Origin of the sequence: Agromyces albus, assembly GCF_030815405.1 — a bacterium.
In the GTDB taxonomy this organism is placed as follows: domain Bacteria; phylum Actinomycetota; class Actinomycetes; order Actinomycetales; family Microbacteriaceae; genus Agromyces; species Agromyces albus_A.
Genome location: NZ_JAUSWX010000001.1, coordinates 3072309 through 3129774, shown reverse-complemented (window position 1 = coordinate 3129774; position 57466 = coordinate 3072309). Strand labels below are relative to the sequence as shown.

The window sequence follows — 57466 nt, the reverse complement described above, 5'->3', positions numbered from 1 at the left end:
GCTCCTGACGCTGCTCGGGCCGACTCGGCCGCTCGCGTCGACGAGGGCGTCGGGTGCCGCCGTTCCGCCGAGGTGCCCGCCCTTCGCGAGCACGAGCACGCCGAGCGACGCCGAGAGCCGCTCGGCTTGCGCGAGCGCCTCGGTCCACGTCGCGGCGCGGGGCTCACCCGCGAGCACGGCCTGCTCGTGCAGGTTGGGCGTGATGAGGTGGGCGAGGGGGAGCAGCTCGCGCAGCGCGGCCTCGGCATCGGCGTCGAGCAGCCGGTCGCCGCTCGTCGCGATCATCACGGGGTCGAGCACCACGACCGGCGGCTTCACGCGTCGGAGCCAGTCGCCGACGGTGCGGATGATCTCGGCGTTCGCGAGCATGCCGATCTTCACGGCGTCGATCACGACGTCATCGCTCACGGCGTCGAGCTGCTCGGCGAGGAACGCCGCCGGCGGCACGTGCACGCTCCGCACGCCACGCGTGTTCTGGGCAACGAGCGCCGTGACCGCCGACATGCCGTAGCCGCCGACCGCGGCGATCGACTTGAGGTCGGCCTGGATTCCGGCGCCGCCCGAGGGGTCGGTGCCCGCGATGCTCAGCACCCGCGGCACCCGGCGGCCGGTCGTGCCGCCGCCGCTCATCGCTCGCCCCACGCCGTCGCGAACCGTGCAGCTGCATCACGCGGGTCGGATGCCGCGCAGAGCGCCGACACCACGGCGACCCCCGCCGCGCCGGCCGCGCGAAGCGGCCCGACGTCGTCGATCGTGATGCCGCCGATCGCGACGCACGGAAGCTCCGCGGCCCGGGCGAACCGGGCGAACCCGTCGACACCGAGCGCGGGCGGATGGTCGGGCTTCGTCGCGGTGGGGCGGATCACGCCGACACCCAGGTAATTGACGGAGCCCCGCGGCATCCGCTCGACGGTGCCGAGGTGCGACGAATGGTTCGCCGTGAGCCCGACGATCGCGTCGGCGCCGAGGAGCTCGCGCGCTTCGAGCACGGCGTCGTCGCGCTGGCCGAGGTGCACGCCGTCGACGGGCACGCCGCGCTGGCGGGCGGTGACGACGACGTCGAGCCGGTCGTTGACGAGGAGCGTCCCGCGGCCGTCGATGACCGCGGCGAGCTCCTCGAGCTGGGCGAGGAGCGTCGCGGCATCCGCCGACTTGTCGCGCAACTGCACCACGCGCACGCCGCCGGCGACCGCGTCGGCCACGACGGAGGCGACGCCGCGGGGGCCGCAGAGCGTCGCGTCGGTGACGAGGTAGAGCGAGAGGTCGAGCGCGGTCCGCGTGCTCACGACCGCACCAGCGCCGGCGCATCCGCGACCACGAGGTCGGCACGTGCCACGAGGTCGTCGGCGGTGACGCTCGCGAGGGCGTCGAGGAAGAGCGGCCCGAAGGTGCCGGGACCGGATGCCTGTGCCGCGGCGAGCTCGGCCGCGATCGTGTAGCTCACGGTGGCCGCGACCGTCGCCGCGAACGCGTCGTCGCTCACCGCGAGGAACGCGGCGGTCACCGCGCCGAGCGCGCAGCCGCCGCCCGTGATGCGGGTGAGCAGGGCGTCACCGTTGCCCACGCGCGCGATGCGGGTGCCGTCGGTGATGAGGTCGATCGCCCCCGAGACCGCGACGACCGAGCCGTGCGCCGCCGCGAGTGCTGCCGCGGCATCCGCTGCCGATTCGGTGGAGTCGGATGCATCGACGCCGCGCCCGCCCCCACCGACACCGGTGAGCGCGATGATCTCGCTCGCGTTGCCGCGGATCGCCGTGGGCCGGTGCTCGAGCAGCACATGCGCGAGCGCGGTGCGAACGGGCAAGCCGCCGACCGCGACCGGATCGAGCACCCACGGCGTGCCGGCCTCGCGTGCAGCGGCGACGGCCTCGCGGGCGGCGTCGCGTTGCTCCTCGTGGGGCGTGCCGAGGTTCACGAGGAGGCCCGAGGCGATGCGCGCGAAGACGCCGGCCTCCACGCGGATGTCGACCATCGCAGGCGCCGCCCCGAGGGCGAGCAACGAGTTGGCCGTGAAGTTCGTGACCACGCTGTTCGTGATGCAGTGCACCAGTGGTGTGGTCGCCCGCACGCGGTCGAGCAGGGCGGCGGCCTGCTCGGCCGGATGGGCATGGCTGGCCGGGTCGGCAAGGCCAGCCGGGCGGGTCAGGTGGGCAGGGTCGACAGACAGACGATCGCTCAACGCGACATCCCTTCGCTAGTTCGAACTAGATCAGGTTCGACGGGTGTGATCTCAGCCGTATGGTGCGGCACCCCGTGTCACTGTCGGTCAGCCTAGCGGGTGCTCGGACTCGGCGTCAGGCGGTGACGACGGGCGGGCCGGCCGGCACCTCGACCCAGTGCGCCGGCGCGGGAAGGATGATGCCGCCCGCCGCAAACGCGATCACCGCGAACGCGTAGACCATGATCGCGATCGTGAGGGCACCGAGCACCATGGTGGCCGGCACGGCGAGCGAGACGCGCACCCCGGCGTTGCGGTAGCGCGGCACGGCCATGAACGACACCCACATCGCGATGGCACCGAACCCGGTGATCCAGACGGTGCGCAGCGCGTCGCCCTCGAGCGGTGCCGCCACGGCGAGCACAACCGCGCCGACGCCGAGCAGCAGGCCGGTCCACGCGAAGAAGCGCGCGAAGCCGATGCCGCCGATGTCGTCATCGCCGCTCCACCAGGGCCGCACGGGCTCGCTCATGCTCTCGATCGTACGACCCCCACCCCAACCCCCGCCCCCCGCTCTATGCTGTCGCCGTGGCATCCGTCGACCGGCTCTTCTCCTATGGAACCCTCCGCTTGCCCCACGTGCAGCGCCAAACGTTCGGCGCTGAGCTGCCCACCGCTCCCGATGCGCTCGCCGGGTGGCGGGTGCGAATGGTGCGGATCACGGATGCCGCGGTGCTCGCGTTGAGCGGCGAGGCCGAGCACCCTATCCTCGAGCACACCGGCGACGCGGCCCACCGTGTCGAGGGCGCCGTGATCGAGCTGACGCCCGCGCAGCTCGCCGCCGCCGACGAGTACGAGGTCGACGACTACCACCGCGTCGAGGTGACCCTCGAGTCGGGGCTGGTGGCGTGGGTGTACGTGGGGCGCTGAGCTTCGTCGGCTCTACCAGGCATCACCGCACCGGTGCCGCCGCCGTTCGAGCGGGTGTGATGGACGCGTGACTCCGCCACTGATGCGTTTTCAGCATCAGTGGCGGAGTCACGGTCGGGGAGCGGCTGGTCGGGAATGTCCACGAGCACGGGTGTGCTACGGACGGATGCCCCTGATGTCCACCCCGTTCCTGGCGCTTGATGATCGACGTAGCGTGAGCGTCGGAGGCCCCACCGTCTTCAACGAGCAGGGAGGCAGCATGCCAGCCGAAGAGGAGATGCCGTCGACGCTGGCGCGTTCCCCGAAGCACGCGCAGGAGATCTGGACGAAGACCTACGACGCGGCCGTCGAGACCTACGGCGACGGCGAACTCGCGCGCCGCACGGCGTTCGCGGCGCTGAAGCACCAGTTCGAGAAGGTCGGCGACCACTGGGAGCAGAAGGAGCACCCCGGCCCGAGCGACAAGGGCGCCACCGATCGCAGCGGCGACACGGCGGGCGGGGTCGACACCACCGCGTCGAAGGCGCACTTGTACGACATCGCGAAGCGGCTCGACGTGCCGGGCAGGTCGACGATGTCGAAGGACGAGCTGATCGAGGCCATCCAGCGCGAGAACGATCGGCAGACGGCGGCGCGCCGACGCGGTTGAGACGGCGCGTTCCAACTGTCAGGCGATCGAGCTCTCGGTCTCGAGCGACCAGCGTGATATCGCTCCGCGGAATCGGTCAACTTGTCGACAAATCGACCGATTCTGCGGAGAGGCACTCCTCCAGGGATGGCCGTATTCTTGCGCAGAGTGGCATTCGTGCCACTGGCACGAGCAAGCACAGCTTGGCACCATGCCTCTGTGTGTCGACGAAGGAGGCCAAGATGACGCGCCAACCGCACCGGGTCGTGGTGCTCGTGCTCGAGGGGGCGAAGCCGCTCGATGTCGGCATTCCCGCGCAGGTCTTCACCAAGCGCGCGAGCATGCCGTACGAGGTGCGCGTGTGCGGCGTCGCGCCCGGGCTCGTCACGGGAGGTGATGGGCTCTCGTACTACGTCGCCGAGGGGCTCGAGGCGCTCGCGGCCGCCGATACGATCTTCGTGCCCGGCTACCGCAACCCCGCGATCGTCGAGACGCCGCCCGCCGTCGTCGAAGCACTGCGCGCCGCCCACGCTCGCGGCGCCCGGCTCGCCGCGATCTCGACGGGGGCGTTCGCGCTCGCCGCGACCGGACTGCTCGACGGCAAGCGGGCGACGACACACTGGCACTACACCGAGGCGCTCGCGCGGATGCATCCGTCGATCCACGTCGACGAGAACGTGCTCTTCGTCGACGAGGGCGACGTGCTCACCTCGGCCGGTGCGGCGTCGGGCGTCGACCTGTGCCTGCATCTCGTCCGTCGCGATCACGGGGTCGCGCTCTCGAACACCGTCGCCCGGCGGCTCGTCGCCGCGCCGTACCGCAGCGGCGGGCAGGCGCAATACGTGCCGCGCAGCGTGCCCGAGCCGCTCGGCGACCTGTTCGCCGCGACCCGCGAGTGGGCGATCGGCCGGCTCGACGAGCCGCTGACCGTCGCGTCGCTCGCACGGCACGCGCGGGTGTCGCCGCGCACGTTCTCGCGGCGCTTCGTCGAAGACACGGGCTACACGCCCATGCAGTGGGTGCTGCGGGCCAGGGTGGATGTCGCGCGCGAACTGCTCGAGCGCAGCGACCTCGGCGTCGAGCAGATCGCCGACCGCGTGGGGCTCGGCACGGGCTCGAACCTGCGACTGCACTTCCAGCGCATCCTCGGCACGTCGCCGAGCGAGTACCGGCGCACGTTCGTGAGGCCGGCGGCCTGAGCGGATGCCGCGGATGCCGCGGGCAGGCGGGCGCCCGGGACGTCCGCTGTGACGCCTCATCCGTGCCGTTCCCACCGAAGCGCAGGGGATTCCGCGTCATACCCTGCGCATATGCGCCTATGAGGCCGAATCCCCTGCAGTTCTGCAACAAGCACATGCCCCTACCGCCCGGCTGCGGCATCCGCCGGTCTGAGGCATCCGCTCGGCCCGGCTGGCGCGAAGCTTGCGCGAACTGTCCGCCGCCCCACTGCCGCCGACGCCGGCGCCGAGTGAGTCTGGAGGCAACGAAAGGAACCACCGAATGACCACCCGCATCGCCATCAACGGATTCGGACGCATCGGACGCAACGTGCTGCGCGCCCTGCTCGAGCGCGACACCGGCCTCGAGGTCGTCGCGATCAACGACCTCACCGAACCCGCCGCGCTCGCGCACCTGCTGAAGTACGACAGCTCGCTCGGCCGCCTCGGCCGCCCGGTCGAGGTCGACGGCGACACGCTCGTGGTCGACGGCCGCCGCATCCGCGTGCTCGCCGAACGTGAGCCGTCGCAGTTGCCGTGGGCCGAGCTCGAGGTCGAGCTCGTGCTCGAGTCCACGGGCCGATTCACTTCAGCGGATGCCGCGCGCGGCCACCTCACCGCCGGCGCGAAGCGCGTGCTCGTGAGCGCGCCGTCGAGCGACGCCGACGTGACCATCGCCTACGGCGTCAACACCGACGCGTACGACCCTGCCGCGCACACGATCATCTCGAACGCCTCGTGCACGACCAATGCGCTCGCTCCGCTCGCCGCGGTGCTCGACGGCCTCGCCGGCATCGAGCACGGCTTCATGACGACCGTGCACGCCTACACGCAGGAGCAGAACCTGCAGGACGGCCCGCACCGCGACCTGCGTCGCGCCCGCGCGGCGGCCGTGAACATCACGCCGACGACGACCGGCGCCGCGAAGGCGATCGGGCTCGTGCTGCCGGGGCTCGACGGCAAGCTCTCGGGCGACTCGATCCGCGTGCCCGTGCCCGTCGGCTCGATCGTCGAGCTCAACACGACCGTCTCGCGTGAGGTGACGCTCGACGAAGTGCTCGCGGCGTATCGCGCGGCCGCATCCGGGCCGCTCGCCGGCATTCTCGACTACGCCGACGACCCGCTCGTGTCGAGCGACATCACGGGAGAGCCCGCGTCGGCGATCTTCGATGCAGCGCTCACGCGCGTGCACGGCAAGCACGTCAAGGTCGTCGCGTGGTACGACAACGAGTGGGGCTTCTCGAACCGGGTCGTCGACACGCTCGGCCTGCTCGCGGCGAGCTGAGCGGGCTGCCTGGGATCGCGACACCCGGCGTGCGCTGCGCCGCCACGTCGGGTGTCGCGATGCGTCAGACGATCGCCTCAGCGATCACTCGCGCACGGGTCGCGCGATCGCCGCACCCACGACGCCGAGCGCCGCGCTGATGATCATCATCACGGCGATCGGCCACCAATGCCCGGCCGATGCGAGCAGCGCCGTCGCGAGGATCGGTGCAAGCCCGCCGCCGACGATCGAGCTCGCTTCACGCCCGATCGAGATGCCCGAGTACCGCACCCTGGCGTCGAACATCGACGCGAAGTAGCTCGGTTGCACGCCGTCGGCGGCGGAGTTGACGATGCCGACGGCAAGCACGACCACGCCGATGATGAGCGCGGCGATGCCGGTGTCGAGCACCACGAACAGCGGCACCGCGAGCAGGCCGAGTGCGACGAGGCTGACCGTGACGAGTCGGCCCGCGCCGACGCGGTCGCCGAGCGCACCCCAGAACGGGCAGAGCACCGCGGCCACGGTCGCACCCACGAGCAGCGCCGTGAGCGTGACCCAGCGCGGCATGCCGAGCATCGTCGACGCGTAGCTGAGGCAGAACACGGCGATCACGTAGAAGCTCGTATTCTGTCCGAGGCGCACGAGGAAGATCGCGAGGATGTTCCGCGGATGCCGCAGCGCTTCGGTGAGCGGCTGCCTGGCGCGTTCTCCGCTGCGCACGACCTCGATGAACTCGGGCGACTCCTCCACGCGGTGCCTCAGGTACGCGCCGATGCCCACGAGGATGAGGCTCAGCAGGAACGGCACGCGCCACCCCCACGCGAGCAGGCTCTGTTCGTCGAGCACGCCGACAAGCACGATGAACGCGAGGTTGCCGAGGATGAGCCCCACGTACACCGCGCTCGAGATGAACCCGCCACTGAACCCACGCCGTTCCTTCGCGTGCTGGAGCGCGAGCAGTACTGCGCCGCTCCACTCGCCGCCGGTCGCCACGCCCTGCACGAACCGCAGCGCCACGAGCAGCATCGGTGCGAGCGCACCCACTTGCTCGTGGGTCGGCAGCAGGCCGATGAGCGCGCTCGCGACGCCCATCACGAGGAGGGTCGCAGTGAGCGTGCGGCGCCGCCCGTACCGGTCGCCGAAGTAACCCGACAGCACGCCGCCGAGAGGCCGGGCGACGAACCCGGTCGCGTAGACCGCGAACGACAGCAGCACGCCGGTCAGCGGATCCTCGCCGGGGAAGAACAGCGCCGGGAACACGAGCGCGGCGGCCGTGCCGTAGAGGAAGAAGTCGTACCACTCGAGCACCGTGCCGAAGGTCGCGGCCGTGACGGCCCGGCGCACGCGCGGGTCGCGGCCGGCGGTGGTCGGAGTCGGCGTGGGCGCCGATGACGGTGGCGGCGGTGGTGCGGTCGGTTGCGTCGCGATGCTCATGCGCGCACCTCGTTCCGCGCCGTATCCGGCTGGTGGGCAGGGTCGATGGACAGACGATCGCGCATTGCGACATCCCTTCGCTAGTTCGAACTAGATCAGGTTCGACGGGTGTGATCTCAGCCGCGGATGCCTCGTGCGAGGCGGGGTGTGCGGCACCCCGTGTCACTCGGGTCCAGCCTAGCTATCGGGCGCGGAACATCGCGGGCGCAGCGACGCACCGTGACGCGGCGTGGTCGACTCGCTCGGCTCGCTCGGCTCAGCTCGGCGGCCGCACCTCGGGCCCGACACCGTCGGGAGCGATCGTGTCGTCATCCGAGTCGCTGCGGTGCGCGATCGCATCGGGATCGTCGTCGTCCTCGATCGTGACCGACTGCTCGTCGACGCCGAGCGATTCCGGCACGAGCGCCGCGGCGCCGAAGTCGGTGCCGATGCTCCCGACTCCCGGGAAACCACCGGCCCGGTCGATGCCGGCGTCGCCTCGGGTGTCAGTGGGGATGGTCCCGTGATCGCGGGGGCCTTTCGGCGCTTTCCCGGTGCCCGTCGGCTCCTCGTCGGTGGCGTCATCCATGGTTCCGTCGTCCATGTCGGTCATGGTCGGTCCTTTCGTCCGCATTCTCACCCTCGCATCCGGCGGGACAGGGCGCGCGGGGTTGACACCGCTACGGCATCCGATGGCCGTTTGCGTGCGGTGACCCGGCATGGGTTGAGCTCCCCATCGCCGGTGCGAAGCCGCGAAGGTAGCGTCGTCGTGTTCGGCCAGGGAATCAAGGGAAATCCCATGGGGGCCTGACGGATGCTGGGACCGCTCGGTCATCGAGCGGTTGGAAAACCCGTGTGTGGTGAGCTGAACCGCTGATGGGCCGGCCAAGCGACCGGCCCATCACCAGCTTCGAAACCGACGCCATCCGCGCCGAAGAAACGCCGGCCGCGCGGCATCCGGAACCGAACTCAGCCTCGCGTTCGGCCCCAGCTCAGCATGCGCGACATCCAGTCCGAGCGGCCCAGTCGAAGCGGCTTCTTCCGGCCGGTCGATGCGGCGGCAGGGGCCGGCGCCGCAGTCGGGGTCGGCCTTGCCGTCGCCGCGGGCGCCGGAACGCTCGGGGGAGCCGTCGTCGGTTCGGGAGCCGCAGCCGCTTCGGGTGCCGGAGCCGGAGCAGGCTCCGGCGTTGGCATCGGCGCGCCAGCCGGGAGCGAGAACGCCAGCGTTCCGAATCCGAGCTGGTCGAAGCCGCCGCTGTTGGGTCCGTAGTCGCCGCCGCCGCCCTCGGGGCGTACTTGGGCGGCGATCTCGGCGACGTGGGGCGCGCTGAGCCCTCGCCGTATCACGTAGTGGTTGTAGATGAGTTCCCACACGGGCCGCACGTGACCGCGGCCGGCCTCGGAGATGACGGTCTGCGTCTGCCATCCGACGTGGGACGCGGTCGTCGACGGACCCGACTGCCACGTGTACGGGGTGAACGGCACGTCGTGGCCGAGGTTGTACTTCGCGACGTACTCGGCGGCCATCAGGAACCGGCTGTCGTCGTAGCCGTAGAGGTCGATGCCCTGGTTCCACGCCATCTCGCAGAATGTGCTCATCTGCCCCATGCCCATCATGGTGTGGCCCTGGTCGCGACCGCTCTCCTGCCACTGGGCGAGGCCGTCGGGGTGCAGGAACGGCACGGCGTTGCCGATCGATCCGTTTCCGCCGCCGGACTTGAAGTAGGTGACGGCCTGATCGATGAGGTCTTGGCGATCGCAGAGGATGCCGATGGCGAGCACTGCATTCATGTTGCAGAGATCCCAGTTCGCCCAGTAGTTCGAGATGCGCGCGCCGTTGTGCACGGTGAGGAAGTGGTTGTTCATGGGATAGAACACCCTGAGCAGCATGTTCTGGGCAGCGGCGACGTCGAATCCGGCATAGCCGCGCAGGAGATCTGCCGCCACGGCGAACTGGTATCCGTAGATGCCGACGGCGAGGAACCGATCAGCGTTGCCGTTGACGGCGGTAAGCGTGCGCGACCACGCGTTGAGGATGTTGCTCGCCGTCGCCGCGAAGGTGTCGTCGCCCGAGACGTGCCAGCGCAGCGCATTCTGGTAGGCGGCGTGGATGTCGTTGTAGAACGGCGCGTAATTCTGGCCGTCGCCTCCGCGCACCACGGTCCCGACGGGGCGCGGCGTCCAGCTCGCGCTCGAGTGCCGGTTGTTGACGAGGCGTTCCCAGCCCGCCGTCCACGGTTGCGCCCCGGCAGCGACCTGAGTGCGCATGCGGTTCAGGTCGGCTGCGGTGTGGAGCATCCGTGGGCCGGATGCCTCGGCTGCATGAGCAGACTCGGCCGTGCCGCCCCACAGCGGACCGAGACCGGCGCTGGCGATCGCGACCGCCGAAAGCGTGAGGACCGACCGCCGGCTCACCGCAACGGACTTGAACGTTGTGTCGATTTTCACGTGTCTCCCGGTTGTTGTCCCCCGGTGGAGCGGATGAGCGGTTCTCGTCGAAAACCGTTTTGGCCATGTTAGGGGCCGCCTGCGACCGTTGCAAACGCATAGAAACCTCACCTTCCGCACATGTATCCACCCCGATGTCGATCTCCCCGATCCTCATTCGACGCCAGAATTGAGAGCGGAACTACCGCCTCGGGAAGGAACATCATGCGCACCCTCATCGTCACCGAGTTCATCACCCTCGACGGAGTCATCGACTCGCCCGGCGGCGGATCCCACCCGCGAGCCGGCTGGACCTTCAAGGACGTGCCGTTCGTCGAGGAGGCGTACGAGATCAAGGGTCGCGAGCAGCTCGAGGCCGGCGCGATGCTCATGGGCCGCGTCAGCTACGAGGAGTTCGCTCCGGTCTGGCCGACGATGGAGGAGGAGTTCGCCGAGTACAACGCGATGCCGAAGTACGTCGTCTCGAGCACGCTGACGGATCCCGAGTGGAACAACACGCAGGTGCTGCGCTCGCTCGACGACGTCGCGAAGCTCAAGCAGAGCGAGGGCGGCAACATCATCGTGCACGGCAGCGCCACGCTCGCGCAGGGCCTGGCCGCCGCCGGCCTGGTCGACCGCTACCACCTGCTCGTGTTCCCGATCCTGCTCGGCGACGGCAAGCGCCTCTTCGGCGGCGGCGACCCCTACACCCGCCTCGACCTCGTGGAGCACGAGGCGTACTCGAACGGCGTCACCAAGGCCGTGTTCAACGTCGTGCGGTGAGCCGGCGGCGCGTCGGCTGGCGCCGACCGCCGTCAGCTCAGCGAGTTCACGAACTCCCGAACCCGCGCGGCCATCTTGTCGGGCACCTCGCCGACCGTGAAGTGACCGCCCTCTTCGAGCCGGTCGAACACGCGCAAGTCGAGATAGTGCCGCCGTGCGAGTGACTCGGGGTAGGTCGCTTCGTGGCGCTGGATGAAGACCGCCGCGGGCACCGAGGTGGGCGGGATCGGGTCGGGCTGGTCGGCACCCTCGTAGTACGGGCGGAACGAGGATGCGATCGACTGCGTGACCCAGTAGATCATCGCCTCGGTGAGGATCCGGTCGCGCGAGATGCGCCGCTCGATCGCGCGCGGGTCGCCCGGTGGGGTGTCGCTCCACTCGACGAGCTTCTCGGCGAGCCAGGCGAGGAGCCCCGCCGGCGAATCGTTGAGCGCGGCAGCGAGAGTGTCGGGTCGGGTCGCCTGCACGTGCCCGTAGGCGCCGTCGACCTCATGCTTGGCCGCGATGCCGTCGAAGAAGGCGCGTTCGTCGGGCTCGGTGAGGCCCGCGCGTTCCTCGCTCGTGGGGAAGTGCGCGTGCGTGGCGATGATGCCGGCGATCTGCTCGGGGTGACGCGCCGCGATGAGGTCGCTGACGTTGGCCGTGACATCCTCGCCGTACGTGAAATAGCGCTCATGGCCGAGCACCTCGGTCATGAGCGCGTGCATCGTCGCGGCGAGGCGCTTCTCGGACATCTCGCCCTCGGCGTACGGCGAGGAGAACGCGAATCCCGGCAGGCTCGCGACGACCACGTGGAAGTCGGGCAGCCGATCGGCGAACTCGAGCTGCAGCGCGAACGTGTGCGGCCAGCCGTGCATCACGAGCAACGCCGGAGCATCCGCTCGCTCCGACCTCACGTGTACGAAATGCACCGCGGCGTCGCCGATCTCGGCGATGAACTGCGGATGCCCGTTGAGCCATGCCTCGCGAGCTCGCCAGTCCCAAGCGATCCAGGAGTCGACGAGCTCGCGCAGGTATGCGGCGCTCATGCCCGACGCGGGCCGCCGTGGTGAGTCGCCGAGCAGCCGGCTCTTCGCGAGGCGTGCTCGCAGATCATCGATGACCTCGTCGGAGACGTGGAGTTCGAACGGCTGCAGCGTGGTCATTGGCCGACGTTATCGCCAGCCTCCGACAGTCGTTGGCGGGATATCGCGTCAGCTCGGCAGCCGAGCGTCGATGCCTGCGAGAGCGAGCGGCCAGAATGGGCAGGTGACTCGTCGTGGCCTGATCCTGTTCGCCGCGCTCGGGATCGCCTGGGGCGTCCCCTACCTGTTCATCAAGGTGGCGGTGACCGAGCTGGACCCCGCGATGGTGGTTCTGGCGCGGTCGGGTCTCGCGGCGATCCTGCTGCTGCCGCTCGCGTTCTTCCGGCGCGAGGTGTGGCCGGTGGTGCGGCGGTGGAAGCCGATGCTGGCCTACACGATCGTGGAGATCGTGCTCCCGTGGTACTTCCTGAGCTCGGCCGAGCAGCGCCTGCCGAGCTCCACCGCGGGCCTGTTGCTGGCCACCGTCCCGCTCGCGGGCGTCGCCATCGCCTTCGCGATGGGGCGGCCCGCGCAGCTCTCCCGGATGAACTGGGCAGGAATCGGGCTCGGCATGCTGGGCGTCGCCGCGCTCGTCGGTTTCGACATCGGAGGATCCGATCTGATCGCCGTGGCGGAGATGGCGGTCGTCGTGGTGGGCTATGCGCTGGGTCCGGCGATCCTCGCCCGTTGGATGTCCGACCTTCCCGGCGTCGGCGTCGTCGCCGTTTCGCTTGCCGGCACCGCGATCGTCTACGTGCCGTTCGTGCTGCTGACCGATGGCTGGCCGAGCGTGTGGCCGTCAGAAGCGGCCATCGTGTCGATCGTCGTCCTCGCCGTCGTCTGCAGTGCGCTCGCGTTCCTGCTCATGCTCGCGCTGGTCACCGAGATCGGTCCCGTGAAAGCGACGACCATCACCTACGTCAATCCCGCCGTCGCGATCGTCGCCGGTGTCCTCGTGCTCGGCGAGCGAGTCACCGTCTGGACGGTCGTCGGATTCGTCCTCGTGCTGCTCGGCTCCTACCTCGTGACGCGCCGTCGGCGGGAGACGATCGCGGCGGAGGAACTCGAAGTGGCGTCCGCCGAGCAGCTCCGGTAGCTAGCTGTCGCCGAGTCTCAGTCGGGAATTCCGGCCGCGAGCTCCTCGAACACGTCACCAACGTCGTCGTGCACCGCGAGGGGTGCCGACTGTCCCATCCACAGCGATTGCAGGTCGGCGCGACCCTGGCGGATCGCCTCCACGCGGAACTTCCCGGTCATCCAATTCTGCACCGGGAACGGGGCGATCACGCCGCCCTGTTCGATCTCGCGTACGACGCGGTTGGCCGCGCCGCGGGCCAGCCGTCCGCTCATCGCGCGCGTGAGCACCGTGTCGTGTGCAGCCGTGGCGGCGATCGCCGCCCGGTGCGCGTCGTTCGCGGCCGACTGCCGCGTGCGCAGGAATGCCGTGCCGACCTGCACGCCGCTCGCACCCAGCGCGAAGGCCGCCGCGACTCCGCGCCGATCGGCGATGCCGCCCGCGGCGATGACCGGCACGTCGACCGCATCGACGACCTGGGGGATGAGCGAGATGCTCCCGACGAGCGCCCGCTCGGGTTGGCGGAGGAATGACACCCGATGCCCGCCCGCCTCGAGTCCCGTTGCGACGATCGCGTCGACGCCGCTCTCCTCCAACGCCACGGCCTCGTCGACCGAGGTCGCGGTCCCAACCAAGCGGATGCCGTGCGCCCGCGCGCTCTCGACGACGCCCTCGGCCGGCACGCCGAACACGAAGCTTGCCACCGCCGGCCGCGCCTCGAGCACGGCCTCCCACTGCTCGTCGAACGACGGCAGGTACTGGGCGGGCGGCTCGGTGGGCACCGGCACGCCGACCTCATCGAAGAAGGGTCGGAGCGCCTCGACGGCATCGTCGTAGTCGGAGCGTGGCAGCGGGGCATCCGCCTCGGGGTCGGTCAGCGGCAGCCAGATGTTGAGGTTGAACGGTCGGCTCGTGGACGCGCGGATCGCCGACGCCGCCTCGGCGATGCGGTCGGCGTCGTACCCGTAGAGTCCGAACGAGCCGAGCCCGCCGAGCTCGCTCACGGTCGCACTGAGCTCGACCGACGAGAGCCCACCGAACGGGCCGAGCACGATCGGCTGGTCGATGCCCAGCATCGACGTGAGGTGATTCATGCGGTCCGTCATCTTGTCGCTCCTCGTGCCCGGGGTTGCCGTATCCGTGCCTTCGTCCAACGTATGGCCGGCCGCAGCGAATCCGCTGAACAGCTGGCTAGACGTCGCGGAGGCTCCGACCAAGACAGTCGACAAGTGCACGGGCGATCGAGCCGTCGCCGTCGAGCCGTGGATTGAAGATCGTGACATCGAGGCCGACGGCGTGCCGGCTGTCGATGGCGACCCTCAGCACGTGCTCGAGCTCATCCCAGGTCAGTCCGCCCGGCGCACGGTAGTCGACGGCCGGCATCACGGCATCGTCGAGCACATCGCAGTCGAGATGGATCCAGAAGCCGTCGAGCTCCGGGCGCACCAATCGTCCCAGCGCATCGTGCGCGGCATCTTCGATCCCCCGCCGTCGAACCTCCTGGAGGTCGATCATCCGGATGCTCGTGTCCTCGATTCGCTGGCTTCCGGATGCCGCCGCAGTGTCGACGTCGCGGCGCGCGAACTGCATGACGTCGTCGTCGCGAACCAACGGGCGTTGACCGTCGAAGTTTGCGACGACATCCGGACCTCGGCCCGTCGCCAGGGCGAGATCCATCGAAGCGGCCTCACCGTTGGGATCGGCTTCCGGTTGGTAGAAGTCGGCGTGGCCGTCGAGGTGCAGCAATCCGTAGCGCCCGCGGCGACGGAGCGCCAGCAGGGGGCCCAGCATGATGGTGCAGTCACCGCCGAGCACGACCGGAACCTCGCCGCCGTCGAGCACCTCGCCGGTCGCGTCAGCGAGGGCGCGAGAGTAGTCACGGAGCGCGGTCGGGTTCAGCATCTTCGTCGCCGGATCTCGTTGCGGATCGTAGGGCGGCGGAATCACCTGCCCCGCGCGACGCGCACCGAGGGCCTCGGCGAGACCGGCATCGAGCAGCGCCTCGGGGAGGCGTTCAACGCCCCGGGGGAAGAGCCCGAGCACCGACGGGGCTTCGAGGATCGCGTATCCGCCCACGACTCCCATTGTGTCGCTGCGACCGGCGCCCGCGAAAGAAGCCTCGGACGTCAGCGATCCGCGGTCACTGCAGGTTGGTGAAGATCGCGTCGTCGTACTCGAAGCTCGGCGCGATCTCCATCGTGAGCGAGTTCGGGCTGGCGACCGACCATGCGGACCGCCACGTGACGGACTCACCCGGAAGGATCACCGTCGTCGGCGGGATACCGATGTCCTGGCCCTCAGCGGTGATGTCGAAGATCTGACTCGCTTCCTGTCCGCCCGACGACAAGCGTGGGGCGGGGAACGGCTCGAGGTTCTCGCTCGAGTTATTGACGATCGTCATGGTGAAGACGATGTTGTTCGCAAGGTCGGCGCCGGCCGCGTACTCGCTCGGGGTGTAGGCCTCCGGAGCCGAGACCGTGAGTTCGACGCCGTTGTCCCAGACCATGGCCTGTCCGAACGCGAGGTTGCCGACCGGCTCGGGTTCGACTTCCTCGACCGGCTCGTCGGCGACGGGGAGGTCTTCAAGGTCGTCAGCAGCTTCGGATGCCTCAGCGATGAGTCCGTCGATGTCACCGAAGGCTTCATCGAATGACGTCGCGACGACGGTGAAGAACACGACGAAGCCCACAATCGTGCCGAGGATCGAGACGATGAGGCCGGTGATCGCCGGCCACTTCCTGCCCTTGAGGAACAGCGCCACGATCGACAGCACGAAGGCGATCGGCAGCAGGATCCAGCCGACGATCAGCGCGCCGGGGATGCAGGCGAAGATGAACCCCAGCGCCGCGACGGCGAGCGCGATGATCCCGAGAACGTGCGGTTTGGCGGCGGGCGCGGCCGTGGGTGCCGCCGGCGGGGGCTCAGCCGTCGCCACCGTGCTGCCCGTCGCCGTGGCCGCCGCGGCGTACGGCGACTCGCCCGGTGCGTCGGCAGTCGGCTCTGTCGCAGCCGCGCTGGGAGCCCTGTGCTCGGTCCACGCGCTGCCGTCCCAGTATCGGAGGGTGCCGGAACCGTCGTCGTACCAGCCTGCCGGGGTCGTGCGCGGGTCAGTCATGCTTCGATAGTGGCACTTCCCATGCTCAGCCACGTGGGGAGGATCGCCCCAGATCGGGGTACACGCCATGACCGGCGAACGCTCGGTTCCTGCCAAGCACTCTGCGACCCGAACCAGAACGGGGCGGCCGGCCGTCACGTTGTCCCGTGACGGCCGACCACCCCGAGTCGCCGAGTGGCGGTCTCCGCGCCTATGCTGCGGCCGCGGGCACGCTCACCACAGCGCGCAGCCCCTCGACCAGCGGCGTCGTCGGACGCCCGATGAGCCGCGACAGCGTCCCATCCGACTCGGCGAGCACGCCGTTGCGAATGCCGGCGTCGATCGCGGCGACGAACCCGGCCGTGCCGGCATCGAGCCCGAAGCCCTCGAGCGCGGCCACGTGCTCCTCGGTCGAGAGCGACACGTACGTCACCTCGCGACCGACGACCTCCGACGCGGCGGCGGCGAGCTCTGAGTAGTTCCACACGACATCGCCGGCGAGCTCGTACACCTGGCCGATGTGGCCGTCTTCGAGCAGCACCACGGCGGCGGCTTCCGCGAAGTCGACACGGGAGGCGCTCGCCACGCGACCTTCGCCTGCCGACGACGCGATGACGCCGGTCTCGGCGGCGCGTGCGACATCCGCTGCGTAGTTCTCGGTGTACCAGTTGTTGCGCACGATCACGGCGGGAATGCCAGAGGCGGCGATGGCCTCCTCGGTGGCCTTGTGCTCGGGGGCCACCGCGAAGTCGGCGGTGGTCGCGCGCGTGGCGCTCGTGTACACGAGCTTCGTGACGCCGGCGGCCTTGGCGGCGTCGATCACGTTCTGGTGCTGCGCGGCGCGGCTGCCGAAGTCGGTGCCCGAGACGAGCAGCACGGTGTCGACGCCTTCGAGCGCGGGGGCGATGGTCTCGGGGCGCGCGTAGTCGAGTTCGACGGTGCGGATGCCGCGTGCCGCGAGCTCCGCGAGCTTCGACGTGTCGCGCGCGCTCGCCACGATGGTGGCGGGGTCGGCGCCGCGGGTGAGCAGCGACTCGACGACGAGGCTGCCGAGGTGACCTGAAGTGGCGGTGACGAGAATGGTCATGGTGTTCCTTTCGATTGGGACACAGGCTGCAACCGGATGCCGCGCGCTAACCTTCCCTAGAGAAGGTACCCACTTTTTGGTAAGGTACCCACATGACGGTAAGTCTTGCTGAGATCCGGCGCACCTCGGGCGAAGTCTTCACCGAGGGATGCCCCACCCGCGTCGTGCTCGACCACATCATGAGCAAGTGGGGCGTGCTCGTGCTGCTCGCGCTCACCGACGGCACCCTGCGCTGGGGCGAGTTGCGCCGCGAAGTCGAGGGCATCAGCGAGAAGATGCTCGCCTCCACGCTGCGCCAGCTCGAAGCCGACGGGTTCGTGGAGCGCACTTCGTACCCCGAGGTGCCACCGCGCGTCGAGTACGATCTGACCGACCGCGGGCGGGAGCTGATGGAACGGATGCTGCCGCTGGTCGAGTGGGTCGCGGCGAACGCCGGCGACGTCCTCAAGGCCAACCGCATTGCGGGCCGCGGGTAGAGCAACAGCTGGTCGCGCGTCACACCCCGTTGACCGTCTGCGCGATGCGGCGCAGGTACTGTTCGCGGTCGAGGGGGTTCTCGCCGAGACGCGCACGTTCGGGGGGCCTGCCGTGCACAGGCTGGTCGCCGCCGGGCTCCGATCGCAGCGCTCCCTCTCCGCGCGTCAGCCCAGGCAGCACCGCTCGAAGTCGGTCGAGCCGCCGCAGCGGAACGCGACCCGAGATCACGGCGGCGAACCGGTGCTCGTCAGTCGTGGTCGGAACCGCTTCGAACCGGGTGATCGCCGAGAGCACGGAGCCGACGACGTCGATCGGCACTTCGAGCTCGAAGCGGTGCATCGGTTCGCAGACCACCGTGCCGGCCCTGGCCAGGGCGTCCATCACGACGAGCGGGGTGAGGGCGCGGAAGTCCGCCCCCGTGCTCGACATCGCCTTCGAGAAGCGCTGGTGCGCGTGGCTCTGCCGTGGTGAATACCCCGAGTGCGTCATCGTGACGATGCAGTCGGGTACCTCCCAGCCGTAGAGTCCCTGCTCGAGGGTCGTTCGAACGGCCTGTTCGGTCGCGGCGAAGAAGGCGGGCGGCATCGCGCCCGGTTCGATGCCGAGGTGGAACGCCACACCGCTGCCTGGCGGGGCAGGTTCGAGGCGCAGGCCGACGGTCGCGAGGAAGGGGTTTCCCCCGGTCTTGTTGAACTCCACGGCTTCGCCGGCGCCGGCGAGCCGCTCGATGCACACCACGGTCGACTCGCGGAAGCCGACCTCGAGCCCATGTCGCTCGGCGAGCATCGCCTGGATCACCTCCTTCTGCACCTCGCCCGTGAGCATGACGGTGATCTCACCGCGCGCATCATCCTGCCGCAGGTCGATGAACGGGTCTTGTTCTGCGAGGTCGGAGAGTGCAGAGAAGACCGCGCCCGCGTGCTCCGGCGCGAACTCGACGACCGATTGCAGCATCGGCCGCGCGAGCCCCGCAGCGTCGGCGGCGTTCGAGCCGGTCCCGATCGTCGCGCCGATCTTCGCATTGTCGAGCCCGCGAACGAGCGCGATGCGACCGGCAACCGCGGCATCCGTTTCGACCACGGTGCCGCCATCGAATGAGCGGATGCCGGTGATCTTCACGCCCTCACGGCCGGCGACCATGACCCGGTCGCGCACCCGCAGGGTGCCGGCGCGCACGTGCACGAACACCTGGCGGTCGCCTCGATCGTCGCGTTCGATCTTGAAGACGCTTGCCGAGAGCTCGGCATCGGCGTCGTGCTCGACGGCGGGCAGCAGCTCGCCCAGGTGGGCGAGCAGCTCGGGCACTCCGGCGCCCGTCCGGGCGGATCCGGCGAGGATGCCGTGCACGCGTCCACGCCTCGAGAGCTCGCCGAAACGTTGCCGCACCCGGGCGGGAGTCGGTGGTGCTCCGTTCGCCCACGCATCGAGCACACGATCGTCGCACTCGGCGACCACCTCGAGCATGCCCTCGACGGATGCCGCGTCGTTGCGCGCAGCCGCGGTGGCCGAGGCGCCCGGGGTGCCGGCATCCGCCACGCTCGTCAACAGCGCAACGCGCTCGCTGAGCCGTCGCCGGATGTCGGAGACGACGCGTTCGGGATGCGCACCGCCGCGATCGATCTTGTTCACGAAGAGGATCACGGGCAGGCCGAGCCGCTGCAGGGTGCGCATGAGCACGACGGTCTGCGCCTGCACGCCCTCGACTGCTGACACGACGAGCACCGCGCCGTCGAGCACCGCGAGCGCACGCTCGACCTCGGCGATGAAGTCGGAGTGGCCCGGAGTGTCGATCAGGTTGACGGTGAAGGCGGGCGCGCCGACGTGATCGTCGTCATCGCCGGGCACGTCGAATGACACCACCGACGAGCGGATCGTGATGCCGCGGCGCCGTTCGAGGTCGAGCGAGTCGGTGACGGTCGTGCCGTCATCGACGCTGCCGGGGTGGTCGAGCACGCCGACCTCGGCGAGGATGCGCTCAGTGAGTGAGGTCTTGCCGGCATCGACGTGCGCGACGATGCCGAGATTGAGGATACGCACGAGTGGTCAGGTCCGTTCGGTCGCGGAAGAGCAGGAACGAAGGCATGACCTGAGCTCGCATCGCCTTCTCCTCTCTCCTCGACGTCTCGTGACGGACGGATGTCGCTCGTGCAGCGACGGGGAACGATGTTACCCGCGCCCGGGGTGAGTTGGGAAGGCCGCCGGCGGGCTGAGGGGCCCTGAGCGGCGAAGTTCAGCCATGCCGACGCGCGCTGCTGCGTCGATCGGGCCGACGCCCTACCATCGGACGTGCGCGGGTGCCCGCCCGCCGCATCCGAACCCGCCCCGACGACCGCCCAACCCGATCCGCCGACACGACGGACCGGCTTCCCCCTGGAGTCCGGTTGACCGCTCCCACTGACGACGAGCTTGTGTCCGGCTCCGGCGCGCCGTTGGCGGAGCTCGAGCGTGACGACGACCGGGCCGGCGCGCACGCGCGGCGTCTCGAGATTCCGGCGATCGACCCGCCGACGCATCCGCTCGCCGAACGGCCCCGGTACTTCTTGAGCTCGCTGGAGCCGAGCGGCGACTACGACGCGGTCATCGTGACCGTCTCCGACGGCGAGCGGCGGCGGTACTTCACGACTCGCGACGGCGCGCAGCTCGTCGAGGTGAATGAGGAATCGTTCGAGCGCCGCCGTGAGAGCGGCGTGCGCTCACTGCTCGAGCTCGACGAGCGGGAGCTCGGCGAGCTGGAGGTCGAGCTGAAGTTCGTGCGTCCGGTCCGCGGGCGCGATCCGATCGCGGAGGCGGCAGAGGCAGAAGCAGAGGAAGAGAAAGAGGCCGAGGCCGAGGGCGAGGCAGATGCGGATGCGGATGTTGCAGCCGACGACGCGGCTGACGACGCGAGCGAGACGGCGGATGCTGCGGCCGACTCAGCGGAAACTGAGGATGCCGAGGCCGAGCCGGTGCCGGCGGTATCCCACTCGGCCGAGACTCCGGCCGATCCGACGAACGAGGACGATGACGCGGAGGTGGACCCGGTGACCGAGGAGTTCGAGGAGATGATGATGATGGAGTCGACGACGATGATGTCCGAGAGCATGGAGGGCGGCGGCATCCGGAGGAGCGGGCACGTGCCGGTGGCCGAACCTGAACCGGCGCTCCTCCCGATACCGTCCGCGGAATCGATGTCGGCGACCGACGCGATCGCGCAGGTGTCGCTCGCGAAGGGCATCTCGTTCATCGCGCACCGCGGTCGGCTCGACAAGAGCGGTGCGCCGTACATCGACCATCCGGGACGCATCTCCGAGCGCTTCGACCCGGTCACCGAGCCGATCGAAGCCGCGGCCGCGTGGCTGCACGACGTGCTGGAGGATACCGCCGTCACGGCGCAAGAACTGCTCGAGGCCGGCCTGATGCCCGAGATCGTCGAGGTCGTGCTGGTGCTCACGCGCACCCCCGAGGTCTCGCTCGACGACTACTACGCACGCATCCGCCGCGACCGGATCGCGCGCCGCGTGAAGCTCGCCGACATCGACGACAACACGGCGCGCTGGCGCCTGCGCCGCCTCGAGTACGAGACCCAGCTGCGCCTGGTGGAGAAGTACCGCTACGCGCGTCAGGCGCTCGGCGCCGACTGACGCGGCGTTCCACACTCAGCGCTGGGCGGGCTGGCCGCCGTCTCGGTCAGCCTCCAGCCGACTGCTTGTCGACCGCTCGCCTGAGTCGGTCGTCATCGAGGCCGAGGAGCTCGAACGTCTCGCGAATCTTGGCCGCGGCCTCAGGACGCTTCTCCTCCAGGCAGTCGACCAGCCGCAGGCCTTCGTTACTCACCTCGCCAAGGGATCCCAACAGCGAGGTGGCCGTCGAGAGTGGCACGATGATCTTCCTCACCGATTCAAGCGATCCCGTCGCTTCGCCGGCGGACTCCACGACGTAGCGCAGCGAACCGCCGAGCGCCGCCCTCTCCTGCGCGCAGATGGTGGTATCCACTTCCGTGCCCTCGAACACGTCGGGCTCGATGCCGACACTTCCCAGATACGTGTCGATCTCACCGTCCGACGCGATGATCCGCATGATTTCCGGGTAATCATCGTCTGTGATCTCGATCGTCGGTTCGAGACCTGTTTGTGCATCAGCCATCTCGATCTCCCCCTCGGCGACGCAACCCTGCACCGCTATCGGTGCGGAATTTACTCCGCACGCCCCCGTGCGGCAACGCCTTGAAACTCGGCCTCGACTCGCGGATTCCAGCAGCCCACCGACGCACAGGTCCCCGGCGGAAACGCTCCGCCGAGGACCTGTGAACGTGAACCTGCGGGGTTACTCCTGGGTCTGCGGGTTCAGGTGGGTCTGCTTCTTGCCGTCGCCCCGGGCCTCCGGGATGAAGTAGCTGTCGAAGCCGCGGTACAGACCGTTGCTGTACACGTACCCGTTGTAGGGATAGGCGGCCCACAGACCGGCCTCGCCGACGACCTGCTGAGCGGGGTCGTAGAAGGCGACCTCCTGGGGCTGGGTCCGGTCGCTGAAGTCGACGACCGTCACGCCGCCGTTGTACCAGGACGAGACCAGCTTGTTGCCGCCCTTCAGCGGGTAGAAGAGGTGGGCCGAGCAGTACTCGCCATCCTGGCTGCGCGGGATCTGGAAACTGCTGACCTTCGCACCGGTCTTGGCGTCGTGGAACCACAGCTGGCCCGAGCCGCTGCCGTCGTCACACGTCTGGTTGATCGATTCGTCGCCGAAGACCACGGTGTCTGCCTTGTTGCTGAACATGGCGGAGTGGTAGAACTCGACCTGCGGCTCGTCGACCTCCCACAACGGGTTGAGGGTGTCGGGGTTCTCCGGGTCGGAGATGTCCCACAGCTGGCCGACGCTGGAGCACGCGGCGCCAGCGAGGTTGTGCTTCGGGTAGACCTGGATGTCGTGGCATCCCTGCATGGGGTTGAATGCGGGGGCCGGCAGCAGATCCCAGGTCGGCACGTCGATCGGCACGGTCTTGAGCAGGTCGGTGCCGGCCAGGTCGCCGAGCGGGAGCTCCACGATCGAGATGACCTTGTGGAGCGGGTCCTTGCCAGCGGGGTTGCCGGGGCCACAGCTCGGGCCGCCGCGCAGCGGGTACGACGAGACGTACAGCAGCACTCGGTCGCCGTCGGGGATACCAGTGTGGGTGTGTGAGCCACAGTCCGTGTAGACGTTGGCCTCGGCCTCCAACCGGGTGAAGCCGTCCGCGTCAGTCGGCTCGGCCAGGACCTTCGCGAGGCTGAAGACGCGCACGCCCTCCCAGCCGACCGCGAATGGGGCCGGTACGGCCGTCGAGCTGCACGTGGAGTCGGTCCGGACCGAGTCGACCGACAGCACGATCGCGTCGCCCCACACCGAGATGTCGTTCTGCGCGCCGGGGCACCAGACGTCCTTCACGAGCGTCGGATGCGCCGGGTCACTGATGTCGAAGATCCGGAAGCCGTTGTAGTTGCCGGCGAACGCGTAGTCGCCCTTGAAGGCGAGATCGGACTGGGTGGCCTCGCTGGAACGCGGGGCGTTGAAGAGGTGGCTGGCGCCGGGACTGAAGCTGTCGGGGGCGGGGTTCGAGATCGGGTGCTCATGCGTGCCGCCCTCGTCCTCTGGTGGATGTGCCATGGCCGGGCTGGCGATCGCCAAACCGAACATGAGGGCGGTGGCTCCGGCTACTGAGATCAATCGAAGGGCTTTCATTGTGTTCCTCCGCATCGTGGCTGGCCGTCGGTCGCGTCCGTGCGGCACCGACAGACTCCGTGTGGCGCGATGTGGTGCGCCCCACACAAAGCGTGCTCATCCTCTCGGCGGCGGATGTCTCGCGTCAATGGTTGTTGGCAGGGGCGGCCGGTGATTCGTGCGCCCTGACCCCGGCGCAAGCCGGTGCGCGACCCCGCGGGAGCGGTCGATACTGGTGGGCATGGCGATGCGCGGAGTCGTCGAGCGGCCGTCAGGCCTCTCGTATCGCGACCACCTGATCTCGGTCGACGAGGAGGCCGCGCTGCTCGAGCGCTTCGCGCGGCTCGAGGTGACCCCGCTGGTCATGCACGGCGTCCCCTCACGCCGGCTCACGCACGCCTTCGGTGTCGGCTACGACTTCGACACCCGCGGCACGACCGAGGTCGACCCGATGCCCGACTACCTCCTCGACCTCCGCTCGCGGGCGGCGGACTTCAGCGGCGTCGCCACGGAGAGCTTCGAGGAGGCGCTGGTCAGCCGCTACCCACCGGGCGCCACGATCGGCTGGCACAAGGACGTGCTCGCGTTCGGTGGCGTCGTGGTCGGAGTGTCACTCGGCTCCGCCTGCGTCATCCGCTTCCAACGCACCGCCGCGGGCGGCGAGCGCCGCGTCTTCGAGCAGCCGCTCGCGCCTCGGTCGGCCTACGTGCTCACCGGCGCGGCGCGCTGGACGTGGCAGCACTCGATCCCGCCCGTAACCGAGGAGCGGTGGTCGATCACGTTCCGGCAGCTGGCCGAGCGGAAGGGCAGCTCGCCAACGCCTTGAGGACGGTCATCCCGCGCCATCGCGGTCGGGCCAGATCGCCACGTCGACCTTGTTGCCTGCTGGGTCGGCGAGCGTCCACCACCCGTGCCCCTCCGGGTCATCCGCGATCCGCCCGCCGGCCGCGAGCGCTGCCTCGACGCGCGCCCGGCCGACGGCACGGGGCAGCGACACATCGATGTGGAACGCGTGCCGCAGCGGCTTCTCCGCCGCGAGCTGCTGGAACCACAGGCTCGGTCCGCGGCCTCGGAGGTCGACCAGATCCTCGGGGCCGTGTTCGGCGTAGCCGAACAGTTCGCGCCAGAACGGGCGCACGTCGTCATCGGGCTTCGACGCGATCGCCACCTGGATCGTCTGCACGTGCGCCGGGTCGGATGCGGCGCCGAACTCGCGCGAGGTCGCTGAGATGCGCCGCGCGAGGTCGAGGTCGGCGTCGACGAGCTCGGTGAAGTCGCGGGCGAGCCGAATGGCCACGCCGTCGGCGTGGACGTCGAGGTGCAGCCGATCCGCCCCGTCGAGCTCGGCGAGCACGCCGGCGAGTTCGGCGCTGCGCGCGAGCGACCCGGTGCGGAACCAGGCGGTCGGCCCCAAGAAGACGACGGGCCAGTCGTCGAGATCGGATGCTTCGCGAAACGCGGTGAACATGGCCTCGCCGCGCTCGAGCTCGGCGGGGCCGGCGGCGACGAGGGGAGCGCCCCTCGGCTCCGCCGGCGCCTCGGGCGCAGGCCGGCCGACCGCAATGTCGCCGCCGAACCGCGCCGCCTCCGCTTGGGGCACCGGCAGGTCTGGCCAGGTGACGAGGTCGACCTTGTTGCCCGCGGCATCCGCGCAGGTCCAGTACCTCCAGGAGAGATCGCGGGCGACGCGCCCGCCGGCGGCGACCGCCGCGTCGAGTCGCCGAACCGCGGTCTCGCGAGGCACGGCCAGGTCGAGGTGCATCGCGTGCTGCAACGGCTTCGCCGGGTCGAGCTGCTGGAACCACACCGTCGGCCCACGACCTCGCGGGTCGACGAGATCGTCGCCCGCGTTGTCGGCGTACCCGAGCACCGCCCGCCAGAACGGCAGCACCTCCTCGACCGGCAGCTGCGTCGCGATGACGATCTGCAGGTCTTGCGTGCGGTCGGGGCGAGGAGCGAGCCTGTGGTCGCGGGCGGCGGCCGAGATCGCACGGGCTCGATCGGCCGCGCCGTCGTCGAGGCCAGAGAGGTCGGCGTGCAGGCGCACCGTGACTCCGCTCGGTCGAACGTCGATAAGCGGCGGATGCTCCGCGAGCTCGTCGAGCGCCGCGATGGCGGTGGCGAACGTCGCCCCGGCGCGCACCGACTCGGCGGCGAAGTGCGCGATCGGTCCGCAATACATCACCCGCCAGTCGTCGACGCCGGCTGCGGCATGGAATGCGAGCCGATGCTCCTCGGGCATGGGATCCCCTTTCCCCGACGACGAGGAACATAGCGGAACGGCACCACGATCCGGAAGAGGTCGATTCTCGGTTTCGTCGCACACGCTGCGCCGGTCGCGGCATCCGCTTCGGTCTGGTAGCCATGTGCACATGACCGCCACCGCCCAGAAGAAGTCAGCGGATGCCGCGCGCTCCGGCTCCTCATTCGTCGCACTGTTGCGGGGCATCAACGTGGGTGGCCGGAATCCGATTCGCATGCCCGAACTCGTCGCGTGCTTCCGCGAGGCCGGATACGGGGAGGTCAGCACCTTCCTCCAGAGCGGCAATGTGCTGTTCCGCGCCGACCACAAACAGGGGCCGAAGCTCGAGACGGCGGTGGAGGCGATGCTCGAGCAGCGGTTCGGGATGCCCCTGCTCGTCGTGATCCGGTCGCGCGACGAGCTTGCCCAGACGATCGAGGCCGCGCCCGCAGATCACGGATCTCCCGAACTGCGAAGCGACATCTTCTTCCTCAAGCACCCGCTCACGGCCGAGGAGGCGTTCGCCGAGCTGCCCGAGCTGCGCGAGGGCGTCGATTCCGTGGCGCCCGGTCCGGGCGCGATCTACTTCTCTCGAGTGGCGGCGCGCGCCACCAAGACGCGAATCCAGCTGTTCATGGCCAAGCCCATCTTCCAGCGGATGACCGTGCGCACCTGGAGCACCTCCATCCGGCTGCTCGAGAAGCTCGACGCAGCGGATGCCGCTGCACGGCCCTGAATCGCCCCGATCGCGACGCTCGGGCGCGGCGAAGCTCGAACGTTCGGCGCGCTGCGGCCCACCGGCACCGCGGCGGGAGTACGCTCACGCGCAACGACAACGAAGCGCAGCGATGGCGGCCTCGGCCGCCACGAGGAGGCGAAGATGGTCCCCGAGATCAACTACTGGGCGGTACTGCTGGCGACGGCGTCGAGCATGGCCGTCGGAGCGATCTGGTACGCGCGGGGGGTGTTCGGCACCCGGTGGGCGAAGCTCGCGAACGTCGACATCGATCGTCCGGGCGCGAACGCGGTGATGCCGATCATCGTGACGCTGCTCGTGAGCTTCGTCACGGCATGGGTGCTCGCGGGTGCCTCGACGATCGCGTGGCACTTCTACGGTGGCGGCTACCTGGTCGCGGCGCTCCTCACGGCCGTGATCCTGTGGGCCGGGTTCACGGCCGCGAGGTTCATCACCCACGACGCCTTCGAGGGCCGCCCGTCGTCGCTCACCGTGCTCAACATGGCACACGAGCTCGTGACGATCGTCGTCATGGCCATCATTATCGGCGTGTGGCCTCCGGCCGGCACCGTCTGAGACGCGGCGCCGGCGGAATCTGAGACGCGGCGCGGGCGGCGTCCGCGCTGCCATTCCGTGCGCTCGGGCGCGGTGCCCGCGCGGTCATCGCGCCTCGGGGCGCGGGTTCGCCTTCCGACGCAATTCGAACACTCGTCATGTCGATCTCGCCCGATCTTGTTCGACGCCTGAGTAGAAGCATCCTTCGAGGCATCCGTTTCGAAGCACCCGCTCACTCAGCGAAGGAAGAAGATCATGTCAACACCTCGGGCACTTCGGCCCTTGCGCAACGCGTCGTACCGGTGGCTCGCGGCGGCCCTCGTCTCGTCGCTCGTCGGCTCCGGCATCTGGCTGGTGGCCCTGGTCTGGCAGATCGTCGCGATCGGCGGCGGCGCGGCCGAGCTCTCACTCGTCGCCGGCGCATCCGCGGTCGGGATGCTCCTGACGACCTTGCTCGGCGGAGCGCTCGCCGACCGCATCCCGCAGCGGCGGATCCTGCTCGTCGTCGAGGTCGTGCGGGCCGCGAGCGTCGGCGTCGTCGCCCTGCTCTCGCTGACCGGCGCCTTGGCGGTCTGGCAGCTCGCGGCGGTCGCGCTCGTCGGCGGCGTGATGGCCGGGCTGTACTACCCGGCCTACTCGGCGCTGCTGCCGAGCGTCGTGCCCGAAGACCAGCTGCTCGCCGCGAACGGCTTCGAGGGCATGGCCCGGCCGATCCTCATGCAGGCGGGCGGGCCGGCGCTCGCGAGCGGGCTCATCGCGATCTCGTCGCCCGGTGCCGCGCTCGCCGTGGCCGCACTGACGGGCATCGTGGCGGCGGTGTGCATCCTGAAGCTCCCTGAGTTGCCCGTGCGCGGCGAGCGCGCGGAGCAGGCAGGCGGCACGCGGCATCCGGCCATCGCCCTGCTCATCGACGTCGGCGAGGGGTTCGGCTACATGGTGCGCACGCCGTGGCTGCTCGGCACCCTGGTGTTCGCGTCGCTGCTGATCCTGCTCATGATGGGGCCGTTCGAGGTGCTCGTGCCGTTCGTGATCAAGGACGTCGACGGCGGCGGCCCGGCCGACCACGCGCTGATCCTGGCGGCGTTCGGCATCGGCGGTGCGGTCGGGTCGATGGTCGTGGCGTCGCTTCGCCTGCCGCGGCGCTACCTGACCGTGATGAACCTGCTGTGGGCTCTCGGATGCCTCCCGCTCGCGGTGTTCGGACTGACCGACCAGATCTGGGTGATGGCCCTCGCTGCCTTCCTGGTCGGCGCGGCGTTCAACGGCGGCGTCGTGATCTGGGGCACGCTGCTGCAGCGCCGGGTTCCGCCGGAGATGCTCGGCCGGGTCTCGAGCCTCGACTTCTTCGTCTCGCTCGCGTTCATGCCCGTGTCGATGGCGTTCGCCGGACCTGCGGGGGAGTCGCTGGGGCTGCCGGTGGTGTTCCTGATCGCCGGGGTGGCGCCGCTCGTGATCGGGGTCGTCGCGATCATCGCGGCACGGATGACGCGGGACGAGATCGCGCACCCGCTCGACACAAGCGAGGAGGCGACGGATGTCGCGGAGCTCGTCGATTCGTTCTCAGCCGAGTCGGATGTCGCGGAGCACTCGCGCTCGTCGGCCCGTGAGCTCGTGGCATCCGCCGCCTGACCCTCGCGATCGCACCGCTGGGTCAGCGGCGATGTAGCTGGCCCAGCGGATGCTTTTGTCCGTGAAGTCGGTACCGAAGTACCGAAGTACCGCGATGTGCCGGTGGCACATGAACTCGCCGCGCGCCGGTGAGTCAGCTGGCCGCGCTCAGCGGCTGAGCATGCGCCGAACAGCTTCGGCGAGGCGCGGAATATCGTCGCGGGCTGTCGCCATGACAATGGCGTGCGTCGTGTCGAAGTATCGATGGGCGAGCATGTCGCGCATGCGCGCCATCTCAGCCCAGGGCAACTCGGGGGCGAGGCTTCGCGTTGCGTCGTCGAGGTCTCTCACCGCTTCTCCGATCTCGACAAGTCTCATTCGGATCGCGTCGAACACGAGGTCGTCGGATGCCTCGGAGCGCTCCGCGTACTCGGCGATTCGCTCGCACGCGAAGGCGATGTCGATGAGGCGGTCGGCAGGATTCCGACTCACAGCGACACCGCTTCACGGAGTACTCGTTCGGCGACGTCGGGTTTCAACCCCGACACCGGCGCGACGTCGACCGATCGCCCGAGGATCGCCTCGGCGGCACTCTGCATGCGAAGCAGGGCGAAGAGACCGGCATCAGTCTCGAGATCGACCAGCAGGTCGACGTCGCTCGCCTCGGTCTCATCACCGCGCGCGACACTGCCGAAGACGCGGATGTCGACGGCACCGAGCGCACCGAGCACAGTTCGGAGCTCGTCGGCATGAGCGCGCACGACAGTGAGGGCACTCGTGGCGGGCAGGGGTTCAAGGTGTGGCTCGAGCGTGAACCCGGCCGAGTTCACCAGCCGGGTGAGCGTCGCGTACGACGGCTCGCGCCGCCCCGACTCGTAGGCGCTGATCACGCTCTGAGTCACTCCAGCCCGTTCGGCGAGAGCTTGCTGCGTGAGGCCGGCTCGTTCGCGGGCCTTGCGGATCACGTCGGCTGCACTAGTCACAATCGCAACTATAGCGGATCGTAACTGGCCTGGCGCCTGCTGGTGGGGGCGATGGCGCGGGCTGGCGACGATCGGGTTGTTGCTCGGGATGCGCTCGCGCCGGGTCTGATCGGCGTCCTCATCGGTGGCGCCGCTGATCCTCGCGCCATCCACCCGGCTCTGAGCCGTGGCCGCGCGGCGGCGAAAGGGGTATCGTCCGCCCTGTGGACATCCACCAGGTGCGCAGCTTGCCGCTGATCCGACGCATCCGCGAGTCGGTGATCGGAGACGACCAGGTCATGCCAGGGCCGTACGGCCCGCGCCGGGTCACCTATGCCGACTACACGGCATCGGGTCGCGCGCTGAGCTTCATCGAGGACTTCATCCGCGGCGAGGTACTGCCCCGCTACGCGAACACGCACACCGAGTCGAGCGGAACCGGGCTCCAGACGACGCGGTTGCGCGAGGATGCGCGGGCGATCATCCGCGATGCGGTCGGCGGCGACGACGACACGGTCGTCATCTTCACCGGCTCGGGCAGCACTGGTGCGATCGACAAGTTGGTGGGGATGCTGGGGCTTCGCCTCCCGGCTGAGCTCGGCGATCGGTATCACCTCGTTGATGCGATCCCCGCGGCCGAGCGTCCTGTCGTCTTCATCGGCCCGTTCGAGCACCACTCGAACGAGCTGCCATGGCGCGAGTCGTTCGCCGACGTGGTCGTCATCCCGCAGGACCTCGATGGCCACATCGACTGCGACATCCTCGAGACCGAGCTCGTCCGGTACGAAGAGCGACCGTTGAAGATCGGCTCGTTCTCGGCGGCGAGCAACGTCACCGGCATCGTGAGTGACACTCCGCGCATCTCGGCGCTGTTGCACGAGCATGGTGCCCTGTCATTTTGGGACTTCGCGGCCGCCGCGCCGTATGTCGACATCGAGATGTACCACGGCGATCCCTCGGCGGCGCTCGCGTCGGGGGAGTACAAGGATGCGATCTTTCTCAGCCCGCACAAGTTCATCGGCGGGCCGAGCACGCCTGGTGTGCTCGTCATGCGACGTGAGCTCGCTCGCAACCGCGTGCCCGACGTTCCTGGCGGTGGCACGGTCGTGTACGTCAACCCCCTCGAGCACCGCTACCTCGACGACGTAGCCCAGCGAGAGGAGGGCGGCACCCCGGCGATCGTCGAGGCGATCCGTGCCGGCCTCGTCTTCGGGCTGAAGAACGCGGTCGGCGTCGAGACCATCCGGGCCCTCGAAGACGACTTCCTGCGTCGCGCCGTCGCCGCGTGGCACGACGAGCCCGCGATCGAGGTGCTCGGCAACCTCGACGCCGAGCGGCTGTCGATCGTGTCATTCGTGGTGCGGGCACCGAGTGGCCGCTACCTGCACCACAACTTCGTGGTCGCCCTGCTCAACGACCTGTTCGGCATCCAGTCGCGCGGAGGCTGTTCGTGCGCAGGACCGTACGGCCACCAGCTGCTCGGCATCGATATCGAGCGCTCCCACGAGTTCGAGCGAGAGGTGGCGCGCGGCTGCGAGGGCATCAAGCCCGGCTGGGTGCGCATCAACTTCAACTACTTCATCTCGCCAACCGTCTTCGACTACCTCGTGGCGGCTGTGCGACTGGTCGCTCGCGACGGCTGGCGGATGCTTCCTGACTACGTGTTCGAGCCGACGACCGGCCTCTGGCGGCACCGTGGCGGGCCCGCTGAACCGCCGCTGCGGCTGAGCCAGCTGGCCTACGACGCCAACGGTCACCTCACCTACCCGCACCACGACGACCGCGCGCCGGAGTCGGCGCTGCAGGGCTACCTGGCGGAGGCCGAGGCGCGGTTCGCCGTCGCAGTGCCGGCCGACGCGGCGGACAGGGATGGAAACCTGACCGGGCTCTCCGACGACTTCGAGCACCTGCGCTGGTTCGATCTACCGGTGGCCTGCCTCACGCGATGACGTTCCGGGCGCACGCCCCAATCAGCGGCCTCCCAGCGGCGCACATAGGATCAAAGGCATGGCCGGATTCTGGGGCAGGCGAAAGCGCGACGATCATGAGCTCGAAGCCCAGGATGCCGACTTGGCGAAGCGGGCGGGAACGGCCTTGGTCGCCGCCGACGAACGCATCCGCGTCACCGCCGACGAGCTCGTCTTCGCCGAGGCCGAGCTCGGGCACGGCGCGACCACGGAGTTGAGCGAGGCGCTCGCCGCGGTTCGGCAGCACCTGGGCGAGGCGTTCCGGTTGAACCAGCTGAATCACGACGAGATTCCCGACACGGCTGAAGAGCTGCGCACGCGCAACGCACGCATCGTGCAGCTGTGCGAGTGGGCGGAAGACGTGCTCGATGACCGCACCTCGGCCCTCGCCGAGAAGATCGCGGTCGCGCGCCGGGCTCCAGAGATCATCGCCGGAGTGCGAGCGGATGCCGCGCGCCTCCGCGCCCGCATCCCCCACGCCCGCGACACCATTGAACGTCTCGCCACTCGCTATGCCCGGGAGACGCTCGCCCAGGTGGAGGTCAACCCAGCCGAGGCTGAGCAGCTCCTCGGATTCGCCGAGCACAGCGGGAGCGTGGCCGAGCGCCGGCGGGAGGCGGGGCAGCGTGAGCAGGCCAATCTCGCGCTCGAGGCATCGACGGAATCGGTGCGCCGAGCGGCGACGCTCCTCGATGCCGTGGAGACGTTCGAGGTCGAGGCGCTGCGGGCTGAGGCCACGTTGGCGGCGATCGTCGAGGATTCCCGCGGCGACCTCATCGTCGCGCGCAAGGAGCCCCAGAACGCCGGTGTCACGACCGCGATCGCGAAGCTGCAGGCTGCACTCGCCGCCCTTCCGCGGGCCGGCGTCAACACCGACCCGTTCACCCAGCTGAGTACCCTGCGCGAGGCGAACGCGGGGCTGGATGCCGCGATCGCGGCGGCCCGCGAGCGCGCGGCACGTCCGATTCCGCCCCAGGAGCACGTGCACCATGCCATCGACGACGCCGACCGGCAGCTCGCGGTTGCTGGCGACGTCATCGCCGGCCACCGCGGCTGGATCGGCGCCGATGCTCGCACCCGGCTGGCCGAATCGGAGCGCATCCGGATCGACCTCGACCGCTACCTCGGCACGCCCGCGGCGGCCGTCACCGTCATCGATGAGGACCACCGAGAACAGGCGATGTCGATGGCCCGACGTGTCGCCTACCTCGCGGGCGAGGCGCTGCGCCTCGCACAGCGCGACATCGACGCGTCACGACCGCAGGACCCGGGGCAGTGGGGTGGCCCAGGCTGGGGCGGCGGTCGCCGCGGCGGCGGGGGCGACATGATGGGCGGAATCCTCGGCGGCCTGGTCATCGGCAGCGTCCTCGACGGCATCTTCGACTGAACCATCACCACGACCGAACGCCTCTTCAGCTACGGCACCCTGCGGCTGTCGCAGGTGCAGCAGCAGATGGTCGGCACCGAGCTGCTGACCGCGACGGACGCGCGCGTGGCGGCGACTCCGGGTACTGCGCATCGCCGATCCCGACGTCGTCCCCTTGTGCGGTGGAGGAGTGGACCCGATCGGCCTGCTTTCCTCAATCTCCCGGTGGCGTACCGAATCTGCACTACAAGGCCATCGTTCAGGATCAACCGGGCGCCCGGACCGGCGGCAATCAGCGTGCCGCGCCCGGTTGTTCTCCTAACGCCGACGCATCTTGACGACTGCGCGAATCCCGAAAGCGGGGTGGTGCGATCACTCGTAGGTGTGGTTCTATTCGGTTCACATGCCGTTTCCATCGCCTCCTCGTCCACCGTCACCTGCGGATTTGGCCGCAAGGTCTGGAGGCCATCGCGCGTCGCCGGTAATCGAGCACGCCGATATTGAGCTGCAGTATCCGCTAGCGATGCACCTTGCACGGCAACTTGGACTGGACACCACAAAAGAATTTGGCGATTGGATCGGTACCGCCGGAGAGGCGGCAGTCAGCGACTGGCTTAGCCCCCATACATCTGGTGGCCAGCTGGCTCTACGACTGCGTGAGTCCCAGACCAGCTCTGGATATCCGACCCTGTTCCAGTGTCTGATCGAAGAAGCAGTCCTATGCACAAGAATTTCCGTGATTGGGCCGTACCTCCGACTGCATGGCACATCGGCTGAGGCCGCGCTCGTGAGGCAACGCCGACGGTTGGCCAACGCTGCGTTTCACCGAGCGCTGAACAAAGGCTGGGCTAGGCCGGTCGTATTCGTCCGTACGCTCGAGCTCGCTCGAACCTACTTGGATTCGCTTCTTGGCGTTGGCGTCTCCGATGTCGAGGCTGATTTCGCGATTGAAGCTCGACTTGGAATTGCCACAGTCTCAGCGGCCCGTTTCTCAATCGTTGATGCGGCCAAGCTAAATCGGGCATGCGACGCTCTACGTCGAGCTCACGCTCGGGAGCATGAATCCGCCTCGACATACCTTGTCGAGGGGTATACGCAAATCTATGACTACACCGGCGACTTGGAGGCTCTACGGATAGGCGCGCGGTTCACACAAGATCAGGTCGAACGCGCGGCTGAGAGGGACGTCGGATGGAACCTCGCTTGCAGCGAGATTTGGATGAAGCTAGCGGGTGTCGCAAGCCCAGGTGCGCGCGACGGGTTCTTGACACAGGCTCAGTCCTATCTGCATAGAGCTGAAATACACGCCGATGAGTCGACTATCGTCGACCAAGCGCGCATGTTGATGCTCGGGGCATTCCTTTATTCGGTCGTGGAGAACAATTCGCTCGATCAAACCGGTCTACAAGGGGTTCGCTTTCCCTTCGGACTAAGGTCGCGCACCGTAATCATGCCGCAGGCGTTCGTTGACGCTGGTGACGAGATATTGGACCGCTTAGAGAGTCACGCCGACGCTGGTCACTTCTTCTTTCGAGACATTGCGGCGGAGCTGTGCGCGTATCTCGCTCGTCACGTCTCGCAGTCGGACGACCGCGTCTACTACCTCAAACGTGCAATCAAGTTTCGTGCCGGTGAGGCCTATCAAGCCGCGCTGCCGCGTGACACTTCGGCTCTCGACCAAGCGCAAGATCAGCTCCTCTTGGCGGTGGCAACAGCCGATTCGCGCCTCCGGCGCGAGGGTCTCCGTGGTCTTTGTGAACTCGTAGGGCGTAACAAGCTTGATCCAACAGCGATTACGGTCTTAGCGGTCGAAATCGAATCAAACGGTGCGCTATTGGGGCCGTTGTTGAATTGCGATGAAGCAATTGCGATCGCGGTGAGAAGCGGCGACGCGCGGGTTCTATTCGAGATGGCTGCACGTCGAGCCCTCTTGAGCCACGACACGCAACGAGAATCGCTTGGCGGGCGTGGCGGGTGTGTGATCGCTCGCGACTACGCCGGGCTGACTGGTGAGACATTCGTCTTCAAGGAGACCTCACACGTGGCGCACGAACGAGATAGCAAGAGTTCCGATCAAGTCCGCTCCATAGTCAGCGAAGCTGGTCTAGGCGATCGGTTCGGCGTTATTGAGCACCTTGCCAGCCTTGATATGGCGCTCGAGCCTACAGGGCCGGAGTCGGAAGCAAAATGCGTCTCCGTTCGACGTTTCATGAGCGGCCGAACCCTCGCCACAACACTTCGGATTAGCGAGGCTGGTTCGCGGGTCGCAGTGGTGGGAGACACCGCGGAGTTCCTCGGGCTAATCCACGCGCGCTTGAGAAGTGATGATGTTCCAGCTGGGGTGCGACGCGATCTGTGGGAAAGAGAGTTTGGGCGCTGGCTTAGGTATCTCTTTCCCAGTGACGGAAGTCGACGCAACGTGTTCGAGCAGTGGTGGAGTTGTGTCCAAGACGCCCCGATGCTTCCCAGACGGGATGCGCATGCGCTTAACTGGATCGTTGATGACAAGAGCAGAATTCTTGCGGTCGATCTTGAGTCCATCGGGTGGAGGCCTTTGGGTTACGAGCTGGCTCAGCTGTTGGAAGATGAGCCGGTGTTCGATGCGGACGACGCCGCCGCATATCAAGTCTGGGATCGTTACGTCGCCGCCCTTTACAACTATGCACCGCAGAGTGTTCCCGAGAATCATGACCTGAAGTCCCTACTCGACGCGGGTAGGCTCGCGCGAGCAGTTCGGACGTTTAGCGCCGAACGCGCATCCGCACCCGACAAGAAGCGAGCGGGGGAGATGGTCGGGCTAATTGCTGAACGTTGGCGCGGAACTGCGCTCGGTCGCGCGTCAGCCTCGGTATCCGTCGAATGGTCGAAGAAGATTGGGGCAGTTCCTAGTAGCGCTTTCGAGCGAAGGTCGCTGGGAACGCGCCGCCGCATCAGCAGGGCAATGTCGTTCCATCTGCGCCACAACGCACTCGCCGAAGTCGACCGGGAGGGGTGGATGCACGTCGACGCTCTGCGCGCCGCGTTGGTGGCAGAAGGCCATCGAGTGAGTGCGGATGACGTTGTGCTTATTGCAGGTGCCCTCGGTGAGCCGCGATTTGAATTGAATGGCTCAGAAATCCGTGCTCGCTATGGTCACTCTCGACGCACGAGAATGGGGTACGCGACGGGATTGCCTTCGCGTGAGCTTTACCATGCGACACCGATGTCCAACCTTGCTTCAATCGTCGAAGCAAAGGACGGGTTGCGTCCTGGCGGTAGGCAGTTCGTTCACTTAACGGAAGATATCCGAGTAGCAACTTCAGCGGCGGGGCGTAAGAAACAGCAGGTTGCGGTGTTCGGGGTCGACGCAACTCAGTTGCAGAACATACAGCAGGCGGCGGTATCGACCTGGCTCGCCACTAGGGTTCCACTCTCAGCCCTGCGATTAGTCCCACTCTACGAAGTTCAGCGAATTCAATCGTCGATGCCGAGCACTTCCCACGCGGACACGAGCCCGGCAACATTGCATGTGCTTGATCCATAGAAACGCGTTGCCGTGCGCACGGCGCCCAAGGCTAGGGCGCTCTAGTCTCGTCCGGCTCTGGCGCAGGGACACCGGCGGTGGGTCGGCAAGCGGCTGCCTCGCGTGCCGGCTACGGCCTGAATCAGTCGGCCAGCGCATGCTTGCGAGGGCAACTTGCGCCTCACCTGCACTGACTGTCGTGTTTATGTCGACGGAAACACTTGCTCGATCGCACGGACGAGCGCGCGCGCCTGTTGCTCATCGAACTGCAGCGTCTGAGAGACGCCGGATTCTTTTCGCTCGTCCGAGCCGTAAGTGGAAATCTGAAGGAGGCGGCCAGGAACAAGTTCGACAACGCTCCATTCCGCGTCAACCTCGGTTGGATGTGCCTTTGATGCGCCGGTGGTCTGGGAGAGGGAACGAATGCGTGCCATGGGCTAACAGTAAGGTCACGACCTCGCTGAGAGACGGATATTGGTGCCCGAACTGGTGCGGGAGGTACTCGATCGCCGCGGGCTAGACCACGCGCGTTTGCTAGCCATGCCGCACGACTCGCTCCCCGACGACGGTCCAGTGTCCGGCGGTGGCGTCATAATGAGCTGGGCCGCCGACTCATGCAATTGGCGCGAGAGATCCGCCCAAATGAGTGGAGTGCAGTTGTTTCGGTATGTCGACTTGTTCGCGGGGTGCGGCGGGCTTTCGCTCGGGCTCGAGAACGCTGGCGGGAAATCGGTCCTCGCCGTCGAGAAGTCAGACATGGCGGCGCAGACCTACTACCGGAACTTTATCGACGCGGATGTCGATGCTGACGACTGGTGTCGTTACCTCGAGCAATCCTTGGCAAAGCAGGTTCGCTCTGGGCTAGTGGTGAGCGAGCTACGGAATGTCCTCGACGGGCGAGGGTTCGAGCTGTCAGATCTCGAGATCGACGTCGTCGTGGGGGGGCCGCCGTGCCAGGGCTTCTCTCTAGCCGGCCGCCGAAACCCATCAGACATGCGCAACAAGCTCCCGTGGGAATTCCTCGAGTTCGTCGAGAGAACCAGACCGAGGGTCGTGGTGATCGAGAATGTCGTTGGAATGTCGCGGTCGTTCGCAGGCTCCGCTGTATCAACGTTCCAGCAAGTCCAGATGGCGCTGCGGGACACTGAGCCGGGGTACGTCGTCCAAGGGCTTTCGGTTAATGCCAAGCACTTCGGTGCACCGCAGCACAGGCCTCGCCTGATGATTCTGGGTGTTCGGAAGGACCTAGCAGAGGCATTGGGGGTCAGCGCGTCTGAGCGCGCATGGGTGTCGGGTTACATCGACGAAGTGGAGCCGATTGCTCTCTCGCCGATGCCCACCCTCCGGAGTGAAGATGAGCGCACCGTCGGCGATGCAGTCGGTGATTTGCTCCTCCAGCAGGAACAACTTGGAGGGAACTCGTCCTATCGGGACGCCCTCGCTGAGCTTCTTGTTCCCGCTAGCGGATCGACCAGATCCGACGGGATCGCAAACCATGTTCCTCGGAAGCACACAACGCAAGTCATCGGTCGGTTTCGCCTATACCAATGGCTCTCGCGGGAGGGGATCTCGCACCGGGTCGTTGGCACTCTCAACTACGGGACCAGTGAAGCGAGCGCCGCAGCGGTAACGCAGTTGCGAGGAGCGGCCTATCCCGCCGTTGCACCCGACGGCACCGTCCTGGCAGCGGACGCGGAAGAGATGCAATCGGTGATCCGGTCGTTTGCTACCCGAAAGCACTCTCAGAAGGCCCTCCGCTGGGATGAACCCGCGAAGACCGTCGTCACCCTGCCAGACGACTATGTCCACCCAAGTGAACCTCGAATCCTGACGGTTCGTGAACTCGCCCGGTTTCAAGGGTTCCCTGATGACTTTGTGTTCATGGGTAGGGAGACAACTGGGGCGCATCGCCGCCGGTTCGAAGTGCCTCAATACTCACAGGTGGGTAATGCAGTGTCGCCATTCTTGGGGCTGGCCATCGGCAGGCTGATCGATAGGCTGGTCGACGACTCACGCGGGGGCAGCGAGCCAGAGTCAAGCGAGTAGGGGAATGGGCGACGCGCATGTCACCACTGACCGAAACTGAGCAGGGCATCGTCGATTCACTCGAGGCCCATGGGATTGACTACGCCATCCTCGAACCCACTTCAACGGGACTGCGTAAGTCAACTCTTGATGCCACCAAACCAGTTCGCGCCTTCTTGGCGCGTCAGGGCCTACACGACTACTCGGGCCAGAAGCAGGGAACTGAGTTCAAGCGACAACTGCCAGCGGTATTCATCCGCAAGGACAAAACGGCGTCCCCGACTCATGCGAGCGTCGTTCGCCCGAGGAGTGGGAAAGGTGACCCGCGTATCTGGTTCCCCGGACTCAAGGATTACTGTGCGCCTGGCGAGAAGGTCGGGCTCGTGAACGTCGCTGGTGAACTCCGCATCTTCAACATCTCAAGGGGAGTCATGATCGATTTGGATGATGGTGTTGCGGGCGATGCTGACACTGATGGCGCGGGACGCTGGGGCCTGCTCGCACGCCTGTGGGAGCGATCGACAGGCGGGCGAGACGTCGCGGCCACGCCCGCCAACGCCAACGACGCGTTTCCGGCCGCTCGTCGCCCGGCTGGTGTGGCCGAGGGCATTGATTGGTTGCGCTCTACCCCGCGAGCACTCGGTACAGCGCGACTTCTCTTCTTGGTTGGAGGTCCTGGGGCGGGCAAGTCCCATGCTGCGGCCGAAGCCGTCATGGATCTCCCACGGGTTGACGCTCAGGACGACGGACTAGCCCAGCGGGCATATCGCTATTCGTGGGGGGAGCGCGAATTCCTCCTGATCAACGATGCGACGATCACGAGCGACCGTTACCGTCGGGCTCCCCTCTCTCGTGAGATCGCCAGCATCATCGAATCAGGTTCGCTTCTGATGGCATGCATCAATCGTGGCGTTCTCGTCGAGGAAGCAGCAGCACTTTCGTCATCGAACGCGACGGTCGGCTCCGATGTCGTGCGTTGGTTGCAATCGAGCGAGTCCTATGCAGAGGCTCTAGAAGACATCGACGAGGTGGATGGCCCCGTCGTGATATCTGGTCAGGAGACCTCATACCTTCGCACCGCCACCGTTCACTTTCAAGACGACGTCATCGCTGACATCGTGGTGGTCAACGTGGACTCGTGCTCGCTCCTTGAAGCAACGCCAAGGGTGTCGGTGGAATCAGGTCCGGGCGGCGTGCAAACGCTTGTGCCCGATAGTTACCGCATCGCGAAGACCATCAAAAGGGATCGCCTGCATGCCGACGGAACATCGGGGGGCCAGCTCTTCGAGGTCGTTGTCGCTGCGCTCATGGATGCGTCGAGCGATGTTGTGCCTGAGGGCTATTTCGACCCATTCGATGCCAATATTCAGTCGATGGCGTCGCGCCCGACTCAGTCCGGCGTCTTGACGCTGCTTCGTGCCTCCGAGATCGTGTCGGGATCTACCTATACGTTCCGGGATCTCTGGGGAGCACTTTCGCGCTGCATCGTTGGAGCAGCAACAAGCGAGTACAGTCCCGTCAGCGCCCGAAGTCTTATAGATGACCTCCAACCGGCGTCAGCGGAACCCGTGAAGCGGTTCGAGGAGATTCGAAGACTGGCGCAATACCGCTTCTCGCAGGCCCTCTTCGGCGTTGGGATGGACCTTCCCGAGAAACCCAGTGACCCTCGGAACAATCCGGTCACACGCCGTACAAGTGCCGTGGATCCCGTCATCGACACCGTGCCGGGAGAGTTCTCCGTCGAAGAGCCCAACGCGGGTTGGGCGACGCCGATTGTTGACGCATTCTCGGGGCCGCTGACGAGTGGCTCGCCCTTGGATTCACTCGTTCGACTCCTCGATGACAATGATTCATTCGTCGGAGTCGTAACTGACTTCGACCGCCGGCTGGACCAAGCATTCGTCGAGGCCGTCAGCGTTCCGCGCCTCTCGGATCCAGTGCGGGAAGGATTGGTCGCTTGGTATGGGCGCTACATAACGCGCCTATATGCGGTTGCTCACGGGATCTCGGCCTTCAGGCGGGAGATCGCCATGTGGACGCTCGCATGGACGATGGCTTCTGAGCTTGCTACGGCTTCCGAGCTTCCGACGCTTCTTGAGAACCAACTCAAGACTCTCGTAAGGCCGCCCCGCGACGGTCAGGGAAGCAACCCGCTCATTCCCCTCCTCGGTAGTCGGGCGGAGCCGATCATCGGTGACGTCGTGGGCGCCAAGCTGGCGCTCGCCAGTGGACCCTTCGACTTGAGATCAAGTAGGGAGGGAGAAGAGCTCTACTTCTGCGTGGTCGAAGGGGCCACGAGTTCCCCTCGCATACGGCTGGACTTCGCACTCGTAAGGCAAGCGCAGAGCTGCACAGGTGGTTGGATCGGCGTGACAGAGGTAGCGGATGCCACGTCACCAAGGCTCGAAAGATTCCGATCCACTCAACTCGTCGGCGAGCGCGGGCCGTTCCGCGAGAACTTCGTTGTGGTCGCGGGTTCGGCCGAGTACAAGATCCAGGCAGGAGCTTGATATGACCTCTCACTTCGTGGTCCTCGGGCTCCGTCGCCCGCAATACGTTGCGCTCCCTGAAGCTTTCATCAGCGATCTTGCGTGGCGAGCATTTCCGTTGGACATCGCCACGAACAGCGAGAAACCCGTGGGCTTGAGGTACAGAACCGATGATGCGGGGACGAAGGTCCTCGAATACCGTCAGACTGCACCTACCGGTGAGCTTGTGGGAAGGTTCGGTGAGGCCATCCTTCATAACGGGATCGAGGGAGAGGCATCGTCGGAGCTCATCGGTCAGGCGGTTGCGGAGAGCGTTGATGGCCTCGCCGCTTCCAAGGGGTCCTCCCGAGCCGTGAGTCCGCTGACGCCAGCGCTCGCGCTTCTCCAGAACACGAGAGGCCTCATGGGAGTTCGGAATCCCCCTGGGATCGCTGAGATCATCGAGCAGATGTACGCGATGGGACGGGAAGACAACGTCGATGGGCCGGAGTCGATCCGGTCTGCGACGGGTGACTGGATTGCTGCGACCCAACGGCGGATGGATATCGACCCACTGCTCTTCGCGATTGATGCGGCCACGTCGAGTGTGCTGCTTCGGAAGGCCTTGGGGGATCGAAGCCCAGCTCCCCTGCCCGTGCGCACTGATTTGGGCGCGTCCGATGACATGTCGCGCCCCGGGGCATTGACGCCATTCGGTTGGTTCCGACGCGCGTGGCAGACTCTCACCAGCGATGAATGGGTCGATGCACTACCAGCACGAACATGGGCAGACTGGGCCACGACCGTGCTGAGGCTCGCGTACGGCTTGGGCTACCTCTGGGAGTCTGCTTGGTACGAGTCGGTCGCACGTCGCATCCTCCTGGAGGGTTCGCCCATTACTCCGCAGGGCGTAATCGAGAACATGGACGACGTCGTGCCGTGGCGATCCTCTCGCCTCGGCGTAAAGGACCGGGACGTCGCTCCATTGCTGATGAAGCGGTCCTTTCGCGCAGATCGAATTCGGCAGGCTCTCCGCGAGAGGATCACTGCACTCGGTCTCGACGGAGAATCGTTTGATCTGACGATGTCCGGCCTTCAGGGCGACGGCGAGACACGCCGAGTGCTCAAGGCGGTCCTACGCACGGACGAGCGACCGTCTTCCGGCAAGAACCTCTGGGAGGCATCGCGATACGCGCTCATGACGCGTGCGACGGACGGCAGCCAGCCGGACTACTTCGGCCTGCTTCGCAGTCGGGGTCGATTCCTCGTCCCAGACCCAGGAACTGAATGGGTCGCAGTCGTGGCAAGCCTCACTTGTGGCTCGCCTGGCGGCATGGCAACTGTCGCGGAGATGCTGTGGACGCTCAGCGCCATGGGTGTCCGCCCCGAACTCTCTGACCTCGTCGAACTGCTCGAGCGGGCCGGCCTTGCTCGCGGAAGCGCCGATGCTGACCAAGCCGTGCTCATTCAGGCTGCGTACTAGAAAGGCCCGTCGTGGAGCAGAATCTACTCGCAATGGCCCTAGCGGATGTCTTGTCCGATCGAGATGGCCTTACCGCAGCGTACCTGCCGGAGGGAGTTGCTCTTGATGAGGCGCGCTACATCGCTAGAGCGGCAAACGATATTCGGCCGAGCTCACCACCATTCGCGGTAGTCGTTGCGCCGGAGGCCTCTCCGGGTGCGCCGGGCAACGTGGTCGTTGTTACGTCGCAGGATCTCGTGAAATACAGAATTGATGATCGCCTCGCGATTGTGGTCGGGCGTCATCCCGAGCTAGCCTCCATCACGACAGCGTTCAGCGAAGGACTGGCTCAATCATTCCCTGACGAGGACTTGAGCGGTGGAAGCAGTCTCCTCGAGAAGGTGGCGGATTCTGCGCTTCGAGCCGTCATCCAAGAATCCGGCGCTCGAGACCCGATTGCCAGCGTCCTCGATGAGGGCGCCACGATCTTGGCGGCGGTGCTTCGTCAACTACGCGCCCTTCATGCGGCGGTAGGAGATGCCGGTGCGCAGCGCTGGAACGCACGTTGGTTCCGACACGTCGATGCAGGATTGTCGAACCTTGCGGATGTTCTACGGTGGCACCTCCTGGAGCTTCCCTCAAGCGATCTCTCGTTAGTGCTTTCCCAGTTCGCTTTCCCGTCGTTCGGTTTGCCCACTCCGGCGAACGGTCGCGACATAGCTGGGGGCTCGGGTGACCGAGTGCTCGAAGCACTTCGGGATTGGTGGGACAGTGAAGAGAAGGTGGACCGCTCGCTCGCCTACTTGGAGGCCGAAGCGGGCGCTCCCCACCCGGTCAATGAGATCGAGTGGGTCGGTCTGGACGAACGAGTTGCGGCGTTGGACGACGCGGTTTCGGCATGGTTTCGCACTGTCGCGACGAGCGTGGCATCAATAACGGCTCTCGCGCAGCTCTCTGAACGGCAGTTCCTTGCACCCGCCGGCATTCCAGCAAAAGATGCGCATCCTTTGGTCATCGAGACTGTCGATGGCCAGGCCCTCAGCACGGACAACGGCGAGTCACCTCCTTTCATCGTTGCGGCAAGCGACAACGGCGGCGTCTATCAGACGGAGGAGCTGAGAATTCGCATCCCTACAGCCGCGCCTGCAGGGAGTGCAGCGGCCGCTTCTGGGATATCGATTGCGGTTTCAACAAAGGGTGCCCACTGGGACGGCGCAATTGCTCAGGGTGGGGACAGTGACCAGCTGAGAGTCCGGGGGCGATTCGTGTTGCCGTCGAAGCTCGCTGGCAAAATCACTGTCGTACGGGCCCGCCTCGTGATCCCACATGGAGATGTCCTGGAAGGACTGGTTCCGCCGACGACCGACGCAGTCATGTACGTCGTTCCATCGGAGACTCGAGGGCTACTCGCGGTGCAGCTCGATTCCAAAAAGCGTCCCGGTCGCGTCGCGGCGAACCTTGTTGTTGGCGACGGCGATGGCCCGTGGATCGCCGAGCTTGGCGCTTACTCCGCTCAGCACCGTCTGATTGCCTGGGCATCCGAAGGGTCCAAGGTCGTCCTGGAAGGTCGCACGGTCGCGCCTTGCGAAGGACGGCCGTGGCTCTTCATCGCCGATTTCACTCCTCAGCCCGTCACACTCGTGCAAATTGATGGCGAGGAGCTCGAGCTCCATGCTGCGACGCCAAGCAGGCCACATGCTTCTCCGCTGCTCGCGGCGATCGAGAAGGAACAGCCGTCCAGCGATCCGCTCGATAATGCCGATACGGACTCGGTGCGCGGAAAGTACGAATCCGCCAGCCTGAACCTCGCGTCAGATCCAGATTGGCGTCGCTGTCACGGGCATGTCGTTTTGTCCTCGACTGACCCAAGTTCCATCGACAGTGTGTCCATCGAAGCAGGCGTGCTTGTGCCAGACGGCATGTCTTCCGCCTGGAAAGCACTCGTAGCGTTCTCCGTGCCTAAAGAACTCCTCGAAAGCGAGGAGGCGGAGGCACTCATGAGCGCGTTCGATGCGCTAGATCCGTTCGGGTTCGCGGCTGACGAGGAACTCTTGCAAGCTGCCCGCTGGCCATCCCGTTACCCTCGACGCCGGCTGTGGGGTGAGAATCGGGACAAGCTCGTTGGTTATCTCACGGCGTATTCCGGCCTCATTGAGCGCGCGAAGCAGCTCGATGACCCGACCGGCGTCTTCTGGGCCACGTACCCATTCTCGACCAGCGTTTGGTCGTTGGAGCCAGGGAATGTCCGGTGCGAGTCTGTACTCCTGAGCCCACTACATCCCTTACGACTCGCATGGCTTGCAGCCGTCGAGGCGACCTTCTGGGAGTCCGACGATGCGCGCCAACTTGCAGGAACTGTGCAGGGCCACGGATACCCGTTGGTGGGGCCGAACCCGTACGTGTCAGGTGGAATGCTTGCGGTGCAGGCCGATGGTGGAACCGATCAGGTCTTCGCCGGTTGGGCGGTTCTGCTTGCTGCATCGACAGAGGGCCCGTCGGCACTTAAGGCGCCCGCCCGGATCGGTGGCTACCCCGCCCCGGGCACTGCTGCGAGTGGACTGAATGGCGCGGCCGTCGATGCGGCATTGCGGACATATCGGCGCATGAATCCACACGTTTCCACCTTGACCCTCGATCTCGGGTCCGATTCCCCGGCTCCCCGCGTCGCGGAGGTTGATCAGGCAGTTATCGCGGTACTCGATGCATGGTCGAAGCAAAGCGGAGGGCGGCTACCCGGCGGCGCACGTGTGCTTGACTCCGCTCACCGCACGGGCTCTGGCCCGCGCGACGATCTGACCGCCTTAGTGCGCGCCCATCCGGGCATGCCCCTTTCCTGGGCGCGATATCTACCCATACCCGGCAAGACCGAGCGATGCAACGTCCGGATCTTGCAGGATGCTGGGGTTCAGGTCAAGGTCACTGCGACTACTTCGGTGCAGAACGGGACGATGGGGGCCATCCCTCTTCGCAGGTTTGACGCATCCATGGGACTGATCGGGTACGGCGGTGCGACCATTTCCAATCCGGGTCTGGAAGCAGGAATTGGATGGGAACCGCTTACGACAGCTTTGCGGCTGGTCGAAGGTTCACCGTCAATTACGTCGAGATTGATCGGATCGTTGCTCGTGGATGATCGCGCGGACTGGACAGTCTCCGGCGAATCGATGCTCACACCTGCCGCAATCTCCGCGCTCCTCCAGCACGATGATGGTGCGCGAATGCTCTGGGAGTGGCGTCCTCCAATCTTCGAGCGGAACCTCGGCAGCTCCACCATCGAGCGGAAGCCATACGTGTCTGTCGCTCGTGTGCCTCAGAGCTTCCAACAACAACTTCGAGGCATGCTCTCACTAGCGCGGGGTGAGGATGCAACGCTGGCTCAGGTAGCTGACCTCCTCACCCGACTGGGATCGAGAGGAGTGGGCCTTTCGTCACTTCTGGCGATGGGTGGGACTCACGCATCAGGCGCCCTCGGCTTCTACCTGGCCTTTGCCTTGGTTGATGCGGCACCGGCCAGCGGCAAAGACCGGCTTGTTCTCCCGATCGATGCCTCCGATGCGTTCCTTCGGATTCTGGCACCAGAAGGGGCCTACGCTGGCGATCGGCAGCGCGCAGATCTCCTCATCATCGACGTCACGGATGAAGACTTGACTTTCACTCCCGTCGAGATCAAGTTCTACGGTCTGGGAACGGAGGCACGCAATGCAAGCTTGCCGACCCCCGAAAGCGCAGCGTTTGGCGAGCCTCTGGCGCAGCTTGCGTCGACGACCGCGCTGCTGAAGGCGATCGAACGCAAGGCACGCGAGATGCCTTCAAATGGGTCGGAAGAAGAGCAAGCGCTCTGGTCGAACGGACTTGGTTCACTCGTCGAGGCGGCGGCAAAGCTTTCCAACAAAGGCGTGAACCCGGCCACATGGCCGAAGCGTCTCTCGTCCGTGATCATGGGGCGCTCGCGCTTCCGAGTTGGCAAGCCGCTGGTTCTCTACTTCAACCATGGGGCGGCCTTCCCTGACGGCCGCCGGTACGAGGCATTTCGTCGCGAGCACCTAGCCGACGATGCACCACTCGCGGAGTTTGGCGCACTTGTAGCCGACTCGGCAACGACGCTCCTCCAGCTTGACCAAGACGACAGTGCGCTCGCCGGCGAGTGGCAGGGGCTACTTGATTGGGCGTCCGAAGCGACCGCCCCTGCACCTGTGCCAGAACCAGGGCGGGTGCTTGCCCCGGAACCCCAACCGGTTGTGCGTTCAGAGCCCACGATCCACACGGCTCCGATTCCGGAACCAATCCCTGCGCCTGATCGCCTACGGGCGCCGGAAGTGAGGCCGGGTCCTGCGCAGGAGGCGAAGCCGGGTCCCGCACCGGAGCTTCGGCCTGAGCCGGGCCCGGTGTCGCTTCCCACGCCCCCAGCGGCGGATCTCGAAGGTATCCGATTCCCGGTAGGGCGCCTCGTGGACTCGATCGGCACAGCCTCAGCTGAATTCTGGCCGAGCAACACCCAACTCAACCAGATGAATATTGGAGTAGTTGGTGACCTTGGCACAGGGAAGACCCAACTGCTGAAGTCTCTCGTCTTCCAGCTCAGGCAGGGGGCAAAGCGAAGTCAGGAGAATCCGCTGTCGTTTCTGATATTCGACTACAAGCGGGACTACCAGGACGAGCAGTTCTTGGACGCGGTCGGTGGCGTAGTACTGCGCCCATATCGGATCCCGTTGAATATCTTCGCTCTACGCGAAGGGTTCACTCCCCACTCTGCGCTGCAGCGTGCGGCAATGTTCGCAGACGTCGTGACCAAGATCTATGGCGGCGTGGGACCAGTTCAAGCATCGAATCTCAAGAAGGCGATATTCGATGGGTACTCAGGTGTAGATCACGTTGCCCCGACGCTTCCGGAGGTCTTGGAGGGCTACCTCAATTTGTCCGGCAAGCCTGACGCAGTCAGCGCCATCCTCCAAGACTTCGTCTTGGCGGACATCTTCTCTTCGGATAAGGAGCAGCTGCTTCCGTTCGAAGTACTGATCGAAGATACTGTGCTCGTGCTCGCCCTGAGCGATCTGGGCGTAGATCAACGCGGGAAGAACGCACTCGTCGCGTTCTTCCTCAACATGTACTACGACTACATGCTGCGATCGACGAAGTGGAAGTTCACTGACGGGGACCCGCAATTGCGGCGACTTAACTCGTTCCTCCTCGTGGATGAGGCAACAAACATCATGGCGTACGAGTTCCCCGTGCTCATGCAGTTGATGTTGCAAGGGCGCGAGTTCGGCTTTGGAATCATTCTGGCTTCCCAGTTCCTCTCCCACTTCAGGACGAGCAGCGTGAACTATGGTCAACCTCTTCTCACCTGGTTCATCCACAAGGTGCCGTCAGTGTCGATAAAGGAGCTGAATCAGCTTGGAGTAAAGGGTGCTGTTCCTGGAGTTGACGACCGAATCGCGATGCTGCCAGTTCATGACGCGCTCTACTCCTCGTTCGGCTACAACGGAACGTTCATCCATGGGACGCCGTTCTACCAACTCGTCCCTCCGGTAGCTGATGACGGACCTGACCCGTCGGACGTCGAGGTCGTCGGCTAGCCTTATCCTTAGGCGGCTCGAAATAGGCCGCAGGCTGGGATAAGCGGTGATGAATGATCTTCCTTCGCCGGGCGCCAGCGGGCTTAGTTGGGCGAGTTCGCCGGCGCGTCGACGGATCATGCTCGGCAACCGACGCCGAGACACCGCGCCCGAGCTGCGGGTGAGAAGGCTCTTGCACACTCTTGGGATGCGATTTCGCGTCGACTACGCACCGGAGAGAGGCCTTCGTTGTCGAGCGGATATCGTCTTCACGAAGGCCAAGGTGGCTGTGTTTATCGATGGATGCTTCTGGCATGGATGTCCTGAGCACTATCGGCCGCCAGCGACGAACCCCGAGTACTGGCACCCAAAGATCGAACTCAATCGTGCCAGGGATGCGAGGAACAATCAGGCCCTAGCGGAGGCTGGCTGGACTGTAGTTCGTTATTGGGAGCACGAGGATCCGGCCGTCCTATCCATGGACATTCGGCGCACATATCTCGACAACCTTCGTCGAACAGGAAAGCGCTAAGAGGGCACCTGCAGCGAATCCTGCTCCGACGCGTCGTGACTTAGGCAGCATCGCCCAACTCCAACGTTTGGTGACGGCGACGTAGACGCCGGTCGTGAGGGCGATCAAGCCCCGGCGATCCATGTCGAGATCAACACGCCGAACCGAGAGGTCGCGGATCCCTTCCCTGCTACATTGACGCCATGGCCGACCTCTCCGTGAGCGACGAGATTGCGGCCTTCGTCGCCGAGCGAGATTGGGCACAGTTTCATACGCCCGAGAACCTCGCCAAGAGCATCGCCATCGAAGCAGGCGAATTGCTCGAGTGCTTCCAGTGGGACACCGACGCCGAGGTTGATCAGGTACGTGAAGAACTCGCCGACGTGCTCACCTATTGCCTATTGCTCGCCGAGCGCATCGGAGCTGATCCGAACCAGATCATCCGAGACAAGCTGGCGGTGACCGGCGAGAAGTATCCCGTCGATAGGGCTCGCGGGCGAAGTGCGAAGTATGACGCCCTTTGAGATTGCGCGCCTCGACTTCACTCCCGAGGCTGTCGGCAGGTGGGCGCCTCTTGACCACCGGAACAGCAATTGGCCGGTCGTCTATGTGCTGGATGATGCCAAACGTTCAACCCCACGGGTCATGACGATTGAGAGGCTCCACGACATCTATGTCGGGGAATCCCTGAACGCAGCTGCCCGAATGCGCCAGCACTTTGCTTCACCGGAAAAGCAGCACCTGAACACCATCCGGGTCATCGTCGACGATACGTTCAACAAGTCGGTCTGCCTCGACCTTGAGTCGTATCTGATCCGAATGCTCGCCGGAGACGGTTCGTACCGTGTTCTCAACAGGAATGACGGGATCACCGAGGCGGACTACTTCGATCGTGATCGGTATCGCGAGACCTTTCGCGAGGTGTTCGAGCAGCTCAGGCGAGATGGCGTCTTCACTCGTAGCATCCCCGAGATCGAGAACAGCGACCTGTTCAAGCTCTCGCCCTTCAAGGCGCTCTCGCAGGACCAGGCCGTCGCCGTCGAAGGCATCCTCGAAGGGCTATTTGAGGATCTGGAGTCTGGAGCCACGAGCACAATCGTCGTCCAAGGCGAACCGGGGACTGGGAAGACCGTCGTTGCTATCTACATGCTCAAGCTGCTCGTCGACATTGCAACCACGAGTCCCGCTGAGGATCTCGATAGCGACTCCCTCTTCTCCGAGTTCTTCGTCGAAGGCTACGGGGAACTGCTCGCCGACCTCCGGATCGGGCTTGTCGTGCCGCAGCAGTCGCTGCGGGAGTCGATCAAGAAGGTGTTCCGGAAGACGCCCGGCTTGCGGCCGAACATGGTGATGACGGCCTTCGACGTCGGGTTCGCCGATCAGAACTTCGACCTGCTCATCGTCGACGAATCACACCGGCTCAACCAACGCGCCAACCAGCCATCAGGCGTCCAGAACAAGAACTTCCGCATCATCACTGAGAAGCTCTTCGGCAGTGACGATACGACCAAGACTCAACTCGATTGGATCCGAGCGAAGAGCAAGCACCAGATCTTCCTCCTGGATGCTGCCCAGAGTGTTCGACCGGCTGACCTGCCCGCGGAGCTCCTCGACGAACTTGTGCGCGAGGCGAGAGCTGCGAACCGTCACTATCCGCTCGCGTCACAGATGCGCGTGCAGGCGGGTTCCGACTATGTCGCCTACGTCAGACGCATACTCGGTACCGCGCCCAACACCGGCCTGCCAGAGCCGGCGCGCCCTGAGGCCTTCGAGGGCTACGACTTCCGGATGTTCGACAGCGTCGCTGAGATGCGGGACGAGATTCGCCAGAGGGATGCCGAGGCCGGCCTCTCGCGCTTGCTTGCCGGATACGCCTGGGAGTGGAAGACCAAGAACGACAAGACTGCCTATGACATAGAGGTCGATGGCTCTCGGCTTCGTTGGAACAGCACGCAGACCGATTGGATCGCGTCGCCGAAGTCCGTCGACGAAGTCGGTTCGATCCACACCATCCAGGGTTACGACCTCAACTACGCCGGCGTCATCATCGGTCCTGACCTTCGCTACGACGCGCGAGCGGGCAGGGTAGTCGTCGATCGGGGATCGTATTTCGACAAGAAGGGCAAGGAGAACAATCCCGTCCTCGGCAAGACGTACACCGACGACGACCTCTTGAGATTCGTTCGCAACATCTACACCGTTCTGCTCACGCGCGGCATCCGTGGAACTTACGTCTACGTCTGCGACCCGGCACTTCGCGCGTACCTGCGGGACTTCATCCCTCGCAGCAAGTAGTCGTCGCGGCGTAGCTGCCGAAGATCGCGTTGCCGAAAGCGGCGAACGCGTGATCGATGCCCTTGCCGTCGGTCGCGAGCCAGTTCTTCGGGCTGTGTGCCGCGATGGTGCCGTCCTGTCCGACGGCGGCCCTCACCATGAGGGTGAACGAGGCGCGATCCCGTGCCCGCCGTCGGATCCGCGACGAACTCCCCGCCGCGGCATAGACTGCGGACAAATGGACGAGTCGGCCGCTCTCGACACGACCGCGGCGCGCGCCGTTGAGACGGCGGATCGCGATCGCGTGCTGTGGTCCGATGCCGACCGCGAGTGGGCGAGCCGCGCGGCGGCGTCCATCGTGGGGGAGCGGGCGAGCGCCGAGGAGTTCCTCGCGCGGCGCGCGCAGCTCGTGCTCGAGCGCATCGGCACACGTCAGGCGGCCGTTAGGCGTGCGGTGCGCGGCATCCGGTGGCGGCCGTGGGTGGGCGTCATGACGGTGGTCGCCGCGTTCCTGTTCGGCCTGCTCATCGATCGCATCGGCGGCGGGTCGAGCATCAACCTGCTCGCGCCGCCGGTGTTCGCGCTCGTCGCGTGGAACCTGCTCATCTACCTCTGGCTGCTCGTGCGGCCGCTGGCGCTCGGGCACGGTGCAGCCGGCCCGGTGCGGTCGTTGTTGATCCGGGTCGCGTCGGTGCGTGCATCCGGTGAGCTCAGCAGAGCGGATGCCGCGACTGCCGCCCGGCGAACGGCGCTCGCCGCGCTGCCCCGCGACTGGGCACGCGTCGCCGGGCCGCTCTACGGAGCGCGCGCCGCTCGCGTCCTGCACCTCGCGGCGGCGGCGACCGCGCTCGGCGTGATCGCCGGCCTCTACCTGCGCGGCATCGCGTTCGAGTACCGCGCGTCGTGGGAGAGCACGTTCCTCGGCGCCGAGCAGGTGCACGCCATGCTCGCCGTGACGTTGGCGCCGGGATCGTGGGTCACCGGCATCCCGGTGCCCGACATCGCCGCGATCGAGGCGATCCGGGCGCCCGCGAGCGAGAACGCCGCGCTGTGGATGCACCTCATGGCCGCCACGGTCGCCGCCGTCGTCATCGTGCCGCGGCTCGTGCTCGCACTCGTCGCGGGCCTCGTCGAGCGGCGCCGCGCGAAGCACGTTGCGCTGCCGCTCACCGAGCCGTACTACCGTCGGCTCGTCGCCGCGTGGGTGGGTGAGCCGGCGCGGGTGCGCGTCATCCCCTACAGCTACACCCTCACGCCCGAGGTGCGGGCGGGGCTCGACGCGATCCTCGCGCGGGCGTACGGCAACGCCGCCGCGACGATCGACGCGCCCGTCGCATGGGGCGACGACTTCGAGCAGAGCCAGGTGACGGATGCCGCGGGCACGGGCTTCAACGACGCCGGCGAGATCCGCGTGCCGCTGTTCAGCCTCACGGCCACGCCAGAAGACGACGCGCACGGTGCGTTCCTTGCGGAGCTCGGTGCGGGGGGCGGCCGTGCCGCGGCATCCGGAACCACCGTCGCTCTCGTCGACGAGTCGGCGTTCCTCGCGCGATGGGGCGACGACCCCCAGCGCCGCGACGAGCGCCGCGCGGTGTGGCGCGAGCTGGTCGAGGCGCACGGGAGCGTGCCGGTGTTCGTCGACCTCGTCGACCCGGATCTGGCCGCGGCCGAGGCGCAGCTCGCCGCCGCGGCATCCGCTCACGACGGTGACGCCACCCCCGATGCGAGGCGGCCATGAGCGAGCACACAGCGCCTGACCGGCCCGGGTCGCGCGAGGGTCTCGATACGGCTGCTTCGCTGCCTACTCGACCGCCGGGGCAACCCCGAACCGACATCGCCGGCGCCGTCTCGCTCTCGCTCATCTCGCACACGAACGCGGGCAAGACGACGCTCGCACGCACGCTGCTCGGGCGCGACGTCGGCGAGGTGCGCGACGCCCCGCACGTCACCGCCGAGGCGACGCCGTTCCCGCTCGTGCAGACGTCTGACGGCGACCTGCTCACGCTGTGGGACACCCCCGGCTTCGGCGACAGCGTGCGGCTCGTGCGCCGGCTGCGGCAGGACCGCAACCCGATCGGCTGGTTCCTCTCGCAGGTGTGGGACCGCTACCAGGACCGCTCGCTGTGGCTCAGCCAGCTCGCGGTGCGCAACGTCGCCGAGCAGGCCGACGTGGTGCTCTACCTCGTGAACGCGGCCGAGGCGCCCGCCGACGCCGGCTACCTCGCCCCCGAGCTCGAGGTGCTCGAGTGGATCGGCAAGCCGGTGCTCGTGCTGCTCAACCAGACCGGGCCGCCGCGCGAACGTTCTGCCGAAGAGGCGGATGTCGCGCGATGGCGCGCCGCGCTCGGCGACTCGGGGCACGTGCGGGGCGTGCTCGCACTCGATGCGTTCGCGCGCTGCTGGGTGCAGGAGTTCACGCTGTTCGCGGCGATCGATCCGCTGGTTCCGGATGCCTCGCGGCCGGCCTTCGCCCGCTTGTCGGCCGCCTGGCGCGACCTCCGCATGGGCGAGTTCGACGCGGCGATGGCCGCGCTCGCCGGGCCGATCGCGCGTGCTGCCGTCGATCAGACGACGCTGCCGGAGGAACCGCTCGCGCAGCGGGTCGGCGGCTCCCTCGGCCTGCCGAGCCCCGAGCGATCACGGGCCCGAGCGGATGCCGCGGAGCAGATGGCTGGGCGACTGCAGGCCGACCTGCGTCAGAGCACGGAACGGCTCATCGCGATCCACCGGCTCGAAGGGCGAGCCGCCGACGAGGTGCTCGAGCGAGTGGCCGACGACCTGCACATCGACGCTCCGCTCGACGAGACCCGCACGGCCATGCTGTCGGGCGTCGTGTCGGGCGCGCTGACCGGACTCGGCGCCGACCTCGCGGCGGGTGGCCTCACGTTCGGGGCCGGAATGATCGCCGGCGCCATCCTCGGTGTGCTCGGCGGCGGGAGCATCGCACGCGGCATCAACGCGGTGCGCGGTCGGAGCGACTCGACCCTGCGCTGGGAAGAGGGGTTCCTCGACGGGCTCGTGACCTCGGCGCTGCTGCGCTACCTGGCCGTGGCGCACTACGGACGCGGCCGCGGCGCTTGGCGAAAGGGGGAGTATCCGCCGTTCTGGCGACCGATGGTCATCGAGGCGGTGGTCGCTTCACATGATCGGCTTGCGGCGATCTGGGCGCGGCGCGGCGAGGGTGAGGAGTTCTTGGGGCGGGCGCTCGAGGAGGTGCTGCGGGACGTTGCGCTGGGGCTGCTCGACGAGCTGTACCCGGGCGCGCTCGACGGCGGTCGAGGCTCAGTCAGCACCACGAGCACGAGCTGAGCGGGTCAGCGGATGCCGCGGCATCCCGTTGCACTACCGGTGCACGTGCGCCGACTCGCCGGTGACGCCCTTGATGTCTCTCTCCGTTGTGTGCAGCAGTCGCTCGGCGAGGTTGCGCAACGCGCGCGCCACCGCGAGCTCGTCGCCGATCTCGGGCACGCTCGGATCGTTCGGGTTGCGCTGTGCCTGGCCCACGCCGGTCACATCCTGACCCGCGGGCGTGCGCAGGCTGGCGTGTGCCAGCGTGGTGCCCTCTTCTTCGTCGATGTCGACGGTGACGCTCCAGTGCTTCGTCGCATCCATGAACTCACCACCCTCTCCGGTCTGGTTTCACGTTCAGCGTACCGAGGTGCCGCACGTGCGGCGAGGGGTCAGGATGCGAGGCCGCTCACGACGAGCTACACGACGATCGCGACGGCGAACCCGTCCCATCCCTTCGCGCCCACGGTCTGCAGCGCCGTGGCATCCACCCGCGGATCGCTGCCGAGCAGCTCGAGAGCGCGCCGGGTGCCGAGCACCATCGGGTCTGTCGAGGTGGGATCGGCGACCTCGCCGGAGCGGCCGACGTTGTCGACGACGATCACGGTTCCCGGATGCCCCAGCCGGATCGCCCAGTCGAGGTAGATGGTGTTCGACTCCTTGTCGGCGTCGATGAACACGAGGTCGAAGGGCTCGTCGATGCGCTCCGCGATGCGGGGCAACGTGTCGGCCGCGCGCCCCACGACGATGTCGACCTTCTCCGACACGCCCGCCCGCTCGAGATTGGCGAGGGCGACGTCGGCATGCCGCTGCTCGAGCTCGAGGGTCACCACTCGGCCGTCGTGGGGGATGCCGCGCGCGAGCCAGATCGTCGAGTAACCGCCGAGCGTGCCGATCTCGAGCACGCGACGCGCGCCCGACATGCGGGCGAGGAGGTGCAGGAGCTTGCCCGCGAGCGGGGTGACCTCGATGGCGGGAAGTCCGGCGGCGACGGAGTCTGACCGTGCCTGGGTCAGTGCCGAGTCGTCGTCGATCAGGGTCGTTTCGAAGTAGTCGTCGACGAGGCGCCAGTTCTCGGGCGATGCATCTGCCATATGGTCAGCCTGAACGTCGCCCGGCTGGCCGTCAATGCTCGCGGCGGTGCCCGCCGCCCGGGTCGCCCACTCGGCGGTCTGCGGCATCCGCTCGATGCAGTGCTCGAAGGCCTCGCCGCCCGCAACCTCGCTAGCGTTCTCTGGTTCGGAGTGTCCACCGCGGCAGGTTCGTGAACACGATGTCGAGCAGCACACGAGTGCGGCGCCTGAGCCGCCCGGCGATCCACGAAAGGAGGACGAACACGACCGTCGCCGCGATCGGTGGAGTGCCTGATGCGATCTCGACGATCACGGCACCGATCATCATCGCGGCCCACGCCGCTGCTGCCGCTCCGGCCAGTACCGGCACGACGAGTCCGACCGCGCCGACGATCTGCAGCCTGCCCGTGGCGAAGCGCAGCCACGAACCCACGCCGATGCCGTCCACCAGCTTGCCCAGGCCATCCGGTTCGACCAACATCATCGCGCCACTCGCGGCGAAGCCCACCGAGAGCAGTACCCGCACTCCGAGCGTTACCCGGTCGAGGAGGCGCTGAAACCGAGTGCGGGTCACGAGCGCGTGCTGTCGTCGAGAAGTGCCGGTTCGGTGGGAACCTCCGTGCGGCGCAGCATGACGGCCGGAATGGGTCGAGAAATGCGTTCCCGATAGGCGGCGAATGCGGGATCGGCGCGCACCTGCAGGTCGAACAGGCGGATGGCGTCGGCGGATGCGACCTCGACGGCGTGCGCCCCGAAACGCTCGACGACGCCGTCGCTTCCCGGCGCCTCGAGTTCGACGATCGGATGGGCCCTGAGATTGAACAGCCACGCAGGATCGCGCTGCGAACCGGCGTTCGTGGCGAACACCACGATTCCGTCGGGTTGATGCATGGCCGCGACCGGCGTTGTGCGGGGGCGTCCGGTGCGAGCCCCGTGCGTGGTCAGCAGCACGAGATCGGCGCCCGTGAAGATTCCACCGACCTGCCCGTTGTGCGCGCGAAACGCCTCGATCACCTCGTCGTTCGTGCGCGGTGCATCCGTGCCGTTCGAACCTTGGCCCATTGTTCGCCTCCATGACAGAATTGCTTTGAAACGCAATTAACTTTGAAAGCAAAGATAAGTGTGATGGTTCGCACTGTCAAGCCACCCGAGGTCATCGTGAAACCTGCTCGTGCCGATTCGATCGACGCCGACGTGCGCTCCCTCTTGGTGCTCATGCCCCGGATCGTGGGGCGCGCGAAACGTCGCACCCTGCCGAGCCAGCTCGCCGACTACGACCTGACGCCACGGCATCTCGCCCTCTTCGCGATGCTCCTCGACGGGCCGCTCACCGTCAACGAGCTCGCTGCGGCACTCAATCTGGCCCCGACGACGGTGAGCCTGATGGTCGGCGCCCTCGCCGATCAGCGTCTCCTCGATCGGACCGAAGACCCCGGCGATCGCCGCCGCAAGCTCATCGCCATTGCTCCGGCAACACGCCCGGCCATCGATGCATGGCTCGGTGACAGTGCAACCGCGTGGCGTCACGCGCTCGCACCGCTGACACCGGAGGACCGCGCTCTCGTCGTCCGAACGCTGCAGGCGTATGAAGACGGCCTGTTCGACCAGGCCTAGCTACAACCGCTGGTTACGCACAAAGAGTCGGCTCCGGCGATGCGTTCCCAGGGGATGAAGCCCCAGCAGTGCAACTGGTCGGAGGCTGCTCAGAAGGCTCCCAGCCGTCAGGCTGGCACGTCGCAGCTGCTGGAGATGTGGCACGCTGCTGCGCCTGATTCAGCGGCATCTTCGCTGTGTAGCGGCCGTTCGCTTCCACCCTCACTTGTCCTCCACAGTCCTCTCGTGGGGTGAGTTATTCACAGGCTGATCAGCCATTTCGGGTTGGTTCGAATGTCGGTGGATGCCGGAAGAATGGATCCATGACCAGCCCCCGTGATGCGTTCGAGCAGCTCCGTACGGCGCTGGTGGGGGTGCTCGGTTTCGAGGCGGCATCCCGCTGCTGCGACGACGATTTGCTCGCGGCGATGAGTGCGCTCGAGGCGCTGGGCCGGGTGGTCGACGCCCATCGGGTGGCCTTCGCGGGTGAGGTCGCCGAGCGGTCCCGGGTCGAGCTCGGCGACCAGCGGCTGTCCACTCGCACCTCGTGCCGGTCGGCCGCCGAGCTGATCGAACGGGTCACGCAGGTGTCGGGCGTCGAGGCGCGCCGCCGCATCGGGCTGGGCGGCGCGACGCGAGCGCGCACCGGGTTCACGGGCGAGCCGCTCGACGCGGAGTTCCCTCAGGTGGCGGCCGCGCTTTTCGGGGGCGAGTTGGGCACGGATGCCGCGGGCACGATCATCCGTGAACTCGATCGCGCCCGCCCGGTCGCCGACCCCGCGGCGTTCGCTGTGGCGGAGCGGGCGCTTGTCGCCGAGGCGACCGGGCAGGGCGAGGGTGTGCCGGTGCGGTGCAGCGCCGATGAGTTGCGGGTGCAGGCGCAGGCGTGGTCGGTGTTCCTCGACCAAGACGGCCCCGAGCCCGACGACGAGCGGGCGATGCGCCGCAGGGGGTTCCGGCTCGGCCGGGCACGCGACGGACTGGTCCCG

At 67.0% G+C, this 57466-nt stretch carries 50 protein-coding genes and 2 riboswitches (2 of these 52 only partly in view); of the genes, 26 read left to right on the top strand and 24 right to left on the bottom strand.

Going from position 1 to position 57466, the window contains the following annotated elements; genetic code table 11:
* The 4 genes from QFZ29_RS14815 to QFZ29_RS14800 form a co-directional block, all read right to left on the bottom strand.
* Positions 1-630 carry the 5' end (the start) of a bifunctional hydroxymethylpyrimidine kinase/phosphomethylpyrimidine kinase gene (locus QFZ29_RS14815; RefSeq protein ID WP_306894810.1) on the bottom strand. 1038 nt of this gene lie to the left of the window's left edge, so the window shows 630 of its 1668 coding nt (coding positions 1-630); it begins with the start codon at positions 628-630; its stop codon lies off the left edge, out of view.
* Positions 627-1286 carry a thiamine phosphate synthase gene (gene thiE, locus QFZ29_RS14810; protein ID WP_306894809.1) on the bottom strand — a complete coding sequence of 220 codons (660 nt, stop codon included), beginning with the start codon at positions 1284-1286 and terminating at the stop codon, positions 627-629. Before thiE ends, QFZ29_RS14815 begins: the two co-directional genes overlap by 4 nt.
* The gene (gene thiM, locus QFZ29_RS14805; RefSeq protein WP_306896743.1) at positions 1283-2146 is read right to left on the bottom strand and encodes a hydroxyethylthiazole kinase; all 864 of its coding nucleotides are present in this window, start codon (positions 2144-2146) and stop codon (positions 1283-1285) included. The genes thiE and thiM overlap by 4 nt, the downstream gene beginning before the upstream one ends.
* Before the next feature lie 23 nt (positions 2147-2169).
* Positions 2170-2264: riboswitch (TPP riboswitch) on the bottom strand.
* A gap of 30 nt (positions 2265-2294) precedes the next feature.
* On the bottom strand, positions 2295-2690 hold the full coding sequence (locus QFZ29_RS14800) for a hypothetical protein (RefSeq protein ID WP_306894808.1): 396 nt from the start codon (positions 2688-2690) through the stop codon (positions 2295-2297).
* A 56-nt stretch (positions 2691-2746) separates the two neighbouring features.
* Between QFZ29_RS14800 and QFZ29_RS14795 the strand changes: the two genes are divergently transcribed.
* The 4 genes from QFZ29_RS14795 (at position 2747) to gap (ending at position 6218) form a co-directional block, all read left to right on the top strand.
* On the top strand, positions 2747-3088 hold the full coding sequence (locus QFZ29_RS14795) for a gamma-glutamylcyclotransferase family protein (protein WP_306894807.1): 342 nt from the start codon (positions 2747-2749) through the stop codon (positions 3086-3088).
* A gap of 259 nt (positions 3089-3347) precedes the next feature.
* Positions 3348-3737 carry a ChaB family protein gene (locus QFZ29_RS14790; protein ID WP_306896742.1) on the top strand — a complete coding sequence of 130 codons (390 nt, stop codon included), beginning with the start codon at positions 3348-3350 and terminating at the stop codon, positions 3735-3737.
* 221 nt (positions 3738-3958) lie between these two features.
* Positions 3959-4915 (top strand): GlxA family transcriptional regulator, encoded by a 957-nt coding sequence (locus tag QFZ29_RS14785; RefSeq protein ID WP_306894806.1) that lies wholly within the window; start codon positions 3959-3961, stop codon positions 4913-4915.
* Between the two features lie 301 nt (positions 4916-5216).
* Positions 5217-6218: a type I glyceraldehyde-3-phosphate dehydrogenase gene (gap, locus tag QFZ29_RS14780; protein ID WP_306894805.1), complete on the top strand. Its 1002-nt coding sequence runs from the start codon at positions 5217-5219 to the stop codon at positions 6216-6218.
* An 84-nt stretch (positions 6219-6302) separates the two neighbouring features.
* On the opposite strand, the gene QFZ29_RS14775 is transcribed toward gap, so the two are convergent.
* The 3 genes from QFZ29_RS14775 to QFZ29_RS14765 all read right to left on the bottom strand — a co-directional run bounded on the left by QFZ29_RS14775 (position 6303) and on the right by QFZ29_RS14765 (position 10061).
* Positions 6303-7634, bottom strand: a complete 1332-nt coding sequence (locus QFZ29_RS14775; protein WP_306894804.1) for an MFS transporter — start codon at positions 7632-7634, stop codon at positions 6303-6305.
* A gap of 55 nt (positions 7635-7689) precedes the next feature.
* Positions 7690-7804: riboswitch (TPP riboswitch) on the bottom strand.
* 86 nt (positions 7805-7890) lie between these two features.
* On the bottom strand, positions 7891-8226 hold the full coding sequence (locus QFZ29_RS14770) for a hypothetical protein (RefSeq protein ID WP_306894803.1): 336 nt from the start codon (positions 8224-8226) through the stop codon (positions 7891-7893).
* 356 nt (positions 8227-8582) lie between these two features.
* Entirely contained in the window at positions 8583-10061 is a 1479-nt protein-coding gene (locus tag QFZ29_RS14765) for an alginate lyase family protein (RefSeq protein WP_306894802.1), read from the bottom strand.
* 204 nt (positions 10062-10265) lie between these two features.
* Here QFZ29_RS14765 and QFZ29_RS14760 point away from each other — a divergent pair, with 204 nt between their 5' ends.
* Positions 10266-10823 (top strand): dihydrofolate reductase family protein, encoded by a 558-nt coding sequence (locus tag QFZ29_RS14760; protein ID WP_306894801.1) that lies wholly within the window; start codon positions 10266-10268, stop codon positions 10821-10823.
* Between the two features lie 32 nt (positions 10824-10855).
* Here QFZ29_RS14760 and QFZ29_RS14755 read toward each other — a convergent pair whose 3' ends face one another.
* Complete coding sequence (locus tag QFZ29_RS14755; RefSeq protein ID WP_306894800.1) at positions 10856-11968, bottom strand: epoxide hydrolase family protein; 1113 nt, start codon at positions 11966-11968, stop codon at positions 10856-10858.
* A gap of 103 nt (positions 11969-12071) precedes the next feature.
* Between QFZ29_RS14755 and QFZ29_RS14750 the strand changes: the two genes are divergently transcribed.
* The gene (locus tag QFZ29_RS14750) at positions 12072-12983 is read left to right on the top strand and encodes a DMT family transporter (RefSeq protein WP_306894799.1); all 912 of its coding nucleotides are present in this window, start codon (positions 12072-12074) and stop codon (positions 12981-12983) included.
* Between the two features lie 17 nt (positions 12984-13000).
* Here the strand turns inward: QFZ29_RS14750 and QFZ29_RS14745 are convergent, their stop codons facing one another.
* The 4 genes from QFZ29_RS14745 to QFZ29_RS14730 form a co-directional block, all read right to left on the bottom strand.
* A complete protein-coding gene (locus QFZ29_RS14745; RefSeq protein WP_306894798.1) occupies positions 13001-14068 on the bottom strand; it encodes an NAD(P)H-dependent flavin oxidoreductase in 1068 nt (355 codons plus the stop codon).
* 85 nt (positions 14069-14153) lie between these two features.
* Positions 14154-15038: an arginase family protein gene (locus QFZ29_RS14740; RefSeq protein WP_306894797.1), complete on the bottom strand. Its 885-nt coding sequence runs from the start codon at positions 15036-15038 to the stop codon at positions 14154-14156.
* 64 nt (positions 15039-15102) lie between these two features.
* Positions 15103-16077, bottom strand: coding sequence for a DUF2510 domain-containing protein (locus QFZ29_RS14735; protein ID WP_306894796.1), 975 nt, complete (start codon positions 16075-16077; stop codon positions 15103-15105).
* Between the two features lie 190 nt (positions 16078-16267).
* Complete coding sequence (locus tag QFZ29_RS14730) at positions 16268-17143, bottom strand: SDR family oxidoreductase (RefSeq protein WP_306894795.1); 876 nt, start codon at positions 17141-17143, stop codon at positions 16268-16270.
* A 92-nt stretch (positions 17144-17235) separates the two neighbouring features.
* Between QFZ29_RS14730 and QFZ29_RS14725 the strand changes: the two genes are divergently transcribed.
* Entirely contained in the window at positions 17236-17619 is a 384-nt protein-coding gene (locus tag QFZ29_RS14725; RefSeq protein WP_306894794.1) for a winged helix-turn-helix transcriptional regulator, read from the top strand.
* A gap of 19 nt (positions 17620-17638) precedes the next feature.
* Here the strand turns inward: QFZ29_RS14725 and QFZ29_RS14720 are convergent, their stop codons facing one another.
* Positions 17639-19657: an elongation factor G gene (locus QFZ29_RS14720; RefSeq protein ID WP_306894793.1), complete on the bottom strand. Its 2019-nt coding sequence runs from the start codon at positions 19655-19657 to the stop codon at positions 17639-17641.
* A gap of 344 nt (positions 19658-20001) precedes the next feature.
* Between QFZ29_RS14720 and QFZ29_RS14715 the strand changes: the two genes are divergently transcribed.
* On the top strand, positions 20002-21240 hold the full coding sequence (locus tag QFZ29_RS14715; RefSeq protein ID WP_306894792.1) for a hypothetical protein: 1239 nt from the start codon (positions 20002-20004) through the stop codon (positions 21238-21240).
* A 46-nt stretch (positions 21241-21286) separates the two neighbouring features.
* On the opposite strand, the gene QFZ29_RS14710 is transcribed toward QFZ29_RS14715, so the two are convergent.
* Positions 21287-21742, bottom strand: a complete 456-nt coding sequence (locus tag QFZ29_RS14710) for a hypothetical protein (protein WP_306894791.1) — start codon at positions 21740-21742, stop codon at positions 21287-21289.
* 180 nt (positions 21743-21922) lie between these two features.
* Positions 21923-23236: an LVIVD repeat-containing protein gene (locus QFZ29_RS14705; RefSeq protein WP_306894790.1), complete on the bottom strand. Its 1314-nt coding sequence runs from the start codon at positions 23234-23236 to the stop codon at positions 21923-21925.
* 295 nt (positions 23237-23531) lie between these two features.
* On the opposite strand from QFZ29_RS14705, the gene QFZ29_RS14700 reads away from it, so the two are divergent.
* Positions 23532-24116 carry an alpha-ketoglutarate-dependent dioxygenase AlkB gene (locus tag QFZ29_RS14700; RefSeq protein WP_306894789.1) on the top strand — a complete coding sequence of 195 codons (585 nt, stop codon included), beginning with the start codon at positions 23532-23534 and terminating at the stop codon, positions 24114-24116.
* A 6-nt stretch (positions 24117-24122) separates the two neighbouring features.
* Here QFZ29_RS14700 and QFZ29_RS14695 read toward each other — a convergent pair whose 3' ends face one another.
* The gene (locus QFZ29_RS14695; RefSeq protein ID WP_306894788.1) at positions 24123-25532 is read right to left on the bottom strand and encodes a VOC family protein; all 1410 of its coding nucleotides are present in this window, start codon (positions 25530-25532) and stop codon (positions 24123-24125) included.
* Between the two features lie 130 nt (positions 25533-25662).
* Here QFZ29_RS14695 and QFZ29_RS14690 point away from each other — a divergent pair, with 130 nt between their 5' ends.
* From QFZ29_RS14690 to QFZ29_RS14680, 3 genes are all read left to right on the top strand, one after another.
* Positions 25663-26268 (top strand): DUF1697 domain-containing protein, encoded by a 606-nt coding sequence (locus tag QFZ29_RS14690; RefSeq protein ID WP_306894787.1) that lies wholly within the window; start codon positions 25663-25665, stop codon positions 26266-26268.
* Between the two features lie 144 nt (positions 26269-26412).
* Positions 26413-26844: a DUF1761 domain-containing protein gene (locus QFZ29_RS14685; protein WP_306894786.1), complete on the top strand. Its 432-nt coding sequence runs from the start codon at positions 26413-26415 to the stop codon at positions 26842-26844.
* A gap of 234 nt (positions 26845-27078) precedes the next feature.
* Positions 27079-28452, top strand: a complete 1374-nt coding sequence (locus tag QFZ29_RS14680) for an MFS transporter (RefSeq protein WP_306894785.1) — start codon at positions 27079-27081, stop codon at positions 28450-28452.
* 147 nt (positions 28453-28599) lie between these two features.
* Here QFZ29_RS14680 and QFZ29_RS14675 read toward each other — a convergent pair whose 3' ends face one another.
* Entirely contained in the window at positions 28600-28923 is a 324-nt protein-coding gene (locus tag QFZ29_RS14675; protein ID WP_306894784.1) for a HepT-like ribonuclease domain-containing protein, read from the bottom strand.
* The gene (locus QFZ29_RS14670; protein WP_306894783.1) at positions 28920-29414 is read right to left on the bottom strand and encodes a helix-turn-helix domain-containing protein; all 495 of its coding nucleotides are present in this window, start codon (positions 29412-29414) and stop codon (positions 28920-28922) included. Before QFZ29_RS14670 ends, QFZ29_RS14675 begins: the two co-directional genes overlap by 4 nt.
* A gap of 203 nt (positions 29415-29617) precedes the next feature.
* Here QFZ29_RS14670 and QFZ29_RS14665 point away from each other — a divergent pair, with 203 nt between their 5' ends.
* From QFZ29_RS14665 to QFZ29_RS14655, 3 genes are all read left to right on the top strand, one after another.
* Positions 29618-31342: an aminotransferase class V-fold PLP-dependent enzyme gene (locus QFZ29_RS14665; protein ID WP_306894782.1), complete on the top strand. Its 1725-nt coding sequence runs from the start codon at positions 29618-29620 to the stop codon at positions 31340-31342.
* 58 nt (positions 31343-31400) lie between these two features.
* Positions 31401-32747 (top strand): hypothetical protein, encoded by a 1347-nt coding sequence (locus QFZ29_RS14660; RefSeq protein ID WP_306894781.1) that lies wholly within the window; start codon positions 31401-31403, stop codon positions 32745-32747.
* A gap of 874 nt (positions 32748-33621) precedes the next feature.
* Positions 33622-36249, top strand: coding sequence for an RNA 2'-phosphotransferase (locus tag QFZ29_RS14655; RefSeq protein WP_306894780.1), 2628 nt, complete (start codon positions 33622-33624; stop codon positions 36247-36249).
* Positions 36250-36431: 182 nt separating this feature from the next.
* Here QFZ29_RS14655 and QFZ29_RS14650 read toward each other — a convergent pair whose 3' ends face one another.
* Positions 36432-36662 carry a hypothetical protein gene (locus QFZ29_RS14650; RefSeq protein ID WP_306894779.1) on the bottom strand — a complete coding sequence of 77 codons (231 nt, stop codon included), beginning with the start codon at positions 36660-36662 and terminating at the stop codon, positions 36432-36434.
* 43 nt (positions 36663-36705) lie between these two features.
* Between QFZ29_RS14650 and QFZ29_RS14645 the strand changes: the two genes are divergently transcribed.
* From QFZ29_RS14645 to QFZ29_RS14615, 7 genes are all read left to right on the top strand, one after another.
* Positions 36706-38274 carry a DNA cytosine methyltransferase gene (locus QFZ29_RS14645; protein ID WP_306894778.1) on the top strand — a complete coding sequence of 523 codons (1569 nt, stop codon included), beginning with the start codon at positions 36706-36708 and terminating at the stop codon, positions 38272-38274.
* A 17-nt stretch (positions 38275-38291) separates the two neighbouring features.
* On the top strand, positions 38292-40763 hold the full coding sequence (locus tag QFZ29_RS14640) for a hypothetical protein (RefSeq protein ID WP_306894777.1): 2472 nt from the start codon (positions 38292-38294) through the stop codon (positions 40761-40763).
* A 1-nt stretch (position 40764) separates the two neighbouring features.
* A complete protein-coding gene (locus tag QFZ29_RS14635) occupies positions 40765-42204 on the top strand; it encodes a hypothetical protein (RefSeq protein ID WP_306894776.1) in 1440 nt (479 codons plus the stop codon).
* An 11-nt stretch (positions 42205-42215) separates the two neighbouring features.
* Complete coding sequence (locus tag QFZ29_RS14630; protein WP_306894775.1) at positions 42216-47759, top strand: hypothetical protein; 5544 nt, start codon at positions 42216-42218, stop codon at positions 47757-47759.
* A gap of 49 nt (positions 47760-47808) precedes the next feature.
* Entirely contained in the window at positions 47809-48270 is a 462-nt protein-coding gene (locus QFZ29_RS14625; protein WP_306894774.1) for a very short patch repair endonuclease, read from the top strand.
* 182 nt (positions 48271-48452) lie between these two features.
* The gene (locus tag QFZ29_RS14620; protein ID WP_306894773.1) at positions 48453-48773 is read left to right on the top strand and encodes a nucleotide pyrophosphohydrolase; all 321 of its coding nucleotides are present in this window, start codon (positions 48453-48455) and stop codon (positions 48771-48773) included.
* The gene (locus QFZ29_RS14615) at positions 48760-50544 is read left to right on the top strand and encodes a DUF2075 domain-containing protein (protein WP_306894772.1); all 1785 of its coding nucleotides are present in this window, start codon (positions 48760-48762) and stop codon (positions 50542-50544) included. The genes QFZ29_RS14620 and QFZ29_RS14615 overlap by 14 nt, the downstream gene beginning before the upstream one ends.
* On the opposite strand, the gene QFZ29_RS14610 is transcribed toward QFZ29_RS14615, so the two are convergent.
* Positions 50525-50683: a hypothetical protein gene (locus QFZ29_RS14610; RefSeq protein WP_306894771.1), complete on the bottom strand. Its 159-nt coding sequence runs from the start codon at positions 50681-50683 to the stop codon at positions 50525-50527. The two genes, QFZ29_RS14615 and QFZ29_RS14610, sit on opposite strands and share 20 nt — an antisense overlap.
* A gap of 78 nt (positions 50684-50761) precedes the next feature.
* On the opposite strand from QFZ29_RS14610, the gene QFZ29_RS14605 reads away from it, so the two are divergent.
* Together QFZ29_RS14605 and QFZ29_RS14600 are read left to right on the top strand one after the other, a co-directional pair.
* Positions 50762-52261 carry a DUF2868 domain-containing protein gene (locus QFZ29_RS14605; protein ID WP_306894770.1) on the top strand — a complete coding sequence of 500 codons (1500 nt, stop codon included), beginning with the start codon at positions 50762-50764 and terminating at the stop codon, positions 52259-52261.
* Positions 52258-53832, top strand: a complete 1575-nt coding sequence (locus QFZ29_RS14600) for a DUF3482 domain-containing protein (protein WP_306894769.1) — start codon at positions 52258-52260, stop codon at positions 53830-53832. Before QFZ29_RS14605 ends, QFZ29_RS14600 begins: the two co-directional genes overlap by 4 nt.
* A gap of 33 nt (positions 53833-53865) precedes the next feature.
* Here the strand turns inward: QFZ29_RS14600 and QFZ29_RS14595 are convergent, their stop codons facing one another.
* From QFZ29_RS14595 to QFZ29_RS14580, 4 genes are all read right to left on the bottom strand, one after another.
* The gene (locus tag QFZ29_RS14595) at positions 53866-54135 is read right to left on the bottom strand and encodes a DUF1876 domain-containing protein (protein ID WP_306894768.1); all 270 of its coding nucleotides are present in this window, start codon (positions 54133-54135) and stop codon (positions 53866-53868) included.
* Positions 54136-54230: 95 nt separating this feature from the next.
* On the bottom strand, positions 54231-54905 hold the full coding sequence (locus tag QFZ29_RS14590) for an O-methyltransferase (protein ID WP_306894767.1): 675 nt from the start codon (positions 54903-54905) through the stop codon (positions 54231-54233).
* Between the two features lie 130 nt (positions 54906-55035).
* The gene (locus QFZ29_RS14585) at positions 55036-55458 is read right to left on the bottom strand and encodes a DoxX family protein (RefSeq protein WP_306894766.1); all 423 of its coding nucleotides are present in this window, start codon (positions 55456-55458) and stop codon (positions 55036-55038) included.
* Positions 55455-55946, bottom strand: a complete 492-nt coding sequence (locus QFZ29_RS14580; RefSeq protein WP_306894765.1) for a nitroreductase/quinone reductase family protein — start codon at positions 55944-55946, stop codon at positions 55455-55457. Before QFZ29_RS14580 ends, QFZ29_RS14585 begins: the two co-directional genes overlap by 4 nt.
* A gap of 63 nt (positions 55947-56009) precedes the next feature.
* Here QFZ29_RS14580 and QFZ29_RS14575 point away from each other — a divergent pair, with 63 nt between their 5' ends.
* Both QFZ29_RS14575 and QFZ29_RS14570 read left to right on the top strand, forming a co-directional pair.
* A complete protein-coding gene (locus QFZ29_RS14575; protein WP_306894764.1) occupies positions 56010-56498 on the top strand; it encodes a MarR family winged helix-turn-helix transcriptional regulator in 489 nt (162 codons plus the stop codon).
* Between the two features lie 302 nt (positions 56499-56800).
* Positions 56801-57466 carry the start of an HNH endonuclease signature motif containing protein gene (locus tag QFZ29_RS14570; RefSeq protein WP_306894763.1) on the top strand. It continues 741 nt past the right edge of the window, so 666 of the gene's 1407 nt are visible here — the first part of the coding sequence; its start codon is at positions 56801-56803; its stop codon lies off the right edge, out of view.

Coding starts and splice junctions, on each gene's coding strand:
- QFZ29_RS14800 (WP_306894808.1), bottom strand. CDS start 2,690: ATGAGCGAGCCCGTGCGGCCCTGGTGGAGCGGCGATGACGACATCGGC.
- QFZ29_RS14790 (WP_306896742.1), top strand. CDS start 3,348: ATGCCAGCCGAAGAGGAGATGCCGTCGACGCTGGCGCGTTCCCCGAAG.
- QFZ29_RS14785 (WP_306894806.1), top strand. CDS start 3,959: ATGACGCGCCAACCGCACCGGGTCGTGGTGCTCGTGCTCGAGGGGGCG.
- gap (WP_306894805.1), top strand. CDS start 5,217: ATGACCACCCGCATCGCCATCAACGGATTCGGACGCATCGGACGCAAC.
- QFZ29_RS14775 (WP_306894804.1), bottom strand. CDS start 7,634: ATGAGCATCGCGACGCAACCGACCGCACCACCGCCGCCACCGTCATCG.
- QFZ29_RS14770 (WP_306894803.1), bottom strand. CDS start 8,226: ATGACCGACATGGACGACGGAACCATGGATGACGCCACCGACGAGGAG.
- QFZ29_RS14760 (WP_306894801.1), top strand. CDS start 10,266: ATGCGCACCCTCATCGTCACCGAGTTCATCACCCTCGACGGAGTCATC.
- QFZ29_RS14755 (WP_306894800.1), bottom strand. CDS start 11,968: ATGACCACGCTGCAGCCGTTCGAACTCCACGTCTCCGACGAGGTCATC.
- QFZ29_RS14745 (WP_306894798.1), bottom strand. CDS start 14,068: ATGACGGACCGCATGAATCACCTCACGTCGATGCTGGGCATCGACCAG.
- QFZ29_RS14735 (WP_306894796.1), bottom strand. CDS start 16,077: ATGACTGACCCGCGCACGACCCCGGCAGGCTGGTACGACGACGGTTCC.
- QFZ29_RS14730 (WP_306894795.1), bottom strand. CDS start 17,143: ATGACCATTCTCGTCACCGCCACTTCAGGTCACCTCGGCAGCCTCGTC.
- QFZ29_RS14725 (WP_306894794.1), top strand. CDS start 17,236: ATGACGGTAAGTCTTGCTGAGATCCGGCGCACCTCGGGCGAAGTCTTC.
- QFZ29_RS14710 (WP_306894791.1), bottom strand. CDS start 21,742: ATGGCTGATGCACAAACAGGTCTCGAACCGACGATCGAGATCACAGAC.
- QFZ29_RS14705 (WP_306894790.1), bottom strand. CDS start 23,236: ATGGCACATCCACCAGAGGACGAGGGCGGCACGCATGAGCACCCGATC.
- QFZ29_RS14700 (WP_306894789.1), top strand. CDS start 23,532: ATGGCGATGCGCGGAGTCGTCGAGCGGCCGTCAGGCCTCTCGTATCGC.
- QFZ29_RS14695 (WP_306894788.1), bottom strand. CDS start 25,532: ATGCCCGAGGAGCATCGGCTCGCATTCCATGCCGCAGCCGGCGTCGAC.
- QFZ29_RS14690 (WP_306894787.1), top strand. CDS start 25,663: ATGACCGCCACCGCCCAGAAGAAGTCAGCGGATGCCGCGCGCTCCGGC.
- QFZ29_RS14685 (WP_306894786.1), top strand. CDS start 26,413: ATGGTCCCCGAGATCAACTACTGGGCGGTACTGCTGGCGACGGCGTCG.
- QFZ29_RS14680 (WP_306894785.1), top strand. CDS start 27,079: ATGTCAACACCTCGGGCACTTCGGCCCTTGCGCAACGCGTCGTACCGG.
- QFZ29_RS14660 (WP_306894781.1), top strand. CDS start 31,401: ATGGCCGGATTCTGGGGCAGGCGAAAGCGCGACGATCATGAGCTCGAA.
- QFZ29_RS14650 (WP_306894779.1), bottom strand. CDS start 36,662: ATGGCACGCATTCGTTCCCTCTCCCAGACCACCGGCGCATCAAAGGCA.
- QFZ29_RS14640 (WP_306894777.1), top strand. CDS start 38,292: ATGTCACCACTGACCGAAACTGAGCAGGGCATCGTCGATTCACTCGAG.
- QFZ29_RS14635 (WP_306894776.1), top strand. CDS start 40,765: ATGACCTCTCACTTCGTGGTCCTCGGGCTCCGTCGCCCGCAATACGTT.
- QFZ29_RS14625 (WP_306894774.1), top strand. CDS start 47,809: ATGAATGATCTTCCTTCGCCGGGCGCCAGCGGGCTTAGTTGGGCGAGT.
- QFZ29_RS14620 (WP_306894773.1), top strand. CDS start 48,453: ATGGCCGACCTCTCCGTGAGCGACGAGATTGCGGCCTTCGTCGCCGAG.
- QFZ29_RS14615 (WP_306894772.1), top strand. CDS start 48,760: ATGACGCCCTTTGAGATTGCGCGCCTCGACTTCACTCCCGAGGCTGTC.
- QFZ29_RS14610 (WP_306894771.1), bottom strand. CDS start 50,683: ATGGTGAGGGCCGCCGTCGGACAGGACGGCACCATCGCGGCACACAGC.
- QFZ29_RS14605 (WP_306894770.1), top strand. CDS start 50,762: ATGGACGAGTCGGCCGCTCTCGACACGACCGCGGCGCGCGCCGTTGAG.
- QFZ29_RS14600 (WP_306894769.1), top strand. CDS start 52,258: ATGAGCGAGCACACAGCGCCTGACCGGCCCGGGTCGCGCGAGGGTCTC.
- QFZ29_RS14595 (WP_306894768.1), bottom strand. CDS start 54,135: ATGGATGCGACGAAGCACTGGAGCGTCACCGTCGACATCGACGAAGAA.
- QFZ29_RS14590 (WP_306894767.1), bottom strand. CDS start 54,905: ATGGCAGATGCATCGCCCGAGAACTGGCGCCTCGTCGACGACTACTTC.
- QFZ29_RS14580 (WP_306894765.1), bottom strand. CDS start 55,946: ATGGGCCAAGGTTCGAACGGCACGGATGCACCGCGCACGAACGACGAG.
- QFZ29_RS14575 (WP_306894764.1), top strand. CDS start 56,010: ATGGTTCGCACTGTCAAGCCACCCGAGGTCATCGTGAAACCTGCTCGT.